At 62.6% G+C, this 47880-nt stretch carries 36 protein-coding genes and 1 tRNA gene; 18 read left to right on the top strand and 19 right to left on the bottom strand.

Features of this window, described 5'->3' with window-relative positions:
- From WKV53_RS28200 to WKV53_RS28210, 3 genes are all read right to left on the bottom strand, one after another.
- The coding region (locus tag WKV53_RS28200; RefSeq protein WP_341408200.1) for a hypothetical protein at nucleotides 1–2588 on the bottom strand (2588 nt) is incomplete at its 3' end.
- A 21-nt stretch (nucleotides 2589–2609) separates the two neighbouring features.
- Nucleotides 2610–5021 (bottom strand): hypothetical protein, encoded by a 2412-nt coding sequence (locus WKV53_RS28205; protein ID WP_341408201.1) that lies wholly within the window; start codon nucleotides 5019–5021, stop codon nucleotides 2610–2612.
- 108 nt (nucleotides 5022–5129) lie between these two features.
- Nucleotides 5130–7676 (bottom strand): ABC transporter permease, encoded by a 2547-nt coding sequence (locus WKV53_RS28210; RefSeq protein ID WP_341408202.1) that lies wholly within the window; start codon nucleotides 7674–7676, stop codon nucleotides 5130–5132.
- 204 nt (nucleotides 7677–7880) lie between these two features.
- Between WKV53_RS28210 and WKV53_RS28215 the strand changes: the two genes are divergently transcribed.
- The 8 genes from WKV53_RS28215 (at nucleotide 7881) to WKV53_RS28250 (ending at nucleotide 17729) form a co-directional block, all read left to right on the top strand.
- Nucleotides 7881–8351 carry a host attachment protein gene (locus WKV53_RS28215; protein ID WP_341408203.1) on the top strand — a complete coding sequence of 157 codons (471 nt, stop codon included), beginning with the start codon at nucleotides 7881–7883 and terminating at the stop codon, nucleotides 8349–8351.
- A gap of 85 nt (nucleotides 8352–8436) precedes the next feature.
- Nucleotides 8437–9048, top strand: a complete 612-nt coding sequence (locus tag WKV53_RS28220; RefSeq protein WP_341408204.1) for an MBL fold metallo-hydrolase — start codon at nucleotides 8437–8439, stop codon at nucleotides 9046–9048.
- A gap of 155 nt (nucleotides 9049–9203) precedes the next feature.
- A complete protein-coding gene (locus tag WKV53_RS28225; protein WP_341408205.1) occupies nucleotides 9204–11780 on the top strand; it encodes a hypothetical protein in 2577 nt (858 codons plus the stop codon).
- A 1-nt stretch (nucleotide 11781) separates the two neighbouring features.
- A complete protein-coding gene (locus WKV53_RS28230) occupies nucleotides 11782–12402 on the top strand; it encodes a hypothetical protein (RefSeq protein WP_341408206.1) in 621 nt (206 codons plus the stop codon).
- A complete protein-coding gene (locus tag WKV53_RS28235; RefSeq protein WP_341408207.1) occupies nucleotides 12399–13382 on the top strand; it encodes a prenyltransferase/squalene oxidase repeat-containing protein in 984 nt (327 codons plus the stop codon). Before WKV53_RS28230 ends, WKV53_RS28235 begins: the two co-directional genes overlap by 4 nt.
- The gene (locus WKV53_RS28240; RefSeq protein WP_341408208.1) at nucleotides 13379–14938 is read left to right on the top strand and encodes a hypothetical protein; all 1560 of its coding nucleotides are present in this window, start codon (nucleotides 13379–13381) and stop codon (nucleotides 14936–14938) included. Before WKV53_RS28235 ends, WKV53_RS28240 begins: the two co-directional genes overlap by 4 nt.
- Nucleotides 14939–14953: 15 nt before the next feature.
- Nucleotides 14954–16324: a hypothetical protein gene (locus WKV53_RS28245; RefSeq protein WP_341408209.1), complete on the top strand. Its 1371-nt coding sequence runs from the start codon at nucleotides 14954–14956 to the stop codon at nucleotides 16322–16324.
- 4 nt (nucleotides 16325–16328) lie between these two features.
- Nucleotides 16329–17729 carry a LamG domain-containing protein gene (locus WKV53_RS28250; RefSeq protein WP_341408210.1) on the top strand — a complete coding sequence of 467 codons (1401 nt, stop codon included), beginning with the start codon at nucleotides 16329–16331 and terminating at the stop codon, nucleotides 17727–17729.
- Nucleotides 17730–17738: 9 nt separating this feature from the next.
- Here the strand turns inward: WKV53_RS28250 and WKV53_RS28255 are convergent, their stop codons facing one another.
- A complete protein-coding gene (locus WKV53_RS28255) occupies nucleotides 17739–19115 on the bottom strand; it encodes an MFS transporter (protein ID WP_341408211.1) in 1377 nt (458 codons plus the stop codon).
- A complete protein-coding gene (locus tag WKV53_RS28260; protein ID WP_341408212.1) occupies nucleotides 19112–21298 on the bottom strand; it encodes an early set domain-containing protein in 2187 nt (728 codons plus the stop codon). The genes WKV53_RS28255 and WKV53_RS28260 overlap by 4 nt, the downstream gene beginning before the upstream one ends.
- Nucleotides 21299–21458: 160 nt before the next feature.
- Between WKV53_RS28260 and WKV53_RS28265 the strand changes: the two genes are divergently transcribed.
- Both WKV53_RS28265 and WKV53_RS28270 read left to right on the top strand, forming a co-directional pair.
- Nucleotides 21459–22589, top strand: a complete 1131-nt coding sequence (locus WKV53_RS28265) for a substrate-binding domain-containing protein (protein ID WP_341408213.1) — start codon at nucleotides 21459–21461, stop codon at nucleotides 22587–22589.
- A gap of 51 nt (nucleotides 22590–22640) precedes the next feature.
- Nucleotides 22641–23543: a YceI family protein gene (locus WKV53_RS28270; protein WP_341408214.1), complete on the top strand. Its 903-nt coding sequence runs from the start codon at nucleotides 22641–22643 to the stop codon at nucleotides 23541–23543.
- Here WKV53_RS28270 and WKV53_RS28275 read toward each other — a convergent pair whose 3' ends face one another.
- From WKV53_RS28275 to WKV53_RS28295, 5 genes are all read right to left on the bottom strand, one after another.
- The gene (locus WKV53_RS28275; protein WP_341408216.1) at nucleotides 23544–24185 is read right to left on the bottom strand and encodes a response regulator; all 642 of its coding nucleotides are present in this window, start codon (nucleotides 24183–24185) and stop codon (nucleotides 23544–23546) included.
- A gap of 7 nt (nucleotides 24186–24192) precedes the next feature.
- The gene (locus tag WKV53_RS28280; RefSeq protein WP_341408236.1) at nucleotides 24193–26700 is read right to left on the bottom strand and encodes a histidine kinase; all 2508 of its coding nucleotides are present in this window, start codon (nucleotides 26698–26700) and stop codon (nucleotides 24193–24195) included.
- A gap of 65 nt (nucleotides 26701–26765) precedes the next feature.
- A complete protein-coding gene (locus WKV53_RS28285) occupies nucleotides 26766–28547 on the bottom strand; it encodes a family 78 glycoside hydrolase catalytic domain (RefSeq protein ID WP_341408217.1) in 1782 nt (593 codons plus the stop codon).
- Nucleotides 28548–28634: 87 nt separating this feature from the next.
- Nucleotides 28635–28710: transfer RNA gene (locus tag WKV53_RS28290), tRNA-Thr, on the bottom strand.
- Nucleotides 28711–28734: 24 nt separating this feature from the next.
- On the bottom strand, nucleotides 28735–28959 hold the full coding sequence (locus WKV53_RS28295) for a hypothetical protein (RefSeq protein WP_341408218.1): 225 nt from the start codon (nucleotides 28957–28959) through the stop codon (nucleotides 28735–28737).
- Between the two features lie 295 nt (nucleotides 28960–29254).
- Here WKV53_RS28295 and WKV53_RS28300 point away from each other — a divergent pair, with 295 nt between their 5' ends.
- From WKV53_RS28300 to WKV53_RS28315, 4 genes are all read left to right on the top strand, one after another.
- Nucleotides 29255–29965, top strand: coding sequence for an OmpA family protein (locus WKV53_RS28300; RefSeq protein WP_341408219.1), 711 nt, complete (start codon nucleotides 29255–29257; stop codon nucleotides 29963–29965).
- Between the two features lie 140 nt (nucleotides 29966–30105).
- Nucleotides 30106–30879 (top strand): nuclear transport factor 2 family protein, encoded by a 774-nt coding sequence (locus WKV53_RS28305; protein ID WP_341408220.1) that lies wholly within the window; start codon nucleotides 30106–30108, stop codon nucleotides 30877–30879.
- Nucleotides 30880–31176: 297 nt separating this feature from the next.
- Nucleotides 31177–31767, top strand: a complete 591-nt coding sequence (locus tag WKV53_RS28310; RefSeq protein WP_341408221.1) for a lipid-binding SYLF domain-containing protein — start codon at nucleotides 31177–31179, stop codon at nucleotides 31765–31767.
- Between the two features lie 19 nt (nucleotides 31768–31786).
- Entirely contained in the window at nucleotides 31787–32197 is a 411-nt protein-coding gene (locus tag WKV53_RS28315; protein ID WP_341408222.1) for a hypothetical protein, read from the top strand.
- On the opposite strand, the gene WKV53_RS28320 is transcribed toward WKV53_RS28315, so the two are convergent.
- Together WKV53_RS28320 and WKV53_RS28325 are read right to left on the bottom strand one after the other, a co-directional pair.
- Complete coding sequence (locus WKV53_RS28320) at nucleotides 32194–32580, bottom strand: VOC family protein (protein WP_341408223.1); 387 nt, start codon at nucleotides 32578–32580, stop codon at nucleotides 32194–32196. The two genes, WKV53_RS28315 and WKV53_RS28320, sit on opposite strands and share 4 nt — an antisense overlap.
- 72 nt (nucleotides 32581–32652) lie before the next feature.
- The gene (locus WKV53_RS28325) at nucleotides 32653–32826 is read right to left on the bottom strand and encodes a hypothetical protein (protein WP_341408224.1); all 174 of its coding nucleotides are present in this window, start codon (nucleotides 32824–32826) and stop codon (nucleotides 32653–32655) included.
- Between the two features lie 148 nt (nucleotides 32827–32974).
- On the opposite strand from WKV53_RS28325, the gene WKV53_RS28330 reads away from it, so the two are divergent.
- Entirely contained in the window at nucleotides 32975–33313 is a 339-nt protein-coding gene (locus tag WKV53_RS28330; RefSeq protein ID WP_341408225.1) for a hypothetical protein, read from the top strand.
- A 133-nt stretch (nucleotides 33314–33446) separates the two neighbouring features.
- Here WKV53_RS28330 and WKV53_RS28335 read toward each other — a convergent pair whose 3' ends face one another.
- From WKV53_RS28335 to WKV53_RS28350, 4 genes are all read right to left on the bottom strand, one after another.
- Entirely contained in the window at nucleotides 33447–34658 is a 1212-nt protein-coding gene (locus WKV53_RS28335) for an App1 family protein phosphatidate phosphatase (RefSeq protein ID WP_341408226.1), read from the bottom strand.
- Nucleotides 34659–35045: 387 nt separating this feature from the next.
- On the bottom strand, nucleotides 35046–35384 hold the full coding sequence (locus WKV53_RS28340) for a hypothetical protein (RefSeq protein ID WP_341408227.1): 339 nt from the start codon (nucleotides 35382–35384) through the stop codon (nucleotides 35046–35048).
- 57 nt (nucleotides 35385–35441) lie between these two features.
- Nucleotides 35442–37082 carry an ABC1 kinase family protein gene (locus WKV53_RS28345; protein WP_341408228.1) on the bottom strand — a complete coding sequence of 547 codons (1641 nt, stop codon included), beginning with the start codon at nucleotides 37080–37082 and terminating at the stop codon, nucleotides 35442–35444.
- A 142-nt stretch (nucleotides 37083–37224) separates the two neighbouring features.
- Entirely contained in the window at nucleotides 37225–37386 is a 162-nt protein-coding gene (locus tag WKV53_RS28350) for a hypothetical protein (protein WP_341408229.1), read from the bottom strand.
- Nucleotides 37387–37699: 313 nt separating this feature from the next.
- On the opposite strand from WKV53_RS28350, the gene WKV53_RS28355 reads away from it, so the two are divergent.
- Nucleotides 37700–37978, top strand: a complete 279-nt coding sequence (locus WKV53_RS28355; protein WP_341408230.1) for a hypothetical protein — start codon at nucleotides 37700–37702, stop codon at nucleotides 37976–37978.
- Here the strand turns inward: WKV53_RS28355 and WKV53_RS28360 are convergent.
- From WKV53_RS28360 to WKV53_RS28370, 3 genes are all read right to left on the bottom strand, one after another.
- Nucleotides 37969–38451, bottom strand: coding sequence for a hypothetical protein (locus tag WKV53_RS28360; protein ID WP_341408231.1), 483 nt, complete (start codon nucleotides 38449–38451; stop codon nucleotides 37969–37971). The genes WKV53_RS28355 and WKV53_RS28360 overlap by 10 nt on opposite strands.
- A gap of 193 nt (nucleotides 38452–38644) precedes the next feature.
- Nucleotides 38645–40120 carry a dihydrolipoyllysine-residue succinyltransferase gene (sucB, locus tag WKV53_RS28365; protein ID WP_341408232.1) on the bottom strand — a complete coding sequence of 492 codons (1476 nt, stop codon included), beginning with the start codon at nucleotides 40118–40120 and terminating at the stop codon, nucleotides 38645–38647.
- A gap of 86 nt (nucleotides 40121–40206) precedes the next feature.
- Nucleotides 40207–42999, bottom strand: a complete 2793-nt coding sequence (locus tag WKV53_RS28370) for a 2-oxoglutarate dehydrogenase E1 component (RefSeq protein ID WP_341408233.1) — start codon at nucleotides 42997–42999, stop codon at nucleotides 40207–40209.
- A gap of 139 nt (nucleotides 43000–43138) precedes the next feature.
- Between WKV53_RS28370 and WKV53_RS28375 the strand changes: the two genes are divergently transcribed.
- Together WKV53_RS28375 and WKV53_RS28380 are read left to right on the top strand one after the other, a co-directional pair.
- On the top strand, nucleotides 43139–44071 hold the full coding sequence (locus WKV53_RS28375; protein WP_341408234.1) for an ABC transporter ATP-binding protein: 933 nt from the start codon (nucleotides 43139–43141) through the stop codon (nucleotides 44069–44071).
- Nucleotides 44072–44303: 232 nt separating this feature from the next.
- On the top strand, nucleotides 44304–47615 hold the full coding sequence (locus WKV53_RS28380; protein ID WP_341408235.1) for a PVC-type heme-binding CxxCH protein: 3312 nt from the start codon (nucleotides 44304–44306) through the stop codon (nucleotides 47613–47615).
- Nucleotides 47616–47880 lie beyond the last annotated feature (265 nt).

Here is a 47880-nt window from a genome sequence, read left to right on the forward strand (position 1 = left end):
TGCTTGGCTTCACCTTGCTTGGCTTCACCTTGCTTGGCTTCACCTTGCTTGGCTTCACCTTGCTTGGCTTCACCTTGCTTGGCTTCACCTTGCTTCGGCTCAGCCACAGCCTCCCTCATGGCCTCCGCAGCTTCTTTGGCAGCCTCGGCTGCGGCCTTGTCTTCCCCCTTCGAAAGAGCCTCCTTCGCCTGCTCGGTGGCAGCGACCGCTTCCGGCAACTGATCCGCCGCTTCGCTGCGCTGCTGGCGCGCCTCCGCCAATTGCTCCGCAGTCTTCTCCGCAATCTTCGCCTGCTCCTTCTGCAAGGCCTCGCGAATTCCTTCGGGTGAACTCACCGGCGTCTGCTTCGACTTCTCCTCCAAACCCTTCTGCGACTCACTCAGCGCCTTCGCTTCTTCCGCAAGCTTCTTCGCCTCCTCCGCCTGCGCCTCTAACACCTCGGCCCGCGCCTGCGGCTGCTCGCGCAATTGTTGCCGTAACTGCTCCTCCACCCCGCGCTGGCGATCCTGCCACTGCTGGTCCATCGGCGCCTGCTGCTGCGCGGTCGCCTGCTTCTCAGCCTGCCGCGCCAGCTCGCGCTGCTGCTGGGCCAGTTCTTGAAAGCGAGCCAGCTCCTCCACCTTCCGCCGATCGCGATCCATCGCTTCGCGCGCCTTCTCGAGATTCTTCACCGCGGCCTCCGCCTGCTCGCGGGCGTTGTCGAGCTTCTCCTCACGCCGCTGCTGCCCATCCTGCAAAGGCGCACTCTCCAGCTCCTGCCGCGCCTGCGCCAGTTGCTCCGATGCCTTGCGTACTTCGTCCGCCTTCGTCGCATGCACGCTCTCCTGCATCTGCTCCGCCAGCTTCTGCAAATCCTCCTGCGCCTTGGCCAAGCGATCGCGGGCTTCCTCGAAATGCTTCACCGCATCCTTGCTCAGCTCATCCTTCTGCATCTCGCCGCGATGCCAATCCATCCGCTCCCGGGCTTCGCGCGCCTCGCGCATCGCCGTCTCGATCGTCTCGCGTGCGCCATCATGCTCCGCCCGCAATTCCTGCCGCGCCAGCGACTCGGCATTCTGGTCGATCTTAATGAGAAGCCACTCGGAATTCCCCACGCCCGGCCCCTCAAGCTCAGCAGGCCGCGCATCCACCGCCCTCACCCTCAGACGCAGTTCATTCGCTCCCGGCCAGGCTTCTAACAACTCACCCACCGCCATCTCGCTCTCGCCGCGATAACGCGCGGGCTTCGCCGGGCCACCAAGCTTCTCCGGCAAGCTTCGCTCCAAACGCCGCGGCTCCTGGTCATTCGTCTTCACTTCCAGCTGCAGCGCCGCCACGCCGAAATCCTCCGTCACCTCATAGCGCAGACCGAGCACCTCATCCGGCCGCACCCGCAATTCGGTGGCCACGGGGCTCAGCCAGCGCACCGCAGGAGAAAGATCCTCCAGCACCCGCACCGGAAACCGCAGCGCTTCCACTTCACGGCCCAGCCGATGCTTCAATTTCAGCACCGCTTCGCCCGAACCTTCCTTGTTCAAGTTCCAAGCCAACTCGACGCGCCCCCCGGAAGCCGACTTCTCCACCGTCCCGTCCGCGATCCGCTTGCCATCGATCTCCAGCCACGCAGCCTCCACCGCTGTGTTCAGTGCGCCGCTCAGATCCACCTTCGTCCCGCGCACCGCCTCGATCCCACGACCCAGCGGCTCCTCCTTCGGCAATAATCCCGTATACTCCGGAAAGCTCAGCTTCACCCGCGGCTCCGGCAACGTTGGAGACGGCCACACGGTCACGTCGTAGCCGTCGCTTTCGCCGCGACCGGCGCGGGCCTTGTAGTGAAAACCTTCACGCACCGGGTCCAGGCGATAGCTCCACGCATCTCCCGCCGGCAGCATCGGCTGGACGATCTCATTGCCTGCCGGAGTGGTCATCACCACCTCCAGGTCCTTGGCTGGACCATCATATTTGATCGCGATCTCCAGCGCATCGCCTTCCAGCAATTCCACATTGCCCGGCTTCACGGAAAACTTCAGGGCCCCTGCATTCCCCAGCGTACTGAAGGGCGCCACCGCCCGCACCGCAAGCCGCACCGCCTCCTTCGGCCACACCACAAAGAGCAGCAAAAGTAGCGCCGCAAACGCGATCGCAGGACGCGCCCACTTCTTCGCCGCACCCACCGCCTTCAACTCCGCCCGCGCATCCACCTTGCCCACATCATCACCCGCCGCCTTCGCAAGCTCCTCTAACAGACTCTCCGAAACCCCGCCATGACCGCCGCCCAATTCCAGCACCGTGCTCATGCGCTCCTCGATCTCCGGATGCCGTCCCTCGATCCACCGCGCCACTTGCACCAGCCCGATCTTCCGCAGCAATGGCCTCAGTCCAATTGCCGCCGCTGCCAAAGTCCCGAGCACCCACACCCCGAACATCGCCCAGCGCGCAGCCTGGGGCAGCGGTGCGAGGAAATGATCCAGCGCCATCATCACCAGCAAGCCTCCGAGCATCACGGTTGCGATCACCAGCCCACCGCGCGTCCATTGCGCACGCCGGATGCTCGACCGCACTGCTTCCAGCCGTTGTCCGATTTCCTGTCTCGCTTTCTCCGTGCTCATGACATGGCTCCTTTCATCGCATCACGGCAGCCCACCTCCACGGCGGACCACCCATTCGGCTGCCAGAAGCAGGGCGAACAGGCCCAGCACCAGCGCATTGTCCCATAGCGGCGTCTCGCGCAGTTCCTTGCGCGCATCGCCTTCCTTCAAAAACAATCCTGTTAGATCCCCGGCATGCTCCGCATCCACGACCTTGCCACCGGAAAGCTGGGCCACCGTATCTAACAATGGCCGGTTCAAGGTCGTCTCCGCCAGCTCCACCGGCCCGCGCGACCCTACCACCCGGAAGCCCGCCGTCACGGCGGCGCTGCCATCCTCCGCGGAAAGCCGGTCCGCCTCCTTGCCACGCAGCCGCACCTCATAGCGTCCTGGCTTGGCCAACGGCGCGAGTTCGGCTTCATGGAGGCCATTGGACCCTGCGACCGGGCTCAACGGCACGCTCGATATCACTTCCCCGTTCTGCACCAGCTCGGCCTTCAAACTCTCATCCGTCACAGGATTCAAATCCGCATCGCGCAGACGGGCCGTCACCTTGATCCGGTCATCCGCGGTATAAGTAAGTTGGTCCGTCCCCAGCCGCACCCGCGAACCCCCGGCACGCAGCACCGGCCCCGCACCCCACCTCACCATGTTGCCCCAGAAGCGGTGGTGATACAAATCCCCCGCCCCCTCGCGCAGCCGCCACGTCCGGTCTGTTAGAAGCAGCGCCACCTTGCCCTTGCCCGTCTGCCGCGTGACCAGAAGCGCCGAGGCTGCCTCCTTCTCACGCCGCTTTGCCAGCGCATCCAAAGCTGCATTCAGCCCCTCGCCGCCACCAATCTCCTCGCCTTGGTTGTCGCCATTCGCGGTCAGCAAGACCTCCGCACCCTCCTTCAAGCCATGGATCGGCTGCCGCCACGAGATCGCCGGAAAGCCGGCCCACACCGCACCATTCGCCGCCTCCCCCGTCGCTTGTTGGACCAAGGGGTGCCCCCGCCCTTCCGCGGTCAAGGCAAAGCGGAATGGCTCTCCACCCGTCGAATAGAACGTACGATGCCTCTCGTAGGTCTCCACCGGCACCAGGTCGCGCCCCGTTTCCGAAACAATCCCATGCGGCATATACTGCGGCCCCGCGATCATCACCAGCAGGGCCGCCCGCTCCTTGACGCAGTCGGAAAGGATCTTCCAGTCGCGTTCATCCAGCGCATCCGGCGGGATGTCACCCAGGATGATCACGTCGAACTTCCGCCATTCCGCCTCGTCCTTCGGCAAGCGCGTCGCCTGGGCATCTCCGAAAGGCCGCGTGGCCGAAGCCGGAATCAGGGCATCGCTCTGCCCCTCGATCTTGTCCGGGTGAAGCAGCACGTACTGCAGCTGCACCGACTTGTCGCGGCCGTAGAAAAGATTGCGCAGGTAGCGGAATTCCCAGCGAGGAGAACCCTCCACGATCAGCACATTCGTCCGAGCATCGGTGATCGAAGTCTCGAACTCCCACGCATTGTTATCCGCGAACCGCTCGCCCTCCAGGCTGGCGATCTCAATTCGAAAGCCACCCACCCCGCCCTCCTTCGGCACCGTCGTGAAACGCACCTCTTCCCGATGATGATCCTGCGGGATGGAAATCTCGCGCGCCTCGATCTCCTCGTTGCCGCGCATCAGCTTCACCTTCGCCTGCTTGCCCTTGTAGCCGTCGAATTTCAGCATCGCCGTCACCCGCATCTTGTCGCCGAGGTGGATCGCCTCCGGCGCCTTCACTTCCAGAACGGACGCATCGCGCGGCGGCTCGGCGCTGCCCGTTGCCACCACGCCCACCGGCGCATCCAGGATGCCAAAGCGCCGCGCCACATCCTCCACCCGGCTCGGGCGATTGTGGCGGCCATCGCTCACCATGATCACTCCCGCCAGATCATCCGGTGGCACCTGCTCCAAGACTGTCCCGAGCGCCGCAGCCAAATCCGTCGCATCGCCCCACCCCTCAGCCTCGCCTTCCCCAGCCTCCCTCACACTTCGCGCCGCACGCACCGTGCGGACCTTCATCGACTCGGAAAGCTTCTTCACCAGCCCAGCCTGCTCCAGACCTCGCTCGCCAAGCTCCAGCCGGGTCGCCGCCGCTCCATCGTCCTTCAGATGCATCGACGCCGAGTCATCCAGCACCACCACCACTTCGCGATTCCGCGCTCGTTCGACCATCCGCACCCACACCGGCTCCACGAGGATCCACCCCAGCACCGCCAGTGCCATCAGGCGCAGGGCCACCACCGCACGCCCGCGCTGCGGCGTCACCGCACCCACTTCGTAGCGATACAGCCAGAGTATCCCTTCCGCCGCCGCCGCTCCCACCAGCGCCACCGCCCACAACGGCCACTCCGGCGACAAGCGCACGAGCTTCCCCACGCCGCGGAGCAGCCCCCACAGCCCCAGAAAAATGATCGGAAATCGGACCAGCACCTTCATGCCAAGCCCCGCTCTCCCCGAATTTGCACCACAATCGACATTCCCGTCCTCAACGACCGGGAAACGTTAGCTATTTCAACGAAGTCTGTCGTGAAATTTTATGCACATTCAAACCCCGCTCCGCAGGATCTCCAGCGGCGGGTGATGACAAACACCACGGCTCAGGGCCAAACCTCCGATCACCGAGATCCCCGTCGCCGCCGCAAACGCTCCCGCCACCACTGTAAGGTCCGGCCACGGCGATCCCTGGAACACGAACTTCGCCAGCGCCGCATTCCCCGCCACGGCAAGCACCACCCCGGTCAACGCCGACAACACCCCCAGCGCGGCATACTCGATCACCAGGATCGTCCGCACCTGCTTCGCCGAAGCACCGAGCGTCCGCAGCAGCACGCTTTCCCGCAACCGCACGTCACGTCCATTGAGCAACGTGCCAATCACGATCGGCAATCCCGCCAGCACCGTGAATCCAGCCAGCACCGAAATGACCGTCGAGATCTTGGTGACAATATCCCGCACCGTTTCGAGCACCAGCGTCAGGTCGATGGCCGTGACGTTTCCAAACTCGGCGATCAAGGCTCGCTGCAACTCCCCGGAAGCCGCCGGCGTCGGCGTCCTCGTGGTTACCACATGGAAACCCGGCGCGTCCTCCAGCACACCCGGCGGAAAGACCATGAAGAAGTTCAGGTTGAAGCGACTCCAGTCCACCTTGCGCAAGCTCGTGACCTTCGCCTTCACCGTCACTCCCTGCACATCCAGCGTAAGCTCATCCCCCACCTTCACCTTCATGTCCTTGGCGATCTGCTCCTCAAGCGAAAGCGGCACCGGTTGATTCTTATCAGGCACCGACGCCTCCCACTTCCCTGCCACCAGCGTTTCCGTGGCGTTCATTTCCGCACGATAGGTCGAGCGGAACTCACGTCGCGCAATCCAGCGCGGGATGTTGGGCACATCGCGCACCGCCACGCCGCGAATCGACTCGATGCGCATGGTCACCATCGGCGCGCTCTCCAGCACTGGCATCCCCTGCTTCTCCACGGTCTTCCGCACCCCATCGAGCTGATCCGGCTGCACGTCGATCAGGTAAAGGTTCGGACTATTGGCATTCTGGGTAACATTCAGCCGCTGGCGGATCAGACTTCCGACAAGCAAAACCGTCACTAACAGGAACGTCCCCAGTCCCAGCGAAAGCAGGAACAGCAAAGTCTGGTTGCGAGGCCGGTGGAGATTGGAAAGGCCCTGCCGCAACAGGTACGGCCAGCGCGAATTCACCGCACGACGTGTGACCACTATCAAGAGCTTGGCCACGCCAACCAGCACCCCGAACGCAATGGCCAAACCACCCACCAGCGACAGCGCGCGCTTCCACTCCGGATCATTGGTCAAGGCAAGCAATACCAGCAGCCCGACCAATAGCGCATACACCGGCAACGCCCGCAGCGTGTTCCCTTCCAAAGTCGCCCCACCTCTCAAAGTCGCCGCCGGCGAAATGCGTCGGATCTTCAACAGCGGCAGCAGCGCAAACCCACAGCACACTGCAAAGCCCGCCGCGGTCGTCTTCGCGACCACCGCCCACTCCGGCGCAGGCTCCACCGAAATCGGCAACTGCCCTTGGAACGCGGCAAGCGTTCCCATCTGCAAGGCGATCCCTAACACGGCCCCCACGATCGCCCCTAACAGACCGAGAGCCGCGGCCTGCACGAAGTAGATCCCGAACGCCACCTGCCCCGGACACCCGAGGCATCGCAAGATTGCCACCGTCGGCACCCGCCTTACCACATGCGCATGCACCGCACCCGCCACACCGATCGCTCCGAGCACCAGCGCCGCCAGCGCCAGGATGCCCAGGAACCGCTGGAAATTCTCCAGCGCATCACCCAGATTTTCACGTCGATCGGCCGGCGTCTCTAACCTCCAGGCGTTGTCAGGAAAGTCATCCCGCACCTTGTCCTTCAAGCTCGCCGGCGCATCGGGAATCGCCAGATGCACCTGATGCATCGCCATGCTGTTCTTCGATAGCAGCCCGCTGCGCTCCACATCCCCCAACCTCACATAAGCCTCCGGCGCAAAACCGCTGAAACGGCTGCTCTTCGGCGCACCCTTCGTCACCGAACCGAGAATCGGCAGCTTCACGCCACCAAGCTCGACCTCATCACCGACCTTGGCGCTGAACTGATCTAACAAAGCTGGCTCTAACAAAATCCCCGGACCCTCCTTCAGCTTCTGCCAGCCATCCGCCGGCTTCGTCTCGACCTGCCCGTAGTAAGGATACCCACCCTCGATTCCCCGCACCTGCACCATCCGCGCACCACCTCCGGGGAGGAACTTCAGCATCGAAGGGAAAGTCGTCTCGCGACTGATCTCCCTCGCCATTCCTTTCAAGCGCGCTAGATCCTTCTCCGATAGCGGCTGGCGCGTCGAAACCTGCAAGTCCGAGCCCAGCAAGGCCTTCGCCTGCGTCTCGATCCCCGTCTGCACGCTCTCCTTCAGCGAATGGATCGCGACGAGGGCCGCAATCCCCGACACGATCGCCAGCGAAAAGATCAGCAGCCGTCCGCGCTGCGAGCGGCTGTCCCGCCATGCCATCCGCCACGTCCATGGATGAAAAAGCGCGGCGAGGAAGAATCTTGGAAGGGAACGGTCACCGGAACTCATGCGCGTGTAGTCAGCAAATCCAGCGGCACCTTGACATCCGGCACGGATTTGACAAACGGGAGCTTTGCTCAGGAACTCCTTTGCTTCGATTTCCCTGAATTCGTCCCGTCAAACCAAGCTACGGCGGTCATTTGCCAATCGCTCCTTGCGCCACGGCATACCTCTCTCCATGGTCTCATCGAATCATCTCTTGATTCCTATGCTATGGAACCGCTCATCATCCTTTCGAATCTGGGTCGGGTGCGTGCCCTGACCTTCCGCGCGGCGGGCGACGACCCGCGGCAGCATGCTCACCTCAGCGAAATCCCGGGCAGCCGGGTGGAACTGCGACCGCAATCCGTGACCAAAGTGGTAACCGACCAAGCCGGGCGTTCTCCGCAAAGCGGCCCTGTTGGAGTCGCCTCTGGCATGTCCTTCGGAGAAGCGCACGGGCTGGAGACCGAACTGGAACGCCAGGCCTTGGCGAGAATCGCCATGGAAATCGGCGACCGCGTCAAGGCGGAGGGAAATCCCCGCTGGCATCTCGTCGCACCCGTCACGATCCTGTCCGCCCTTCAAAAGGCACTCCCTGCTTCGGCCCGGAAATCCTTGGCAGGAACCACGGCTGGCGACCTCACGAAGCTCCCTGTCGCAAAGCTGGAGACCCAGCTCCTTCACAATGGCGCCATGAGGTGATCTCCCCTCGGGGAATCCTTTCGAATCCGCCCTGTGCCCGGTGGGTGCATTGACACACCGGCACAGGCGCGGCTTCATCCGGCCCATGCCCGAGCGCTTCACCGGTGGTTTCGTCCAGACCAATGGCTATTTGATCGAAACCCCCGATGGCTCGCACCTCTTGGTCGACGCACCCGCGGGATCGGCCGCTTGGCTGAAGGCAAAGGGTATCGTCCCGACAGCCCTTCTACTGACCCACCAGCACTACGATCACGTCGAGGACGCCGCCGCCGTGGCCGCCATGGGGGTTCGGGTCTTCGCCCACGCGGCCTACTCCACGGACCTGACCTTGGAGGAAATGATGCGCAGCTACGGGATGCCCGTTCACGTCGAGCCCTACGCCGTCGACGAGTTGCTGGAAGGCCGCACCTCACTGGAAATCAACGGACTCCGCCTGGAATTGGCCCACGTCCCCGGCCACTCTCCGGACAGCGTGACCTTCTTCATCCGGGAGAGCGGCGAACTCTTCTCCGGCGACACCCTGTTCGAGGGCTCGATCGGCCGGCCCGACCTCCCCGGCGGCGATGGCCCCCTGCTCATCGACGGCATCCGCGAAAAGCTTTTCGTCCTCCCGGAAAACACGCAGGTGTTCCCCGGCCACGGCCCGACGACCACGATCGGCGCGGAACGTGCTGGAAATCCCTACTGCGGCGATTGATCGGCACGAACAGCCCGCCGGGCGGCGTTATCATCCCGGAGAAATCCGCTGGAAATCCGGGGCTGTCCCTGCGAGTTTCGCAAAGCTGATGAATCAACCGACGTTTAACGCCTGATACGATGGCCCATGATCCCAAAACGCCGGTAGAAACTCCCATGCCGGAGTCGTTGCGCCGGCAGCTCGAGCAGTTTCGCCGGCAGCTCTGGCGGAACAAGATCGCGGAGGCACTGCTGGCGGGATTATTCGGCCTGGTTGCTTCATTCCTGGTGGTCTTCGCCCTCGATCGGGTCTGGCAGACCCCGGGGCCGGTGCGGCTCGGGATCTTGCTCGGCGGCACCTCCTTGGCGGCGATTTTCGCCCCCCTCTGGCTGCACCGCTGGGTCTGGAAGCACCGCCGCGAAAATCAGCTGGCCCGGCTGATCGCGAAAAAATACCCCGGACTGGGCGACCGCCTGCTCGGCGTGGTCGAGCTGCAAGGCCAGCACGAGAATTCCGACACCCTCTCCCCCCGCCTGCGTGCCGCTGCCATGGAGCGCGTGGCCGAAGAGGCCGAACGCCGGAAACTCGACGGAGCCTTGCCATCCTCGCGGAGCAAGACCTGGGGCTTCGCCGCCATGGCCGTCATCGCACTGGCGGTCGGCGGATTCATGCTCGCACCGAAGGCGGGCTGGAGCTCGCTGAAGCGCTGGCTGATGCCCCTTTCCTCCTCGCCCCGCTACACCTTCACCGCGCTCGAAAACGTGCCCGCCGAGCTGACGATCCCGCAGGGCGAGGCATTCCGGCTGAGCCTGCAACTCGCCGGCGATTCGGAGTGGACTCCGGAAAGCGGCACCGCTCGCTACGGACGGCAGGACCCGGTGACCACCACCCGTCAGGATAGGAGCTACCATTTCGATTTCCCCGCCCAGCAGGACCCCGGCCTCATCAAGGTCGAGATCGGCGATGCGAAGCACTCGATCAAGGTGATCCCCACCCTGCGCCCCGCGATCCGCAAGGTCTTCGCCAATGTCACCTACCCGGATTACCTCCAGCTTCCGGGCAAGGAAGTCGACTTGGGTTCCGGCGTGCTGACCGCCGTGCAGGGCAGCAAGGTCAGCGTCACCACCGACGCCACTCGCGACTTGAAGTCGGCGACGTATGGTCCCCTCACCCATGAGAAAGCGACCGTCGCCGAAGGCGGAGCAATGACCGTGAACGGGACCTCCGCGCAAACCCCGCCGCTGGAAATTGCCACCGAGGGATTCACCGTGCCGATCGGTTGGACGGACGTCCTCGGCCTCGACGGCCAGGCCGGCTTTGAAGTCCGCATCGACGCACAGCCTGACGAAGCACCCGCCATCTACATCCAGGGCATCCCCCGCCAGCACGTGATGCTGCCGGAGGAAACCGTCGATTTCCAAGTGCTCTCCGAGGACGACTTCGGCATCCGCCGCATCGGCCTCGAGTGGCGTGGCGAGTTCACTCGCGCCACCGATGAAACCCCAGCCTCCGGCGAGATGAAGCTGGTGGATGGCAGCCCCACCAGCGACCGCCTTTCCGGCGATGCCGCGTTCTCCCCGGCCACCCATAATATCGTGCCGCAGAAGCTGACGCTGCGGGCTTGGTCGGAAGACTATCTGCCGGGCCGGGCGCGCACTTACTCGGAGCCGGTCACCTTGTTCGTGCTGACCTTGGACGAGCACGCCCAGATGCTGAAGACCCAGTTCGACCGGAACATCGGCGAGCTGGAAGATCTCGCACGCCGGGAACGCGATCTTTTCGAAGAGAACCAGCGCCTGGAGAAACTGGAGGATCCCAAGCTCCAGGAAGACGCCAACAAAAAGCGCCTCGAAGCTCAGCAGGAAGGCGAACGCCAGCAGACCGAGCGGATGAAGGATCTGGCGGATAAGATGGACAAGCTTTTCAAGGACAGCGCCCGCAACAAGAGCATCGACAAGGAGACGATGAAGAAGATGGCGGATGCCATGAAGTCCATGAAGGACCTCGCCCAGAAGGAGATGCCGGAGGTGGAGAAGAAGCTCGGCGACGCACAGGACCAGAAGAATTCGGAAAAGAAGGCCAAGGAGGACGTCGAAAAGGCCGTCGAGGAGCAGAAGGACGTCCTCAAGAAAATGCAGGACGCCGTCGACAAGGCCAACGACGCCAACGAGCGCTTTGAGGCCAGCACCTTCATCAATCGCCTGAAGAAAGCCGCCTCGGAGGAAACGGGGGTCGCCACCACGGTGATCGAGCAGTCCTACTACGAGCGCACCGCCGGCCAGCGGGTCAGCGAGCTGGATCCCGCCGACTCGGGCAAGCTCATGGAGGTGGTTCGCCAGCAATCGAACACCACCTCGGACGTGCGCTGGATTCAGGAAGACCTCGGCCATTTCCAAGCGCGGACCAACAAGGAAACCTATCGCAAGGTGCTGGACGCGATGATGGAGGCTCGCATCGACATGCAGCTTGAAGACGTCCGTCGCGTGCTGGAAACGAACCAGGGCTCGCTCGCCTGGGAAGGTGCCAGCAAGGCCGCAGCCAAGCTCACCGAGTGGGCGAAACTTCTCGAAGGCGAGAAGGATGACGACGGCGGCGGTGGTGGCGGCGGTGGTGGAGGCGAAGACGCCGATGAAGATTTCGAGTTCATACTGCGCATGATGAAAATGATCCAGCAGGAGCAGGACATCCGGGCCCGCACCCGGTCCCTGGAAACCCTGCGCCGCTCTTACGAAGGCCAACCCGCCAATCCATGACATGAAAGCCATCACCCTGTTTCTCGCTCTGCCCGTGCTCGCATTCGCTGAAGAGCCCGAGGCCGATGTCGGCGCCAAGATGGCCGAGCATCAGGAAGGCTCCACCAAGCTTTCCGAACGCCAGGACGAACTCGCTGCGGACGTCCAGCAGCTCGTCATCGAGCAAACCAACCCCAAGGTGATCGAGTTGTTAGAGAAGGTCGAGGATGCCATGGACGAGGCGTCCGGATTCTTGCTCGACCGCAATACCGGCGGCGAAACCATCGCTGCCGAAACCGACGTGATCGAACGCATCCACGACGCCGCCAAGGAGAAACAGAAGTCCGGCGGCCAAGGTGAAGCCAGCGGGGCCATGATGGAGATGATGGAGGAAATGATGGGCAAGGGAAAGCCACAGGAAAAACCCGGTGATCAGCCAGGCCAGAAGCCCGGCGACCAGGGAGGCGAAGGCATGACCGGCGACTCCCAAAGCGCGAACTCGAAAGACGGCGGAACATCCGGAACCAAGTTCGAGGAACGTCGCGTTCCCAAGGCCTCGGGAAAAGCGGGAGAAGGAATCCCGCGCGAGTTCCAGGACGCGCTCGATGCCTACAACCGTGACGCCGAGAAACTCGCGAAATGAGATCTATCCTCTCCCTCCTTCTCTTCGCCACCGCCTTGCCACTGGCAGCGCAGGATCTGCCGCGCCGTCCCGATGATCCGATCCCGCCCCAGGTGGACGCGATGTATGAGCGCGGCCTCGCCTACCTCGGAAAAACCCAGAACGCCCGCGGCTCGTGGGACGATAGCATGGGCGGCGAACCCGGTGTCGTGGCACTCTGCGTGGTCTCCTTCCTCGCCCACGGCGAGGACCCGAATCACGGCCCCTACGCGAAGAATATTTCCAAGGGCATCGACTACCTGCTCTCACAGCAGAATTCGACCAACGGCTACATCGGGAACAGCATGTACAACCATGGCTTCTCGACGCTCGCGCTCGCCGAAGCCTACGGCTGCGTCGACAACCCGAAGATCGCCCCCGCCCTGCAGAAATGCGTGGAGCTGATCCTCAGCGCCCAGAAGCGCAACAACTCGAAGGCCTGGCGCTACACCCCGGACAGCACCGATGCCGACACCACCGTCTCCGGTTGCCAGCTCGTCGCTCTCTACGCCGCGCGAAACGCCGGCCTGCCGGTGCCGGACGATGCGTTGAAAAACGGCCTCGCCTACATGGCACGCTGCCGCGGCAGTGACGGTGGCTACGGCTACACCTCCGCCGGCGGACCGAAGCCCACGCTCACCGCGATCGGCGTGCTCTGCCTCTCGCTTGCGAAGGACAAGGAAGGCAAGGGCTACCAGGCCTCCGTCGAATACCTTCGTAAAAACCTCAACTTCCGCGATCGGCACTATCCATATTACTTTGAGTATTACATGTCGCAGGCGCTCTTCCATGCCGAGCCGGATACTTGGAACGACTGGAACGCCCGCAACATCCGCTACCTCGCCACCATTCAGTCGAGGGATGGCTCGTGGCCGGGAAACAAGGGCCAGTCCTTCAACACCGCCGGAGCCCTCCTGTCGCTCGCTCTAAACTATCGGTTCCTGCCGATCTACGAAAAATGATCCGACCGCTCGCCATCGCCATCCTGCTCGCCGCACCACTGGCCGCCGATGAAGCCAAGTCCGCCACGGACCTGCTGCGCTTCGCCAACGGCAACCAGATCGACGGTCGGTTCGCTGGCATGGACTCGACCGGTGTCATCACGTGGACGCGGCCGGATGTAGCGACGCCAATGCCTTTCCAGCGCGACAAGATCCGCCAGATCGTGCTGCGGAATGCCCACCCGCTGTCCGCGATGGCGGACCCGTGCCACGTCACCCTCGTCAATGGCGACCGCATCCCGGGAAAGGTCGTCGCGACCGACGCCGATAACGTGACCATTGAAACCACCGCGGCCGGCACCATGACGCTGCCCCGCGACGCGGTCTCGGTGATCGCTCCCAATCCCTTCGGCGGTCGCCTCCTCTATGCCGGGCCTTTCGATGACAAGGGCTGGAACATCGTGCGCTCCGAGACTCCCGCTCCGGAACCGGATCCCTTCGCGGGAAATATCCGCGCACCGCTGACCCTCAAGCAGGACGAAGGCGACTCCGACAAGCCGGCGTGGGTCCATACCGGCGCCTCGTGGTATTCGCGCGGCGGCGGCACGGATGCGATCACGCTGGATGCCGGCCTGCCGGATCGCGCGCTGATCCGCTTCAAGCTCGCCTGGCGCAGCCGCCCGAGCATTTCGGTGGCATTCCACTCCGATCTCCAGCACCCCGAAGTGAAGGAAAAGAAGGGAGACGCGGAAGCAGAGCAGCCGCGGCTGAACTTCGGCAGCATGCAAAACCTCGCCCGGCTCTTCGGCACCGGCTACGTGATGAATTTCCAATCCGGCTACGTGCACTTGCAGCGCACGTGGTTCAATGACGAGGGCCAGCCACAGGCCGAGCGCGTGCGCGTCGGCAGCACCTCCGTGCGCTTGCCGGATACCGGCGAGGCGGTCTTTGAAATCCGCTGCGATCGCCAGCAAGGCACCATCACCGTCCACATCGACGGCGAATTCGCCGTGCAGTGGGACACCACCGATGAAAACGCTTCCGGCCGTGCCGGCGACGATGGCAAGCCGCGCCGCCCCGTCACCTACCAGGCTCCAGGCGGTGGACTCGGCTTCATCGTCCAGGGAAACACCGCCCCGGTCCGCATCTCCGACATCATCGTGGCCGAATGGAACGGCCTCACCGACTCTGCCCGCAGCATGGAGAGCGACCACCGCGACATCGCCCTGCTTTCAAATGGCACCGACCGCTTCTCCGGAAAGGTGCTCGGCATCCGCGGCGGCATGGTGGAAATGGAGGCCAGCTACGGCCCCCTCAAGGTGCCGATGAATGAAGTCGCCGAGATCCACTTCGCCCGCGACCATCGGCGCAAGACCAGTGAAGCCCCCGCCTCCGAAATCGCCGTCCACCTGCAACCCGTCGGCCGGATCAGCGGCACACCGCTTGCATCTTCCAATGGGCGCATCCAGCTTGAGTCCACGCTCGCTGGCAAAATCGACCTCGATCTCTCCCCTGCCGTCATCCTCGAGTTCCAGTCGGGCGGCGGCTTCCTCGACGAGTGGGATGACGAACCGTGACTACCTCCTTTCCCCGTGATCCGCTCCTCGTCCATTCTCGCGCTCCTGCTCCTGCCCGCCGTTGCGGATGAGGTCATCCTTTCCGATAGCTCGCGCTTGCTCGGCACCGTCACCGCGCTCGCCGACACGGGCCAGGTGCTTCTCCAGAGCGATCTCGCCTTCGAGCCCTTCCAAGTTCGCGCCGATCACCTGCAAAGGGTCGTCTTCGCTCCCGGCACCGAAAAGGAAGACCAGCACGATTGCATGGTCACCCTCGTCAATGGCGACCAATTCCCCGCCGATCTCAGCGCCATCGATGAAGGAACGGTCACCGTCCACACCGACTTCGGCGGCGACATCCGCATCCCGCGTGAATCCATCGGCACCGTCCAACTCGGCGTGCGCCCGCGCAAGACGATCTATCGTGGACCCGACAGCGACGCCGGCTGGACCATCAAGAATGGCTGGCGCTACGATTCGCGCCGCTTCTCCGCGGACAGCAATGGCACCATCGCCCGCGAGTTCGACATACCCGGCTCCTTCGCCCTGAAATTCCGCCTCACCTGGCGGAATACCCCGAACATCCAGGCCTACTTCGCCTGCGAGAATTTCGACACCACCGCCAAGGCGAACCGCTACTTCATCCAGCTCAATAACGCCGGCTTCGAACTGAAGCGTCAGGACGCCACCGGCAACGGCGGCTTCTACTCGATGGCTTCACTCTCCAACGAGTCGGTGAACTTCGAGAAGTCCGCGCTCGAAATCGAGTTGTTGGTGGATCGCCACCTCGGAGAAGTCCACGTCCTCTTCGATGGCGAGGAAGTCGGGCACTATCGCGATCCCGCGAAGTCCGTCCCGAATGGCCAGGGCGTCATGTTCCGCAGTAACATCGCCGAGAATGACGTGCAGACCGTCTCGCGGATCGAAGTGCGCGAGTGGGATCCGTCTGCCGCTCTCCACGGCAAGGAAGAGCGGGGCGATGTGGCCCGTGACGTCGTCATCACCCGCAGCTCCGACCGCGGCACCGGCAAGATTCTCTCGATGAAGCCCGCGGCCGAGGGCGGAACCCTTGTCTACAAGGGCCCGCACCATCCGGAGCCGGTGGAGCTCCCGCTTTCGGAGATCTCCACCATGTTCTTCGCGCGACCAGCCGCTCCCGGAGGAGCTGACACTCCCGAAGGAGCTGAAGCTCCCGCGCCCCCACCCGCCCCGCCTCTGACCCTCGGGCTCCGCGGCCGCGGCTCGCTGGCTGTGAGCGGCTGTGCATTCAATGGCGAACAAATCGTGGCGAAACACCCCTTGCTCGGCGATCTTTCGATACGCCGTGACGCCGTGGCGAGCTTGCAGCGCAAGAACGAGAAGCCACAGCACGTCGAGGAGCCAGCGGAAGAACCGGAGGACGAATAACGCCATGAAGACCACTCCCGCATTGCTGCTGTTTCTGGCCGCTTGCCTTCCGGTTCTGGCTCAGGAAACGGAAATCCTCTGTGTCGATGGCAGCCGCATCCGCGGCTCTTTGCTCGGCGTCGAAACGGATCGCCTTCAATTTGAGGCCTCCTTCCTCGCCGCGCCCGTGCCACTCCGCCTTTCAAAGGTGCTGGAAGTCAGCCTCCCCGTCCATCGCGGCGAGGCGAAGGGCGACCACGTCGCTACCGTCACCCTCGCGAATGGCGACGTGCTGCGCGGCGAACTCACCGGCATCGACAAGGACGTCATCAAGCTCCGCACCTGGTACGCCGGCGAACTCACCTTCCGCCGCTCCATGGTGGACAATCTTGAAATCCAGGATCGCCCGGATCTCATCTACAGCGGCCCGGATGGCCTCGATGGCTGGACCCAGAGCGAGCCGGGCACATGGACCTTCGAGCACGGTTGGCTGCGTGCCAAGGGAGCCGGCAGCATCGCACGGAAATTCGATCTCCCTGCCAAGGCACGCTTCGCCTTCGACCTGTCCTGGCGGTCCAATCCCCGCTTCAACTTCCTGTTCTTTTCCGATGACGTCACCAACGCGCATCCCGAGAACGCCTACGAGCTGATCATCCAGGGAGGCCGCTACGTGCAGCTTCACAAGCGCTGGTCCAAGGATGGCAAGTCCGGCAGCAATACCCTTGGCAATTTCGCCAACGTTCCCGAACTCGTGAACAAGGAGCGCTGCCGCGTCGAAATCCTCGTCGATCGCAAGACCGGCCTGATTCGCATGCTCGTCAACGGCCGCGTGGTCCAAGACTGGACCGATCCCGACCCCGAGGCCGGCCAGCACGGCGGCGGCATGCACTTCAGCACTCAGGACAATGTCCAGCTCCGCGTCTCGCGCATCGAGGTCACCTCGTGGGATGGCGTGCTCGAAGGCAAGGCTCCCGACCAGGACGAAGGCTTCATGGACGAGGACGATACGCCTCAGCCTGAGAATGATGCTCCCGTCGATCCCACCCGCATTCGCCTCCGGAACAACGACCAGATCGCCGGCGAAATGCTCGGCATTGAGAACGGCAAGGTGAAGCTCAAGACGGCCTTCGGCGACGTGAATCTTCCCGTCTCGCGCCTCCGCACCTTTGTCCTCCACACCAAGGAGCAGCGCGAGAATCCCGAAATCTATCAGATGCCCATTCGCCGGAACGGCGATGTCCGCGCCTGGTTCCCGGACGGCTCCTGCGTGACCTTCCGCTTGCTCGAAGCCGCAGGCGGGAAGCTCGGCGGCGACTCACAGACCTTCGGCAAGGCAAGCTTCGAGCAAAAAGCCTTCGCCCGCATCGAGTTCAATCTCTACGAACCCGAACACGACGAACTCCGCAACCGCGGCGACGCCTGGTGATCCGGGCTCTCACTGGCTCGCCCCTCGCGAGCGGTGAATGCCACCAGCCCACAGCAACAAGAGCGCAAGCGGATGAAGGAACGCCATGGCAAGGAACCACGGCTCATAACCCTTCCCCTCCACCGCTTCGATCAAGCGACCAAAGAGCATCTTGAAGCCCTGATCCAAAAAGCCGCCCGGCTTTGAAGAAGGTCCGGACACCATCGCCGCGACGATCATGTTCATCGCGATCCCGCCCAAGGTGCTACCGGCGGCCACCACACTGAAGACCGTGCCAACGGAATGTTTCGGCACGATATCGACCACGATCGCGCTGATATTGATCAGCCACGCCAGCGCGGCGAACACGGCGCAAGCGGCAAGCACCATCGCCGAATTCAGTCCCGCGACCTTGGCAATGAAGGGCGACACTGGCATCAGGCAGGCACAGCCCAGCATGATCCACAACCGCGCCTGCACCGGCGTGCGACCCTTCTTCACGAGCAGGCCCGAGGCCCAGCCTCCCGCCAACGAACCCGCTCCGGCCGCAACATAGACGATCCACGTAATCTCCAGCGAACCTTGGTCGAGCCCCCGGCTCGTATTCAAATACTTGGCGAACCAAAACTGGTAGAAGTACCACGCCGGATCGGTGAGCAGCCGTCCTAACAAGAGCAGCCACACCGGCCGGAAAGAAAGCACCTGCACCCAGGTCCAGCCCCTCTCTTCGACCTCCACGGAGCCACCTCCATCCTCGATGAGAGCCAGCTCATCCCCGGAGATCAGTTTGCTCTCACGAGGTCGCCGATACAGCATCAACCACGGAATCAGCCACAAGATCCCGATAAGGCCGGTAACCATGAACGCAACCCGCCAACCGGTGCCGTAGTCAAAGAGGCCGTCTACCAAGGGCAGCTTGCCCGCATAGTCGAAGGTGGCCAGGGGAATGACCAGGTAAGGCGCGACGATGGCACCAATGGTCGCCCCCATCGTGTAGAGACCGATCGCCAGCGCACGTTCCCGGGAAGGAAACCACTCGGACACCGCCTTCGATGCCGCCGGCCAAACCCCGGCCTCCCCCAGCCCTAACAAAAACCGGCAGGTCCCCATCGATCGAGGCCCCTGCGCCCATGCGGTCACCACATTCGCCAGCGACCACCACACCACGAAAAGAGCGGTGCCAGCCCGCGTCCCGAGACGGTCCACCAGCTTCCCCGAGATCAGATAGGCGATCGTGTAGGCTAACAGGAACAGGTTGACCACGTTCGCGTATTCGCGGTCGTCCATCCCGAGATCCGCTTGAATGGTCGGAGCCAGCGCCGACAAGGTTTGGCGATCGATGTAGTTCGACACCGCCGCCAGGAACACCAGGACAACGATCCACCAGCGTAGTCCGCGGATCCTCATGGGCTGGATTTCATCCGGTCAAACTGGAAATAGGCGAGGCTGATGCACCACGCCGCCCCATAGTTCACCCAGCCTTCGGGATGACGATACGCCCCTTCCGGATTGAAGGGAAACATCTCGCTCCCCGGCCCCGATGAAATCGAACCGCGGCACAGCTCCAGGCGCGCGCAGACGTTGTCCTGAAACTTTTTCGGCCAAGGACGCTCGATGTCAGTAAAGCCGTCCAGCTTCTGCGGAGCCGCCGCCAGACGCGGATTCCGGCCGAACACGGCATCGGCATGGGACACCGCGAGTTCCTGCATCCGCGCCTTGAGTTTCGGATCATCGATCACCCACGAAGCGGACAGCGCGATCGCCGGCGTACCCAGCCAGTTGCCCACATCATTGAGCTTCGGAATGGTCCAGTTCTTGTCGTCGTCGAAGCGGCGGAAGTCCCACAGATTATCAGAGCGCTTGGCAGCCACTTCCGCCCACGCTGTGATCTTCTTCTTCAAACCCGCCGGTGCCTTGTCCGGATAGCGTTGGAGAAGCCAGACAAGATTGGGAATCGTCCGGTGCTCGCTCATCCGCTGGCCTTTCGTCGTCCGCGGATCATTCCAATCGAGGTTCTTCACGATCCACTCGGCCTGCTTGACCGCGGCATTAAAATACTGCTCGGGATCGGCCAGCCCGTCGCGCTTGGCCACCTCATACATCAGCAGGTTCGGCACGATCGAAGCCCCCGGCGCATGGCGGCCCTTGTAAGGATGAAGCAAACCCGCATGCGGATTGTTCCCGGTGATCTCTTCCGCCGTCAGGTAAGTCGCCGGATCCCACCACTTTGGAATCTCCATTGAGCGGCTCCAGTTCTCGAAGCAGAAACTACGACACTTCTCGTAGAAGGACTGCGGCAACCACTTCTCCAACTGTGGCCAGGCCCACACCACGTAGGCGACCTGCTCCACAGTCTGCGGATGGATCCCCTTGGGATCGGGATCGCCGCTCGGATCCTTGGTGGCAGGATTGACCAGATAATAGCCGGCCCCCCAGTGGATCAGCTTCACCACATCCGGCGCATCCGCTTTCGGGGGCTCCAGCTCGGTGAAATACCTGCGCACCGCATCCATCACGCCCTCGCTGCACGGATTCTTCGCGTCGAACTTGAAGTCAGGATCAAGCACGCGCCTCTTGTCCGCCTCCCAATCGATCTGCCTTGGCATCGCCTCGATCCTCGCAGGATCGGCACGCTGGAGCAGCACCAGCGACGGAATGATCGCATCGTAATACGTGCCATCGCGCCACGGACAGCCTCCGTAAGCGCTCGGATGGGTGCCGGTGACACTTCGCGAATCGATCAGGAAATCCACCGCCGGCTGCCAGAACAGATCCTGATAGAGATTCCGCTGGATACGGAAAGGATCGCTGACGCCAGTGCCGAGCCCGCCACTCACCTCGACCACATACTCGGTGGTGGAATCGTCCGGCCTGAACCCGGAGAAGTCCCCGATGCCACCACGAATCTGGGAATGATAGAGAGGATCGCCGCCCGCCGCCTTCCGCACGATGAAGGATGAACCATCCAGAGACAAAGGCGCGGTGAATCTCTTCGCCCTCGCAGTCTCAAAGCCCACCTGATTCAGCGCGATCTGATGAACGTTTCGGTCCACCGGTCGAACACCAAGCCGATCACCGGTAAGACCAGCACCCATGACAGTCTTCCCATCCTCATAGACCGCGATCTCCCGAATCCGGCCCGGCGACCTCTCCGCCACCACCAACTTCAGCGCAGTCACCCGCTCTAAAGAAACCAGCAACCGCCTCGCCGGATCGGCATTGCCGCGCACCTTTCCCTCTTCAGGCTGCTGCCATCGCCCGTCAGATTCGAAGGAGACATCGAATCCCGCCAATCCCGGCTGATCTTCCCAGCCGGAATAAACATCCACCGCTCCAATCGACACCGCCTTGGCGAACCGGATCTCCAAGGTCGGCTGCGCATCGGTCTCGGTAGCCAGCCACCGCGACCCATCCTCAACCAACCCATCGACCGCGTGAGTCGCAGGATCCGCAGACCTGGCACTACTCGCCGTCGCGATTGATCCGGCCGCCAGATTCGGACTCTCCGCCGCCGCGCTCCCCAGCGGAAGCGCCGCCACCAAGGTCCCTGCCAGCCACCGCATCACCTGACATCCGATCGCGGCAGCCATGCGATCGGCGATGTGTCTGACAACAACTCTTCTCGTCCCCATGGTGGTGATTTATCCTCTACTCTCCCCAAACGAGTTCCATATCGGAAATTTTACCACTCCGCAGCCGATTTCATCATTACGCATTTACAACAGGCGAGTTCCTACGATGCTCCGCCGCGTGAAACCCTCCTTTCGCATCGGCCTGATGGTCGAGTCTCTCAGCGGCTACGGCAGCAAGATTCTCGACGGCATCAGCCGCTACGTGCAGCAGAAGCATAACTGGCGGATTGCGTTCTTCGACCGTGAGCGCCGCGAGTTGGCCGAGTTGGTCGAGACGTGGGATGGTGATGGCATCATCTGCACCGTGGTGGACCAGCGTTTTCACGAGGCTGCCGCCAAACGGAAAATCCCGGTCGTGAACGTCGCCGGCCTGCTGAACAGTTCCGACGTCATGAGCGTGCTGAGCGATGACGGTGCCATCGGCAAGATGGCCGCCGAGCATCTGCTCGACCGCGGCTTCACAAACTTCGCCTACGTCCGCCGCCGTGACGGCACCCGCTACTCGGAAGATCGCGGCAGCGGCTTCCGCAAGCGGATCGAGGAAGCCGGCTGGAAGGTCAGCATGATCAGCCTCGTCTCCCCCCACGGCGACGATGAGTTGCTCGGCAAGCTCGCCAACCTCCCCCGCCCTCTGGGTGTCTTCACCGCACTGGATCGCGTCGGCGCGATGGTCTTGGAGGCGTGCTTCAAAGCCGACTACAAGGTCCCCGAGGAGATCGCGATCGTCGGCGCGGGCAATCACAAGCAGCTCTGCGAACTCTGCTCCCCCACCCTCTCAAGCGTCGAGGTCGACTTCGAGCGGCGCGGCTACGAGGCGGCAGCCTTGCTCGACCGCATCCTCGAAGGCGAGAAGCGCCCGAAAGAACCCGTGCGCATCCCACCCGCGCACGTGGTCGAGCGCCGCTCCACCGATGTCTTCGCCTTCGATGACGCGGACGTTGTCGCCGCACTGCGCTTCATCCGCGAACATGCCGACACCACCATCAAGGTCCGCGACGTGGTCGCCGCCACCACCATTTCACGGCGCTCGCTGGAGGGCCGCTTCAATGTTCTGATCGGCCGTACGCTGCATGAGGAGATCTGGCGCGCCCATTTCGATCTCGCCATGCGGCTGCTGTCATCGTCCGACCTCTCGCTTCAGGAAGTCGCGGAGCGTTCCGGTTTCCGCACCGCGAGTGCCCTGGTGAATCTCTTCCGCCAACGCCTCGGGATCACACCGAAGGAGTTCCGCGTGGCGAACCGGAGATAGCATTTCCAATCCGCCCGTTGCATTCCAGCGGGCATGGTATTCCCTGTGGGCATGAAAATCGCCCCTACCACTCCTGCCACTCTCGCGGAGCTCCTGAAAGGCATCCGCCCACCCGCGCTGATCGATGTCCGCTTGAGCGAGGACTACCAATGTTGCCGGCTTCCCGGAGCCGTGAACAACTGTGTCTTCGAAGTCGCATTCACCGACCGAATGCCCGCCTTGGCCCCGGATCTATCAGCGCCCGTTTGTCTCTACGGCGCGGGAGAGGCCAGCATCGAAAGCCACATGGCCGCAGAGAAGCTCCTGCGCCTCGGCTACACCGCCGTGCATGAGCTGGACGGAGGCATCGCCGCGTGGCGTGACGCCGGGATGCCAGTGGAGGAAAGCCCCGAGCCATCCTCACCAGCTCTATTCGACGGAATCTACCGCATTGACCTCAGCGAAAGCCGGATCCAATGGACCGGCCGCAATCTGCTAAACCATCATACCGGCCACATCGCCCTCAAGGCGGGCGAGCTCATCATCACCGATGGCCAGCTTGCCGGTGGCAGCTTCGTCATCGACATGGCGAACATCACCAGCCTCGACCTCGCTGGCAACCCGCTGCATGACGTCCTCATCCGCCACCTGCACGACCACGACTTCTTCGACGCCAGCCTGTTCCCCGAGGCACGTTTCGAGATCACCAGCGCCACTCCGGTCAAAGGTGCCACACCCGGCTCCCCCAATCTCCACATCTCGGGCAAGCTCACCCTCAAGGACGTCACCGCTCCCCTCGACTTCCTCGCCAGTGCCGGCATCACGGACAAGGGAAAGCCCGCCGCCCAAGCCACGCTCTCCTTCGACCGCACGCTGTGGAATGTCCTCTACGGCTCCGGCAAATGGTTCCACCACCTCGGCGGCCATCTGGTCAACGACCTCATCGAGCTCCAGCTCCGCATTGTTGCGGAGTGATCAGCTTCCCTTGCCCAGATACTTGACCACCGCTTCCGTCCGCGTGCGGACATGCAGCTTCTTGTAGATATTGTGCAGGTGAGTCCGCACGGTCTCGATGCCAATGCCCAGCTCCCAGGCAATCTCCTTGTAAAGCCCGCCCTTCACCAGTTGATCCAGGATCTGCTTCTCCCGCGGAGTCAGGTTGTGATCCTCGTTCTTCGATGGCGGCGTCGCTTGGAAATGCTGCACCACCTTGCGGGCGATGGCCCCTGACATCGGCGAGCCGCCCGTCAGCAATTCATCCAGCGCGTCTAACAGCTTCCCCGGTGCATCCCGCTTCAACAGGTAACCGGAAGCCCCCGCCGCAAGCGCATCGAAGATCCGGTCGTTGTTGTCATAAACCGTCACCATCAGCACCTGCGCTTCCGGATGAAACTCCTTCAGCTTGGCGACGCATTCGATGCCGGACATCCCCGGAAGCTGGATGTCCATCAGCACCACTTCCGGACAAGTGGCGATCATTCCTTCGAGCGCGGACTCGGCATCCGGATAGGTGCCGGTCAGGCTCCACTTCGGAGAAGCCGCAAGGATTTCCGCCACGGTCTCGCGCAGCAATTCATCATCCTCCACGAGAGCGACGGTATGGAGATCGGTGGACATGAATCAGTCAGGTCGGGGTTTGCGGAAGCCGGCAGATGATGACGATACACGTCCCACGCCCGGGTGACGAGTCAATCGCATAGCATCCGCCAATTTCACGGATGCGGTCCGGAGTATTGGAGAGACCATGACCGCTCCCGTGAGCCTTGGGATCAAAGCCGCGACCCGTGTCGCGGATGGTCAGCGTGATCTTCTCCCCATCGTATTCAAACGAAAGGAAAGCCTCACAGGGCCCCGCATGCTGCAGGATATTGTGGAGAGATTCCTTCACCGCCAGCGCCAGGTGATGGCGGAACTCCGCCCCCAGTGGCCGGGGCGGAAGCACGGCGGGAATATCGAGCCGACATCGCACCGGCGAATCGCGGAACATCTCTTCAGCCACCCGCGTCAGGTGCGACGCCAGCTGATCAAGCGTGTCGTGCGCAGGATCGACCGCCCAGACCAGATCATCCAGCGCGACCACCATTTCCCGCGCGGCATCCGTCATCTTGTCGAGATGGCGATGGGCCTTCCCCGGATCGATGTCGAGATCACGCTTCGCCAGCGCCGCCGTCATGTTCATGACGGTGGCTCTCGTGCCAAGGTCATCGTGCAGGTCGCGGGCAATCCGGATCCGGTCCTGTTCGAGCGCATTCTGAAAACGCAGCGCTTCGAGACGCCGCTTCGTCCGGCGACGCAAACGCGCGACAAAGCCCGCCGCGATCAAGCCCACCAATCCCGCCGCAAGCACCGGCCCGAACCAAGGACGCTGCCAAAAAGGCCGCTCGATCACGAGAGGCAGTGAAACGCCATCACCAAGCAAGCCGCCCTCACCCGCCAAGCCGACCACTCGAAAGGTATAGCTGCCCGGCGGGACATTCACATACGTGGCCCGATGGAGGCTGCCACTGCTCACGTTGTAAGCCTCCTCCCACGACAGGACAAAGGCACCCCCACCATCCGGTGAGATCGGCTGCACCGAGGACCACTCACCATGGTGCTGCTGGTCACCATCGACCAGGGCGAGGAAGCCCGCACCCGAGCGAAAGATCAGGCGCGCGATCGCCGGGTCGCTTCCATCCCTCCGCCAGCCTTCCGGCGCTCCGGCCGCCCGCGCGGTGATTTCACTGAGCGCGATGCTGCCGTTCTTCCAAAGCGATGCCTCCGGCTTCCCCGGAGCGGCCAACGAAATACGATCCAAGGTCACGAAGCCCGTGGTATCGGGCGACCCTGAGTTCAGCGAAAGCCGCAGCGCCGTGGTCCCCGCCGGGATGTAAACCGGCTCTGTGCGACGAGTCATCGCGGAGTCTTCCAGCGCAGTCTCCCAGCCACTGCTGGTGCCGATGAAAGGAAAGCGCGTCTGCGAGATCACCCGGTCATTGCGATCGAGCGCTTGGCACACCAGACCCATGCCGCGCTCGGTTTCCTGCCAGCGGTCGTCAATGCCCTCCAACTGACATCGCAGCTTGATCGATCCGCCGGGATTGTCCGGACCGAAGCCGAAATCAAAGTCCAGTCGATGCAGCCCAGGACTCAGTTTCAGTGCGCCGCCCGGCGAGGATGGAAGCTGCGGCGACGAGGCATCGACGAAGACATTCTCCAGTCGCAGCCGGGAATCCGGACGCCGCGCCGCGTTGGTCCGCCGCGCCATCACTTCCTCGGGGCTGACCCTGCTCCCGGGTGCCACGAAGAAGAAGTCACTCGGATGCCGCGCCACACCGCTGATGCGGACTTCATCGATCACCCCGGGAAACGGCTCAGCCTCCGCATTGCCAGCAAAGGTCCGCGCCTCATTGCCAATCGCGAAGTCTCCGCTCGCTCCGGAGAATCCGGCCGACAAGGTCCCGCTCCCAATCTGGTTGGCCTCTGTTAGACCGTGCTCCAGCCTCGTCCAATAAAGCTTCAGGTTATTGGCCACGCCCGCATTGCCGTCATAGGAAACCGCTGCGTGGAACCAGTGGACGGTATCGATCGCATGGGGGCCACTCGTCGGAATGGTCGCCAGCGCCAAACCGCTGGCCCCGCCCTGAGGCAGCGGAATGAAGGAAAGAAAGCCCTCCTTCTCGATGCGAAAGTTGAAGATCCGGTCGCCACCATCGCCATCCATCGAAATCAATCCACACGCAACGACCCCAGCATCCTTCGGAAGCACATCGAACTTCACCACCGCCTCATAGGTGAAAGCCCCGCCCGGCCCGAAGTAGCGGAACCCACGGGGCACATTGTCCTGCGGCCCATTGGCGACTTGCGGCCTGGCCAGCAAGATCGCCCCACGCAAATCGGAAGCCCCCGGGGTCCCTCCGGCATTCGCCTTGAAAGAAATCGCCGTCCCCAATCCCTCCAACGACCGCTGGCCCGAAGCCGCCCCATTCAGCAACCCCTCCAACATCTGCGGCGGAGTCCCCGAGTCCGCAAAGGGTGCCGCCCCCTCATCCAAGTGCCACAGGTGCAGCGTGTGCCCGTCCGGCACATTCGGCCCAAGCTCCGCCGCCAGGGCGGAAATCGCCAGGCAGAGAACCATCAGCACACGAAGCATCACGGGCCGAATCTATCGGAAACTCAGCGCTCTTGCGAGATCCCGCCTCGTAAAACACTGGCCCCCTACCTCACGGAAATCTCCCAGCTCCCGGGCCCGAGCCCGATGACCTTGCGACCCCTCTCCTCGCGCAGCACTCGCGGAGTGGCAGCCTTGCCAGCCAGCGAAGCCTCCGGCTCTCCCGGATAGGGCAGATGAAACTCCGCCGCGGTCCCTGCCGGGACAGTCAGCTTGGCAGACCACTGCGACGCCTCTTTCCCCCTCAACTCCAGCAGGACCGGTCCCTTCGGCGTCGGCAGCTTCAGCTTCGCCATCTCCAGCCCACCGGTCTGCGGACGCACCCGGAACCGCTTGAACCCCGGCTCCAGCGGCTCGATTCCCATCAGCCCGCGCGGAATGATGTTCGCCGGAGCCGAACCCCATGCGTGGTTCCAATCCAGGTTCGGCTTCAGCGATGGATCCCATGCCTCCAGCGTGATGGTCGAGCCGACCTTCTCGCTCATGTTCCGCCACGAGCGCAGGTCATTCGAGGTCAGCAGAGACAGCGCCTTGTCCCCCTGCCCGGCTTCGTAGAGGGCCTCCAGCAGGAATTGTGATCCATAGACGCTGCACACCATCCCCTTCAGCTTGAGAAACTCTCCTACGCGGGCGATCCGCTCCTCCGGCACCAGCCCCAGCGCCAGCGCGAAGAAACTCGCATGGGCAGAAGCGTGACTACTAGGATTGCCGGATTTCGGATCGAGACCGTCCAGATAGCAACCGCGACTTTCGTCCCAGAGCTTCTCGTTCACCGCCTTGCGCGTCGCCTCGGCCATCGCCGCGAATTCCTTCGCATCCGAACTCTTGCCGAGATGCGTCGCCATCTTCTCCAGCAACACCAGCGCCTGGTAGTGAAAGGCCGTAACCACCGTCTTCACCTCGGGCTTCATGTCATAGCCATCCCGCTCACCCGCCGGCCAATCGACAATGTCGGTGATGTCCCCCTTGTTCCATCCCTCGAAAAATCCCTCGGGAGTCCTCCGCTCGATCATCGCCCGCCCCTTGAGCGTCGCATAGTGCTTCTTCAGCGAGCGGTCATCGCCCGACCATAGGAAATCGTGCCACGCGAGGATCACCGACTGCAGCCGCCACTCGGTCGGCCACGTCGGCTTCTCTAACAAATACTCATGCGTCAGCCGCGCCGTGTCATACCGGGCATCCAGGCAATAGTGGCCGAGCTGGTTGATCAGCACGTCCGCCTCGTAGGGCTTCCGCTCGCGGTCGCCGTCGACATACAGGCCCAGGAAGGAGGTCGCCTTGATGCTGTGCTTGCACAGCCCCCACACCGCATCGAGCTCCGGGCTGGAGGACTGGAATGCGGAAGCACTTTCATCGAAGGGCACCGACCACGAGACCCGGCGGATCTGGTCCCCCGAGAATGACGCCGGAGCACCCTCGATCTCCACGTAGCGGAAAGGCATCATCTCCGGCGCACCCTTCGGCAGTGAAAGAAAGCCCTCCTTCATCCAGCCCGGCGGCTTCCAGGAAAACTCCGGGCTCACCGGCGTCCGTGCCTTCAGGGTCACCTCCGCCCCCTGATACCGCACCGTGCCACCCGGCTTGCGGTTCAACGCTCCCGGGCCCGCCAGCGCCTCCCCCAGATGCACGCTCACCTTGGTCCCAACCTTCGCGTCCGGAGAGGTGATCTCCACATTCCCGAACGCCGCATCGCCGAAATCGATGAACCACCGGCCATCCGCCTGCTTCTCTGCCTTCACCGGCGCGTCCTTCGACGGCACCACGGGACTGCGCTCCTGCGCTTGGAGAAGGGAACAGGAGATCGCGATTAAACAGACAAAGGCACGCATCAGGCAGTGGATTTTAGCCACGCTGCCATCTCGCCCAGCCGGAGTCTGCCAAGAACCGCCGCTTCCCCGAAAAGGGGGATTCTGCCCTGGAGCCGGCTACCAGACTCGAACTGGTGACCTGATGATTACAAATCAACTGCTCTACCAACTGAGCTAAGCCGGCGTAACCAAGACATCGCCGCCGGGCTCACCGCCCGCCGACGGGGCGGTTTAACGTGCATTCCAGCCGCGGGCAAAGCCGAAATTTCGACTTCAGCGAAATGCCCGCCCCGCCCGCTCCCTTCCGTGGCACATCCCCTGCGATTGGACAGCCACCATGAATAACATCTTCTACATCATCGGAGTGGTCGTCGTCATCGTCGTCATCCTCAAGTTGCTTGGCTTGTTTTGAGCCACCAGCGATCGGGTTCATTCTCGACCAAGCCAAAAAGCATCGCGGAGCCAGCGAGACTCATACCCTCGCCGTGCATATAAGGTCGGCAGCCCTTGCACATTGCCCACGGCACCACGGGTTCCCCCCATGCTCTCGCCTCTCCGGCCATCCTTGAAAACACGACCGCAACCTCCAGCGGCTATTGAAATACGCCCACGAGCCCCGCTTTGAGCCGCCTTCACTTCATTCATTGAAGCAGGCTCCTGATGGCGGGCACGCAGGTTGCAAGGACTCTCCGCCGTCTTCTTGAACAATCCAAAAACACACCGATCCCATGAAACCATATCACTCGATTGCCCTCGTCCTCATTGCCCATGCCGCCGCTCAAGAGCCACCAGTTATCGTGGAGGAGCATGTAGCTCCGGCACCGCCACCGGTGGTCATCGAGGAAAAAGTCGTTCCCGCCCAGCCACCGGTCGTCGTCGAGCGGGTCCACCCTCTCGATCCCGCTCTGGTCCGGCGCCAGCTGGCCATCGCTCCGAAGGTCATCGAAGTCCGGGAAAAGCCCGCCGTCGTCCTGCCACCTACCCATGTCGAGACCACTGAGACTCACATCATCGAGGATCCCGCGCTTCCGCCGCGTATCTACAATGTCGAGCGCAACGTCGTCATCGTGGAAGGCCGCGAACTTCCCTACGTCACCATCCCGGTGTTGTTCGTGAAGGAGACCGCCGAGCTGCTCGATTCCGAGTCGCGCACCGCGTTGGAGGAAACCGCCAAAGCCATGCTCGAAGTGCTCCAGACCAGTCCCGACGCCGGCTTCGATGTCGAGGGCCACACCAGCGTTGAAGGCACGGACGAGTTCAACCTGCAACTCTCCGCCGCGCGTTCCCGCCGCGTTTATGACGAGCTTACCCAGCGCTACGGTGTCCCGGTCTCCGCGATCGGTGCCCACGGCTTCGGCGAAAAATATCCGAACCATCCGAATGGCAGCGAAGCCGAGCTCGCGCTCGACCGTCGCGTGCTGGTGGTGCGGGTCAAGTAAGCCGAATCGAAAGCCCGCTGCTCTTTCGCGAGGATGGGAGCCTCTCTGGCTCTCTCCTCGCGCAACAGCACGCCACCAGCCGGACGCCCTCGCCATTCATCGTCAGTGGATCTTTCCACCGGAGGTGCGAGGTTCCAACAATGGACCTCTATCGTGTGCTGATCGCCGCCTACTTCGCGGCTTATGAAAAGAAGGACCGGACAGCCTTGGAAAACCTCTTGGCAGAGGATTTCACCTTCAGCAGTCCGGTGGATGATCGCATCGACCGCGACCGCTACTTTCAGCGTTGCTGGCCCTTCAGCCAACAGGCCAAGGAATTCCGCATCGAGAAGCTGCTGGCAGACGATGAAGAGGCCTTCGTCCGCTACGAGGCAGTGACGGTAAGCGGCACGGCCTTCCGCAACATCGAGACCTTCTCGATCCGCGAGGGCAAGATCGTCCACGTGGAAGTCTACTTCGGCAGCGATACCGCGGACTCCGTTCGCGAAAGCGAGATTGCAGCCGTGGTGGAAGCATGGGCGGAAGGCATTCGCAACAAGGACGTGGATGCCGTAACGAGGTGCTTCATCGAGGAACCGGTGGGCTTCTACCTGGCACCTCCATTGCAGGCCGACGAACCGCTGAAGGAAAACCTGTCCTCTTGGTTCGCCACCTTCGATGGCCCGCTCGGCTATGAGATCAGGGACTTGAAGATTTCATCCAGCGGTGAGGTCGCATGGTGCCACGCTCTCAATCATCTCACCGGCACGAAGGCGGAAGGCGAACGCATCGACCTCTGGTTCCGCCTCACTCTCGGCCTCAAGCGATATGGCGATGAATGGAAGATCGTCCACGCGCACGAGTCCGTCCCCTTCCTGATGGATGGCAGCGACAAGGCGGCTTTGGATCTAAAGCCGACAGAGCGCAGCGAATGAAAAACGGGCGCAGCATTGAAGGCACTTCAAAGTGCATTTGTTAGAAGCCGCGTCATGCAGCTTGCACAGCCTTGAAGGAGAGAGAAGGAAGCACCCCGTTCCAGCACTCACTCAATCAACGCCTCCTAATCAACTCTCCCTGAATCGATTACAACATTAACACCGCTATCCCCCTCCCGTCCGGAACCCCGTGGCACATCACCTGATAGAAGGCTTTCGACCGGCGTCGCGCCACACGTCGAAGTGGCGACCTCGCGGAGGCGCGACGCCGGACGCATCAACTTGATTCCATTTACCATGAATACATCGATTCCGACCTTTTGCCGCGTGGCCTTGGCTTTGGTAGCACCTGCCTTCCTTACCCAATGCGCCTATGAACCTGTGACCCGCGCGAATGCCGAACATGCAAGCCGCGGAGATATCTCGGGCGATGCCCGTGCCGCCTTGGATGAACTTTATGCCCATGATCCCGGCGCTCGTAAACTTGGCCGTTCAGCCGCTGGCGTTCTCGTCTTCCCGCACATCACCAAGGGCGGCCTTGTGGTGGGCGCTGAAGCCGGCAACGGCGTCCTCTTCGGACGCGATGGCGGCGTGAAGGGGTATTATCAAACCGCTGGTGCCTCGTATGGCCTTCAAGCCGGGGTCCAAAAGTACGGCTATGTGCTCTTCCTCATGAGTTCCTCCGAAGTTGCCCAGCTTAACCGCGCCGCGGGTTGGGAAGTTGGCAGTAGCCCCGGTCTGGTCGTGGTGGATCGCGGCATCGCCGCCACTGTCACCTCGCGCACTGTGGACAAGGGCGTCTACGCCTACGTCTTCAATCAGAAGGGCCTCATGGCTGGCCTGAGCTTCAAGGGAACCAAGATCACCCGCATCCAGCCCGGCCACTAAGGCTTTTCCTTCCACGACCATGCACGCATTCATCGACGACACCAAGGCGAGCATCAGCCGCGCTGCCGATCTCCTCGACCTTGGCATGTATCGAGAAGCTATGGCCGTCATTGAGAGCCTTCCGGATGACCTGCGGCCCGTTTCCGCCGCGCGGCGAATCTTCGTCCGCGCGGCGACCGGGCTCGGGCGTTGGCGGGAAGCATTGGAGGAAGCGAAAACCTTGCGCGATGGCAACCAAGCGGATCGAGCTGAAGCGGCGCGTGCCTTCCAATCCCTCGCTGCCGAAGCGTGCAATCGAGGAAGGGAGGAAGATGCCGGCCATCTGGTGAAAGCGGCCATGCGGACCCGCTTGGAGCAGCTGGATGAAATCCTCGTCGACGAGCGTTTCCCCGAGAAGTTCCGGGAGAAGCTGGCTAGGAAGTGGCGCTAGTCCATCGATACCTCTTCCCGATGGCACACTTCGAAACGGTTGCCGAAGGGATCCTCGAAGAAGACCGCATAGTATCCAGCCTCATACGGCACGGGTCCCTCGACATTCCGGGCTCCGGCCCGGACGGCTATCATCGCAAGCCGATCCACCTCGGCATTGCTCGCCGCCCAAAAGGCGACGCGGTTCTCGTTCGCAATGTGACCCGTTGACTCGGTTACCCCAAAGAAAGCCCCTGCCGGTTCGCCGACGCTCTCATATTGCAGCCACCCTTCCACATCCACCCGCCGGGTAAAACCAAGCGCAGGAAGTAGAACCTCATAAAACGGAGTTGCATCGCGAAGCGACGGAACCCGCAAATCGATATGATCGTAGAGGCGGGACATGGATCACCATGTCTCCATCCAACGCCTCCGATCGCAACGAAAAGTCAGAGCCGGAACGAGGGGGAAAATCGGCTATACTCCCGATTGCCACGGCGTCCATTGCCAGTGGCGATAGAGCAGCATCTTCGCCGCGAGCCGGGCGATCAAGCGGTCAGCTTCGTCTTCGGACGCACAGGTGCCAAAGATTCGGGCGCAGTTGTCCGGGCCGATGGCGGAGACAACGAAGAGGGAGGTTGAGGAGTTCATGTCTGTAGGTTCCTGGGGGGAGCCATGAAACTTTTGCAGACCCGCGCACCATAAACCGGTTCCTGACCACCCGGAATCACGTGATCACGTGAGAAAGACAAGCCCACCGCTTGCACCCGCCTCCCGCTCTTGTTAGGCGAACACCGTCATGAGCACATCAAAAGTCAATGCATCGAAAGGGCGGCGCTATACCACCAAGGAAAAGTCCGAGATCCTGGCCTTCGTGGACAAGGTGAACGCCGAAAAAGGCCGCGGTGGCCAGATGGCCGCCACGAAGAAGTTCAAGCTCTCGCCCCTCACGATTGCCTCGTGGATTCGCAGCGGCATCACGGCCGAGGGAGGAGCTCCCATCGCCGCAAGCTACTCCGCCGGACCAATCGGCAAGAAGCTTTCCGATCTGCAATCCCTGCACGGACAGATCGTCAAGGCGGAGAAGGATTTGGCCAAGATGAAGAGCCAGTTCGCCGCGCTGAAGGGAAACCTGTGAGCGCCGCCACCTGAAGCACCTGATACCGTGGCGGTGGGGATGACATCCTTCTCCCCTACCCCGCCTCCACGGACAGGCAGCCTTCCGATTTGACTTGGCACCACGCGTGGCAGCGGACGCAGCTGCATCGCGCTCAATCCTTGCCGTCTTCGCCAAGCATGGAGTGAAGCGCCTGCTGCATCGCTTCTTCTCCCGCTCCGGGACGCTGGCGATCCGCTTGGATCTCCTCGATGACCGCGGTCATCGGAGCCGGTGGAATCAAGCCGATCCGGCTCGCGTGCTCCGCGATCATCAGGCTATCCCTCGCCAGCACCATCGGCACTGCCACGGCCGCTGCCCGCTCCACGGCACGATGCACCGCAGTGTCCTGTTCCGAGTCGGTTTCCGGATCAATGTCGCGGATGTAGATGGCGACGACTCGTCCAGGCCGTTGCTCGGCGACGGATGCATAGATCCCAGGATCATCCTGACCGGAGTCGCCGATCAGCACGAAGGGCAGGTCAGGATAAGCATCGAGCAGGCCCAGGGCTTTTGCCTCCTTGTGGCCATGGCCAGGTTCCTTGATGAACTTCGTGCGATCCAAGCCGACATCACGCAATAGCAAGGGCCCCGGCGGGATCTCATTGAGGCGCAGGAAATCGGCCAGCAAGTCGTGCAGGTTCCAAGGCGAGCTGGAAATGTAGAACAGCGGATTGACCGGCCTCTTCGCCTGCCCGAGCTGGAGTGCCTGGTAAAGCGACGCCACTCCCTCAAGCGGCTTACGGGTCTTGGCGTTCTCCAGAAAGGTCAGCTTCGCCGCAAGGAGCAGGCTGGTGATGCCCGTATGGATGACAGTGTCATCGAGATCACTGATGATGCCGAAGGCGGCAGTGGTGGGCGGCACCATGATATCATGCTCCGCTTCGATTGTTCCTTCAGCCGCCCCCTCACCACCTTCAATCGCAGCCCCGCAGGTAAGCCAGAGAAGCCCGTCATGACTCGGGGCCGGCACCGTAAACTCAGCCTGATAATATCCCTCCTCATCCGTGACGACTGTCTGCTCCTGATCCTTGAAGCGCAGCCTGACGGATACACCCGGCACCTCGTCACTTTCCCAACGCCGCCACGTGTTGACCAGATTGTCCCACCAGTCATGGTCATCGAGCGGACCACCCGCGGGACGGTTCGCCAGCACGCGACCGCTCACGTGGACACGCGAGCCATCCGCCCACCCTTGATAGGCGGAGATGTGACGCGGCTGGTGGCGGCCCGTCGCCCGCCAGAGATCGCGGCGAACCTCATCCACCGCTTCCTCGGTCACGGCCGCAGCGCGATGAAGCAGACGAAGGAAGTCACGCGGAGTCATTCATCACCCTGACATCGAACGACGGGAAAGTCCCGCAACGATTGAACGCCACCTTCCATGGGAGGAGCCTGCCGGCTTCGCTCCCGGATACGTAAAATCCCACGCATCCAGGTCCAACGCTCCTCCCCGGCTACTACGGCGTTCGTAGATACCCTAGCTGCACCTCATTTGCATTTCCGGCGAAGCGCGGCAACTTCGGGGCAAATGCGGAAACGCATGGTGCCCGTAGTCCTGGGGGGAACTGCGGGCACCTCCACTTTCCAGGAGAACGTGTCCATCATGGTAGCAATTGCCCGCGGTCGGTCTCAGAAGCCGGCCGCGGCGCATGTACGGATCTTGCACCATTCCTCCCATTGCGTGCAGCATTCCGGGTTTGCAGAACGCTCCTCAGGCGATCTCGTCGCAGACTCCGTTGAAGTATTCCACGTCCGAAACAAGACCTCGCGGAATGATCATCGGCTCCCCGTAATTCACGCCATGCATCTGGGTGCAGATGAAGAACGCGACCTCGGAAGCGAGGATGCACAGCACCACCTCCGGTTCGCCCGGAGGATGCGGAATTCCCACCTGCGCAAGGTATTCGCTTTCCCGGAAGCGGTAGCGCAAGGCGAAGACGCGGTCAGGAGTGAGCTGGATCCCGCAGTTCTCCACGCAGCGCCTCGCCACCTTCCGGTACACCAGGTCGGCGGCAAGATCATCCTGTGAAAATGGAATGAAGAACTTCATGGCTACCATTTCTCATGGCAACCCGCGTGCCAGCTTCGAAACCGGCCCGATGACGCGTCAGCGGTCCTTCACAAGGATCTGGAAAAAGAGCATCAGGCCGCCAGCGGCTGCCGCGAGGAAGAGGATCATGGCCAAGCCCGGATAGCCGAAGAGCCGGAAGCTCGTATCCACCCGCGCGAGCATCGCACTGCCGACAATCAACGCTGCCAGGATCAATCCCGTGGTGATTCGATTTGCCACCTTTTGCAGCCCTTGGATCAGACTTTTCTCGTCGAGGGAATCGACCGTCACCTTCAGCTTGTTCTCCGCAACGAGGTCGAAGATCCGGTTCAGCCGCAAGGGAAGCTGCGCTACGAACTGCTTCGTCTCGGTCAGCACTCCCATCAGATTCGCGGAAGTCAGCGTCTCCTTGATCCGGGCCTTGCTGATGCCCGCCAGATTCCGCCGGATGGACTGCTGGGGGTCGAAACCCGGACTGAGCACCGTCCCCACCCGATCCAGATTCAGGAGCGCCTTGCCGATCATGCTCATCTCCTCGGGAATCCTCAGTCCCGCCTCGGCCGACGCTCGAGTCACCTGAAGAACGATCGTTCCCATGTCGATGTCGGCCAGGTTCCTCGACTTCGCCGCACCCACGATTTCCTCGACCGCACTAGTGAAACCCGCGCGATCAATCGCCTCTTCCCTCGCCGCAGCGAGGCTCATCGCAGCCTCCGCCGTTTGCACCCCATTGCCCTCGCTGATACCGGCCAGCAGATGGACAAGCTGATCCCTCATGCGTTGCTGAACCCGTCCCGTCATCCCCAGATCGAGAATCGCAATCTTCCGGTCATGGGTCAGCAACAGGTTGCCCGGATGAGGATCGGCATGGAAGAAGCCATCGACCAGGATCTGCTTCAGGTAGGCACCGAAGAGTTCCTCAGCGAGCACGCCGCCATCCAGATCCGTCATCACCGCGCCGGAGAGTGAGGTGATCTTGGTTCCGGGCAGGTAGTCCATGGTAAGCACGCGACCCGTCGAGTAGTCCGGCACCACCTCCGGCACCACCAGTTGAGGGAAGCCTGTTAAATTGCGTCGCAGCTCTTCCAAGTTCGCGGCCTCGCGCAGGTAGTCCAACTCATGGAAGAGGCTGGTGCGGAACTGACCGACCAGCCGTGCCAGCTCATACTTCCGCCCGAAGTCGGTGTGCGCGTCGAGAAACGCAGCCACCTCCTCCAAGCTATCAAGGTCTGCGGTGATCTCCTTCCGGATCTCAGGCCGCTGGACCTTTACCGCCACTCGCCTGCCACCGCGCAGCATCCCGACATGAACCTGACCCAGTGAGGCCGCGGCCAAGGGCTTCTCATCGAATTCCCCAAATGCCTTCGAAATCCGTACGCCGAGTTCTTCCTCGATCACCGCCTTGATGCGATCCGCCGGCACCGGTTCCACTTGATCCTGCAAGCGACTGAGTGCTTCCAGAAAAGGCGGTGGCAACAGGTCCGCCCTCGTGGATAGCAATTGCCCGATCTTCACGAACGCCGGCCCCAGACGCTCCAGATCACTCGCCAGCATCGTCGCATCCTTCGCCGCCTCCGGAGCATCGCCGTTGAAGGCATCGGAGAAGTCCGCATCCGCGGAGATCACACGACTGCCATACTTCATGAAGAGCCACGCCACATCCTTGTAGCGCCGGAGATTCGCGGGAGCGATTTTCATCCCTAACAAATCGCAATCCGCATGCCATCCGTAGCGCTACTCCGCCTTGCCCTCCATCCCACAGCGCTGGCGACTCCCGTATGCAATGAAGCAGGAATCGCCAGCGTGTTTGGGGGGAAAAGAATCGCGTTCGCAGGAGAAGCTACTCCGGTGAATCCCGCACCAGCATCGAAGCCGAGACGAACATGGCCTTCAGCTTCATCCCCGGCCACAAGAGGGCAGCCGCCTGATGCACCGCGTTTTCCAACGCTTGGACAGACGCCTCGGGGAAATCCATCGTCAGTTGCCCGAGCAACGTTCGCATCTTCCAATCTGCGAGTTGTTCGTGCGGCTTGGGGGGAATTTCGTCGACCATGGTCAGACTGTTTCGATGGGAGCGGCGGCGGACTCCGGCACCGTCACTAGCCAAAGTCCGCCGCATCGATTCAAGGCGAGTCCCTATCGCAGTTGACGCGCCAAGACCACCTCACGAAATAGCGCCCCGTTTACCAATGGAGGGACGCCGCTAACCCAGCGTGAAGCACCTCAGCTTGCACTCCGGCGATGCGATTCGCACGGGCTCCGGTCCGGTGCCAACCGCCGGTTGCAACGCCCCTACCCGCGAGCGATATTCTAGAATGAATGTCCTGTTGAATTCGCGAGTCCTCGTCGGGGCACAACATGATGCCGCCGCGGCTTTCGCCCGCCGCTGGAATGCCGGGATCATTCCGCAAATACAATGGCTCCTCAGTCCGTCCGAACTCTGCGTCCTCGAGGTCACCGCCTCACCCGGCGAAAGCCTGCCGTCCACAAGCTCTTTCGGCAATTCCTCCCGCCCCACCCTCGCCATCGCCAACCGCCTCGAAGACGATCTCCGCCGCCACTTGGGAATGCGCCTCTCGCCGGATCAGGGCTGATCAGCCGTTGGCCGGGTCGCCTTTGCATCCTCATCCAGCAACGCTTCCAAACGAGGCGACAAGGTGCACCTGCTCTTCTCACGAACCTCGTGAAGAAAATCGAGCAAGCGCGGGAAATGATCGGTCGAAGTGAAGGCGATCACGGAGTCGCTTCCCCGGATCACGATCATGTGGATCGCAAACTTCCAATCGACGTGGCGAATCTGCTGCCACGGCACCATCTCGCGGGACCATGGCCGTACAATCACCAGACCCGCATCAGAAATCTCATATTGAGGGAGCCCGCTGCGGACGTAGAGCCACAGGATGAGAATCGCCATGAACACGCAACCCGTCACCATCCCGATGCGCGAAGCAAGGTTACCGTGAACGAAATGCTCCACACTGCATTGATACGCCATCACGATGAAGAAAATCACCGTGCCCAAACTGAGAAGATGAACAAAGAAGCTGCTTCCGTAGCGATGGCTCATGTCGTGGCTTGCTAAAAGCCCCGGACAGGAAAGGCCTTCAAGGTTGAAAACAAGCCGGAGTTGACACGCCATTGCTCGTCCGGATTCCCACCATCGCGACCGTAGATGCATCGCGCATGGACCGAACGAAAAAAGTCGCGGGGATTCCTCCCCACGGCCTTGTTAAAATTCGCTGGGAAGAACGAACGCCCCCTCACATCTCCAGCAGGAGACGCGTCGGATTCTCGATCCCTTCCTTGATCCGGATCAGGAACGTCACCGCTTCCTTGCCGTCCACGATGCGGTGGTCGTAGCTGAGGGCGAGATACATCATCGGGCGGATGACGACCTGGTTGTTCACGGCCATCGGGCGCTGCTGGATGGTGTGCATGCCGAGGATACCGCTTTGGGGCGGGTTGAGGATCGGTGTGCTGAGCAGCGAGCCATAGGTGCCGCCATTCGAGATGGTGAAGACACCGCCTTGCAGGTCCTCGATGGAGATCTTCCCTTCCTTCGCCTTGTTGGCGTAGCCGATGATATCGCGCTCGATCTCGGCGAAGCTCTTCTTGTCGGCATCGCGGATGACCGGGACGATCAGGCCCTTCTCAGTGCCGATGGCGACTCCGATGTCGTAGAAGTGGTTCTCCACGATGTCCTGGCCATCGATCATGCCGTTCACCTGCGGCACATCCTTGAGCGCCTGGACCACGGCCTTCACGAAGAAGGACATGAAGCCGAGCTTCACGCCGTGCTTCTTGAGGAAGTCTTCCTGCACATTCTTGCGCAGTTCCATGACAGCGGTCATGTCCGCCTCATTGAAGGTGGTCAGGATGGCGGCGGTCTGCTGGGCATTCACAAGATGCGTCGCGATCTTGCGGCGCAGCATGGACATCTTCTTGCGGGTCGTGCGGCCGTCGGAAACGGGAGCGGCAGCAGCAGCCGGAGCCGATGGCGCGGCAGGAAGTTCAAAGGTGCGTGGCGCAGGTGCCGCAGCGGCCGGAGCCGGTGCGGGCGCAGGAGCTGGCGTCGACTTCACCACCGCAGCCGTGCTCGGCGCGGGCGCAGCGGCTGGAGCCGGTGCCGGTGTAGCAGCCGCGGCGGCAGCCGGAGCCGCGCCCACGGTGATGCGGGCGACCACGGTACCGATGGCCACCTCGTTGCCCTCGGCGACGAGGATCTGAAGAATGCCGGAAGCCTCGGCTTCGAGCTCGCTGGAGACCTTGTCGGTTTCGAGCGTCACGAGCACCTCGCCCTTGGTGATGGCGGAGCCATCGCCCTTGTGCCAGCGACCCACGTTGGCGGAAGTGATGGACTCACCGGCAGCGGGAACCTTCACGTCGATGACTTGGCCACTTGCCGGAGCGGCAGCAGCCGCCGGGATCGGCGTGGCGGCATCGGCAAGACTTGCGGGAGTGCCGGTCTTGAGACCTTCACTTCCGGAAGAAGCGGGTGCAGCGCCACCTTCAAGCTTCGCGATCACGGTGCCGATCGCCACTTCCTCCCCTTCCCCGACGAGAATCGTGAGCACACCGTCAGCGGCGGCTTCGAGTTCGCTGGAGACCTTGTCGGTTTCGAGCGTTACGAGGACTTCTCCTTTGCGGACGGTTTCACCGTTCTGCTTGTGCCAGCGGGCGACGTTGGCGGAGGTGATGGATTCGCCGGCGGCGGGGACTTTGACTTCGAGAGACATCGGGGAAGGCTTTATTGAGGAAAAAGAAATCGAGTAGGACGAGAAGGGGCGGACAGCATTTCACCGGCCATCCGCCCGTTTCCATTTCAGACGGTGAATGCGGCTTCGAACAGGGCCTTGCTTTCCTTGTAGTGCTGGGCCTTGGAACCGGCCGCCGGGCTGGAGGCGCGGTTGCGACCGGCATAGCGGACGCGGCGATCCAGCACCTTTTCGAGGCGCGGGAAGATGTAGGACCAGGCACCCATGTTGAGCGGCTCTTCCTGAGCCCAGACGAACTTGTTCGCGGCGCCATACTGACCCACCAGCGCGGCGATGAGCTCGTCGTGGAAGGGATAGAGCTGCTCCACCCGGAGGATGGCAGTGTTCTTGATGCCGTGCTCCTCGCGGTAGGCAGCGAGATCGTAGTAGACCTTGCCCGAGCAGAAAATCACCCGCTCGACCGACATCGGGTCGTCGAAGTGCATCGGATCCGGCAGCACTTCCTGGAAGCAGGAGCCTTCGAGGAAATCGGCCTCTTGCGACACCGCTTCCGGACGCGTGAGCAGGCTCTTCGGCGTCATCAGGATCAGCGGCTTGCGGAAAGGCCGCATCTTCTGGCGACGCAGCGCGTGGAAGTACTGGGCCGGCGTCGTGAAGTTACCGACGATGATGTTCTTCCCGGCGCAAAGCTGGAGGAAGCGCTCAAGGCGGGCACTGGAGTGCTCCGGACCCTGGCCTTCATAGCCGTGCGGCAGCAGCATCACCAGGTCGGACGGCGTCTGCCACTTCGACTCGGCGGAGGCGATGAACTGGTCGATGATGACCTGCGCGCCATTCGAGAAGTCACCGAACTGGGCTTCCCACAGCGTCAGCATGTTCGGCGCGCCGAGCGAGTAGCCGTAGTCGAAGCCGAGCACGGCGAACTCGGAGAGGAAGGAGTTGTAAACGCAGAACTTCGCCTGCGTCGGGCTCACATGCTCCAGCGGGATGTAGCGGGCGCGCGTCTCGGAATCATAGAACACCGCGTGGCGGTGCGAGAAGGTGCCGCGGCGGCAATCCTGACCCGACAAGCGGACCTGATGGCCTTCGGTAAGCAGCGCACCCCAGGCGAGCGACTCGGCGAATGCCCAATCGATCGGGCCGCCATTCTGCAGCGCCTCTTGGCGACGCGGCACGAAGCGCTTGGCGAGCGTCGGGTGAAGATTGAAACCCTCCGGCACGGTGGTGAGCACCTTGCCGACATGCTGGAGCAAGTCGCGGCCGATGCCCGTCGGCACCGGAGCGTGGGTGTAGGGCATCTGCTCGACGGCGGTCGAGCCGCTGAAGGCACTGCGCTCGCCCTTCTCTTGCATCTCCACCATCTTCGCGTGACCGGCTTCGAAGCGGTCCCAGATATCCTGCTCGATCTTGTCTGCGTCGGCCTGGCTCAGAGCGCCTTGGGCGACGAGCTGCTTCTTGTAGATCTGGCCGATCGTCTCGCGGGCCTGGATCAGCTTGTAGATGTGCGGCTGGGTGAACGCGGCCTGGTCGGTCTCGTTGTGGCCCTGACGGCGGTAGCAATACATGTCGATCACCACGTCGCGGCCGAACTGCTGGCGGAACTCGAGGGCGAATTGGGCGGCCCAGTAGAGCTCCATCGGCACCTCGCCGTTCACGTGCAGGATCGGTGCCTCGATCATCTTCGCCACGTCGGTCGCGTAGGCGGACGAGCGCGCATCAGCCGGCATGGTGGTGAAGCCGATCTGGTTGTTGATGATGAGATGGATCGTGCCGCCGGTGCGGTAGCCCGGAAGCTGGGAAAGATTGAGACACTCGGCGACCGGACCTTGGCCGGCGAAGGCGGCGTCCCCGTGAAGCAGGATCGGCAGCACGCGCTTGCGATCCGTGGCGACACCGTCGTCACCCAGGATGCGCTGGCGGGCGCGGGCCTTGCCCTCGACCACCGGATTGACGGCTTCGAGGTGGCTCGGGTTGGCCGCGAGGCTGACGCGGACCTTGCCATCCGGCAGGTCGCGCACGCTCTCGTAGCCGAGGTGGTATTTCACGTCGCCATCACCCGCCACGAGGTCGGGCATGTAGTTCGGCGTGAATTCGTAAAGGATCGTCGTGAGCGACTTCCGGACGAAGTTCGCGAGGATGTTCAGGCGACCGCGGTGGGCCATGCCCATCTCGATCTCCAGCACGCCGGCAGCCGGACACTTCTCAAGGATGGCGTTCAAGACCACCATCGCGCCTTCGCCGCCTTCCAGCGAGAAGCGCTTCTCGCCGAGGAACTTCTTCCCGAGGAAATTCTCGAAGCTGTCCGCCTCGATCAGCCAGCCGAGCGCACGGGTCTTGCGGTCGGCCGGATCGTCGCCGCGCAGCGCGTGGTCCTCGATGTGGCGACGGACCCAGTTGCGGACGGTGGTGTTGTGAATGTGGGTGAACTCGAAGCCGATGAAGCCCGAGTAGGTGGCCTCCAGTGCGGCGACCATGTCCCGCAGCTTCATCTTCGCGCCGTCGCGGAAGAGCGGGTTGGACGCCTCGCGGTCCATGTCCGCCTCGGTGAAGCCGAATTGGGAAATATCCAGCCGTGGATTGCGCTCCTGGTGGTCGGCGAGCGGGTTGATGTGCGCCTGGGTGTGGCCGAGCGCCCGGAAATTGTACACTAGGCTCACGACCTTGCCGTAGAACGCGAGGTCGGTCTCGCTGGGGCTGCCTGCAGCGGCGGGTGCTGCTGCGGCGACCGGCGCGGCCGGGGCTCCTTCCCCATTCTTCGGCTTGAGCTGGGCTACCCCGAGCTCGAAGCCTTCAAAAAAGGCCGACCATGTAGGGTCGACCGAGCGGGGATCCGCGCACCACAGCGCGTATTGTTGTTCCAACAGGTCCGCATTCAAGCGGGCGGAAACCGACGATTTCATGAGCGGTAGGTTCGGGTGCCGGCGGGAGATTGCGGAAATTCCCGCTTGGCCCCTCGCACGCAGCGCTTAGGTAAGAGGCCGTCCCGGACGCGTCAACGCACAAGGCCGCAATTTGGGGCGAATTTCCTGCATATCGTCCATGATCGAAGTTCGGCAACTGACCAAGAGCTTTGCCCGTCACCAGGCGGTCAAAGGGATTGATTTCAACGTCTCCCCCGGCGAAATCGTCGGCTTTCTAGGGCCAAACGGCGCCGGCAAGACGACCACCCTGCGGATGCTGACCGGCTACCTGCCGCCCACTTCCGGCAGCGCCCGGGTCGCCGGCTACGATATTTTCCGCCAGTCCCTCGAGGCCCGCCGCTGCATCGGCTACATGCCGGAGAACGTCCCGCTCTATGACGACATGCGGGTCCGCGAGTATCTCAAATACCGGGCCAGCCTGAAGGGTCTCGGCAGCCGGGACGCCCGCCGCCGGGTCAATGAGGTGATCGACATCTGCGGGCTGGAAGCCGTCCGCCGGAAAATGATCCGGGTTCTCTCCAAGGGCTACCGCCAGCGGGTCGGCCTCGCCGATGCCCTGGTCCACGAGCCCCAGCTCCTGATCCTCGACGAGCCCACCAACGGACTGGATCCCAATCAGATCCGCCAAATCCGCGATTTGATCAAAAAGCTTTCGGAAAAGCATACCATCCTGCTTTCCACCCACATCCTGCACGAGGTCGAAATGACCTGCGGCCGGGTCATCATCATCGATAACGGCCAGATCAAGGCCCAGGACACCCCGCAGAACCTCGTCGCCGGCATGCGCGCCGCCGGCCGGGTCCACGCCGAGATTTCCGGCGACCTCGGGGTGATCGGCCCCGCCCTGCAACGGCTGGACAACGTGAAACGCGTCACTTCCGAGCCGCTGACCGACGATTGGGCCCACTACGAGATCCTCGTCGACTCCGGAACGGACGCCCGCGAGCGCATCCACGAGGTGGTCAGCCAATACGGCTGGCCGATGCGCAGCCTCCACCGGAAGGACGCCACGCTGGAGGACGTCTTCGTCGAGCTGACCCGCCGCGACTAAAGGGGTGTCGACGTTCCGTCGAGGCGGCCTGATCTGCGCCCCGGTAGCACTTCACTATTCCCGTATGCCTCTATCCGGGAATTACGGGAGTTCCCTGCCTTCAGCCGAACTCCGCTACTCCGGTATGCCTAGGAGAGCGGAGTAACCGGAGTTCCCCCGGCACCCCACTCATCCGGGTAATCGCCCCGATATTTGACAAGCGCCGGGATTTCCCGTGCGTAGTGGCACGCCCATGAAAGCCGCCTGCCTTTCGGTCCTGCCACTCGTCGCCCCCCTGCTCGCAGCCCCGGAAAGCTATCCCTGCCAAAATGGCCTCGTCCGCTCGCTGGTCGCCCGCGAGCCGATGTTCATGAACCCGGTCGCCGTGTCGGTGGATACGGACGGCTCGATCTACGTGACCGAGACGACCCGCCGCAAGCAGGCCGACCTCGATATCCGCGAGGTGATGTGGTGGGTCACGGACGACCTCTCCCACACCACGGTCGAGCAGAAGCGGGACTTCTTCCACAAGAACGTCACCCCCGAGCGGTTCAAGAACCACCCTTCGCTCAAGGACCACAACCACGACGGCACCATCGACTGGAAGGACCTGACCGTCCACAGCGAGAAGATCCACCGGCTGGTGGACACCAATGGCGACGGCGTGGCGGACCAGCACACGATTTTCGCCGAGGGCTTCAATACCGAGGTCACCGGCATCGCGGGCGGCGTGCTCGCCCATCGCGGTGATGTCTACGCCACGATCATCCCCGACCTGTGGAAGCTCCGCGACACGAATGGCGACGGGAAGGCGGACGCGCGCAAATCACTCGTCACCGGCTTCGGCGTCCACATCAACTACGCCGGCCACGACATGCACGGGCTCACCCTCGGGCCTGACGGCAAGATCTACTGGACCGTCGGCGACAAGGGCACCAGCGTCGAAAGCGAGGGCAGACATTGGATCTATCCGCACGAGGGTGCGGTGCTGCGCTGCAATCCCGATGGCACCGGCTTCGAAGTCTTCGCCCACGGCCTGCGCAATGTCCAACAGGTCGCCTTCGACGACTACGGCTACCTCTTCGGCGTCGACAATGACTCCGACCAAAAGGGCGAGAAGGAGCGGCTCGTCTACATCCCCGAGGGCTCGGACAGCGGCTGGCGCTGCTACTATCAATACCGCGGCGGAAAGTACAACCCGTGGATGGACGAGCGCATCGCCTTCCCCGATGGCAAGGACCGCCCGGCCTCGATCCTCCCGCCGATCCAGCTGTACCTCGATGGGCCCAGCGGCTTCTCCTACAATCCCGGCACCGCGCTCAACGAGCGCTACCGCGGCCACTTCTTCCTGACACAGTTCCCCGCCGGGAAGATCAATGCCTTCCAGCTCGAACCCGACGGCGCCTCCTTCAAGATGAAGGACGATCACCTGATGGCCAGCGGCACCCCCTTCGTCGGCTGCAACTTCGGCCCGGACGGCGCGCTCTACGTGGCCGATTGGCAAGGCGGCTACCCGCTCAAGGAAAAGGGCGCCGTCTGGAAGATCGATGACCCGAAGGAAGCGGGCAGCGCGATGCGGAAGGAAGTCGCGGCGATGCTCAAGGAAGGCCCGTCAAAGATCGCAGACGAAGAGCTCATCAAGCGCCTCGGCCACGTCGATCAGCGCATCCGTCTCGATGCCCAGTGGGAACTCGCGTCCCGCAAGAAGTGGGATGCCTTGAAGGAGGTTGCTGCGTCGAGCGAAGCACCTCAACTGGCCCGCATTCATGCGCTGTGGGGACTTTCGCAAGGCAAGCAGTTCGATCCGGGACTTCTCCGAAGACTCGGAACAGAAAAGGATCCGGAACTTCGCGCCCAAGCCGCAAAATGGGCGGGCGAAGCCGCCAAGACCCTCCCACTTGAGTTCAATAGGTTCTTCACTGACGCCTCCGCTCGTGTCCGCTTCCAAGCCGTCATGGCGGTCGGAAAGACCGGAGACATGAGCCAGGCCGAAAGCGTCGCGGCCGTACTCGCTGAAAACGACAACAAGGATCCCTACCTCCGCCATGCCGGCTCGTTTGCCTTGAGAAAAGTCGCGACCTCGGAGGCCGTCGCGAAGATCGGCACGAACCCATCGCCCGCCGTGCGCTTGGCATTCGTCATCGCCATGCGCGCCTCGCTTCAGGAAGCCATCGCCAGCATCGCGGTGGACAAGCCGGAGGAGAAACTGACTCCCGGCACGATCGCCACCATCACCGCAGCGGGGAACGCCCTGAACCTGATGCTCACGGACAAGGACTCGGCAGTGGCATCCGAGGCGGCCTGGGTGCTTCATGATTGCCGTCCGCAGGGTGCCATCAACCCCACGCTCGCCAGCGTGCTGGAGAAGAACCCCTCGGTCAGCGAGCCCGCGCTGCGTCGATCGATCGCCGCGAACCGGCGCATGGGCACCCCGCATGACCTCGAAGTGCTGGCAAACTTCGCCGCAAATCCGGCCCGCCCGCTGGCCTCACGCCTCGTAGCCCTCGAAGCGCTGGCCAGCGTGAAATCCAGCGAGCCGCTCGATCCCGTGGATGGCCGCTACGCGCCGCTCACCGCTTTGACGATATCGAAGGACGTGGCGGCGAAGCTCGAATCCATCCTGTCTCCGCTGGCGAACGATCCGAAGCTCTCGAAAGCAGCTGGCTCCGCCCTCGATGCGCTGGGAGCCAAACAGGATTCCTCGGTTCTAACAAAAGAGGCGCTCGATCCTTCGCTCGATGCCACCGGCCGTCTCACCGCGCTCCAGCACCTCAAGGATGGCGGTGACGCGAAATGGGCGGACACCGCCTCGGCGCTGTTGAAGGAGAGTTCCCCTGCCCTGCGCACCGGTGCCGCCGCACTGCTTGGCGACACTGCACCCGGACCGGTGATGAGCTACATCAAGCAAACCGGATTGAAGTCGTCGGACCTCGCCGAGCGACAGGGAGCCATTCGCTTGCTGGCGTCGCTGCCCGACTCGAAGCCGGTGCTCGATGGCCTGCTTTCCGAACTCACCGCGGGCAAGCTCGATACTGCCGTGCAGCTCGACGTGATCGAAAGCGCGTCCTCACTTCAGCTCGATAGCTTGCACGAAGCCCAAGCTGCCCTCGCTGCAAAGGGTGCGCTCGGCAAGTGGTCCTTCGCGCTCGCGGGTGGCAATGCCGCCGCGGGCAAGAAGGTCTTCGAGGAAAACCTGTCCGCCAACTGCACCGCCTGCCACCGCATCGAAGCGGAAGGCTCGAATGTCGGCCCGCCGCTGACCAAGGTCGGCGCGAAGGGACGCGAGTATTTGTTAGAGTCCCTGGTCACACCACAGGCAAAGGTCGCCTCCGGCTACGGCATGATGACCGCGACGAAGAAGGATGGCACCACCCTCGCCGGAGCTTTCGTCGAGGAAAAGGACGCCAAACTCATCCTTGCCCAAGCCGATGGCTCGAAGCTGGAAGTCCCGCTCACCGACATCGCTTCGAAGACCGCGCCCGTCAGCGTCATGCCACCCATGGAAGCAATCCTGAAGCCCGCCGAACTGCGGGACCTGGTCGAGTTCCTTTCGACGCTGAAGTAAGGCACTGGGAGCGCGGGATTCATCCCGCGTGGGTGGTCCTTCGCAGCCGACTTTTCAGATCCTCGTTTTCCGCTTTTCCGCCACCCTAGGGTCACCGGAAAAGCGGAATGATTGTCGGCCGCGCCTTACCTTCGCCATTCCATTGCAGCCAACCGTCCAAGCGGGCCGGAGGCCCTGTAAAGACTGGGGACATCGTTTACACCTGTTCGGGGACATCGTTTGCACTTTTCAACCCTCTTCCGTGTGGCGGACGTGGCTCATGGAG

Source organism: Luteolibacter sp. Y139, from assembly GCF_038066715.1.
Lineage (GTDB): Bacteria > Verrucomicrobiota > Verrucomicrobiia > Verrucomicrobiales > Akkermansiaceae > Haloferula > Haloferula soli.

What these genes read in the sequence shown, in the direction of transcription:
- WKV53_RS28310 (WP_341408221.1), top strand. Translation starts at nt 31,177, where the DNA reads ATGAATACATCGATTCCGACCTTTTGCCGCGTGGCCTTGGCTTTGGTA.
- WKV53_RS28280 (WP_341408236.1), bottom strand. Translation starts at nt 26,700, where the DNA reads ATGCTTCGTGTGCTGATGGTTCTCTGCCTGGCGATTTCCGCCCTGGCG.
- WKV53_RS28210 (WP_341408202.1), bottom strand. Translation starts at nt 7,676, where the DNA reads ATGAGTTCCGGTGACCGTTCCCTTCCAAGATTCTTCCTCGCCGCGCTT.
- WKV53_RS28275 (WP_341408216.1), bottom strand. Translation starts at nt 24,185, where the DNA reads ATGTCCACCGATCTCCATACCGTCGCTCTCGTGGAGGATGATGAATTG.
- WKV53_RS28260 (WP_341408212.1), bottom strand. Translation starts at nt 21,298, where the DNA reads ATGGCTGCCGCGATCGGATGTCAGGTGATGCGGTGGCTGGCAGGGACC.
- WKV53_RS28380 (WP_341408235.1), top strand. Translation starts at nt 44,304, where the DNA reads ATGAAAGCCGCCTGCCTTTCGGTCCTGCCACTCGTCGCCCCCCTGCTC.
- WKV53_RS28250 (WP_341408210.1), top strand. Translation starts at nt 16,329, where the DNA reads ATGAAGACCACTCCCGCATTGCTGCTGTTTCTGGCCGCTTGCCTTCCG.
- WKV53_RS28370 (WP_341408233.1), bottom strand. Translation starts at nt 42,999, where the DNA reads ATGAAATCGTCGGTTTCCGCCCGCTTGAATGCGGACCTGTTGGAACAA.
- WKV53_RS28360 (WP_341408231.1), bottom strand. Translation starts at nt 38,451, where the DNA reads ATGAGCCATCGCTACGGAAGCAGCTTCTTTGTTCATCTTCTCAGTTTG.
- WKV53_RS28240 (WP_341408208.1), top strand. Translation starts at nt 13,379, where the DNA reads ATGATCCGACCGCTCGCCATCGCCATCCTGCTCGCCGCACCACTGGCC.
- WKV53_RS28235 (WP_341408207.1), top strand. Translation starts at nt 12,399, where the DNA reads ATGAGATCTATCCTCTCCCTCCTTCTCTTCGCCACCGCCTTGCCACTG.
- WKV53_RS28330 (WP_341408225.1), top strand. Translation starts at nt 32,975, where the DNA reads ATGAGCACATCAAAAGTCAATGCATCGAAAGGGCGGCGCTATACCACC.
- WKV53_RS28350 (WP_341408229.1), bottom strand. Translation starts at nt 37,386, where the DNA reads ATGCGAACGTTGCTCGGGCAACTGACGATGGATTTCCCCGAGGCGTCT.
- WKV53_RS28305 (WP_341408220.1), top strand. Translation starts at nt 30,106, where the DNA reads ATGGACCTCTATCGTGTGCTGATCGCCGCCTACTTCGCGGCTTATGAA.
- WKV53_RS28300 (WP_341408219.1), top strand. Translation starts at nt 29,255, where the DNA reads ATGAAACCATATCACTCGATTGCCCTCGTCCTCATTGCCCATGCCGCC.
- WKV53_RS28355 (WP_341408230.1), top strand. Translation starts at nt 37,700, where the DNA reads ATGAATGTCCTGTTGAATTCGCGAGTCCTCGTCGGGGCACAACATGAT.
- WKV53_RS28345 (WP_341408228.1), bottom strand. Translation starts at nt 37,082, where the DNA reads ATGAAAATCGCTCCCGCGAATCTCCGGCGCTACAAGGATGTGGCGTGG.
- WKV53_RS28320 (WP_341408223.1), bottom strand. Translation starts at nt 32,580, where the DNA reads ATGTCCCGCCTCTACGATCATATCGATTTGCGGGTTCCGTCGCTTCGC.
- WKV53_RS28295 (WP_341408218.1), bottom strand. Translation starts at nt 28,959, where the DNA reads ATGAACCCGATCGCTGGTGGCTCAAAACAAGCCAAGCAACTTGAGGAT.
- WKV53_RS28340 (WP_341408227.1), bottom strand. Translation starts at nt 35,384, where the DNA reads ATGAAGTTCTTCATTCCATTTTCACAGGATGATCTTGCCGCCGACCTG.
- WKV53_RS28220 (WP_341408204.1), top strand. Translation starts at nt 8,437, where the DNA reads ATGCCCGAGCGCTTCACCGGTGGTTTCGTCCAGACCAATGGCTATTTG.
- WKV53_RS28205 (WP_341408201.1), bottom strand. Translation starts at nt 5,021, where the DNA reads ATGAAGGTGCTGGTCCGATTTCCGATCATTTTTCTGGGGCTGTGGGGG.
- WKV53_RS28335 (WP_341408226.1), bottom strand. Translation starts at nt 34,658, where the DNA reads ATGACTCCGCGTGACTTCCTTCGTCTGCTTCATCGCGCTGCGGCCGTG.
- WKV53_RS28315 (WP_341408222.1), top strand. Translation starts at nt 31,787, where the DNA reads ATGCACGCATTCATCGACGACACCAAGGCGAGCATCAGCCGCGCTGCC.
- sucB (WP_341408232.1), bottom strand. Translation starts at nt 40,120, where the DNA reads ATGTCTCTCGAAGTCAAAGTCCCCGCCGCCGGCGAATCCATCACCTCC.
- WKV53_RS28255 (WP_341408211.1), bottom strand. Translation starts at nt 19,115, where the DNA reads ATGAGGATCCGCGGACTACGCTGGTGGATCGTTGTCCTGGTGTTCCTG.
- WKV53_RS28285 (WP_341408217.1), bottom strand. Translation starts at nt 28,547, where the DNA reads ATGCGTGCCTTTGTCTGTTTAATCGCGATCTCCTGTTCCCTTCTCCAA.
- WKV53_RS28225 (WP_341408205.1), top strand. Translation starts at nt 9,204, where the DNA reads ATGCCGGAGTCGTTGCGCCGGCAGCTCGAGCAGTTTCGCCGGCAGCTC.
- WKV53_RS28215 (WP_341408203.1), top strand. Translation starts at nt 7,881, where the DNA reads ATGGAACCGCTCATCATCCTTTCGAATCTGGGTCGGGTGCGTGCCCTG.
- WKV53_RS28270 (WP_341408214.1), top strand. Translation starts at nt 22,641, where the DNA reads ATGAAAATCGCCCCTACCACTCCTGCCACTCTCGCGGAGCTCCTGAAA.
- WKV53_RS28375 (WP_341408234.1), top strand. Translation starts at nt 43,139, where the DNA reads ATGATCGAAGTTCGGCAACTGACCAAGAGCTTTGCCCGTCACCAGGCG.
- WKV53_RS28325 (WP_341408224.1), bottom strand. Translation starts at nt 32,826, where the DNA reads ATGAACTCCTCAACCTCCCTCTTCGTTGTCTCCGCCATCGGCCCGGAC.
- WKV53_RS28230 (WP_341408206.1), top strand. Translation starts at nt 11,782, where the DNA reads ATGAAAGCCATCACCCTGTTTCTCGCTCTGCCCGTGCTCGCATTCGCT.